Below are 57,671 nucleotides of genomic sequence, written 5' to 3'. Positions count from 1 at the left end.
CCGTGGTGATGGCCACCCAGGCGAACCTGTCCATCCTGGCGGAGGCCGGGCTGCTCAGCGAGGAAGCGGAAACCTCCAGCCCAGATGACCTGCTGATCGCAGTCAAGTGTGAGAGTGATGCGCTGGCTATCGCCGCCCTCGCCAAAGCCGAAGCATTGTTGAAGAAAAAAACCGGGGGTGGAGAAGGTAGCGAATACACTCCGAAGACCATGCGGAGCGCCCTGGCTGCAAACCCGGGCGTGAACCTGGCAGTCATCTCGGTGGCGGGACGGTTTGCCGCGGATGAAGCCTGGGAAGCTTTACACCACGGCTTGCATGTGCTGCTATTCAGCGATAATGTTTCGTTGGAAGATGAGATCGCCCTCAAGACCTATGCGCGCCAGCACGGCCTGCTCTTGATGGGGCCAGGGGCCGGGACGGCCATCCTGAACCACGTGGCGCTGGGATTCGCCAACGTGCTGCCGGAAGGGCCGGTGGGAATCATCTCGGCCGCGGGGACTGGCTTGCAGGAAGTGAGCTGCCTGCTAGCCCGGCAGGGTGTGGGCATCACCCAGGGTATCGGGACGGGCGGGCGTGACCTGCGCAAAGAAGTGGGGGGGATCATGATGCTGGAAAGCGTGAAAGCGCTCCAACAGGACCCTGCCACCCGGGTGCTTGTGCTGGTCAGCAAGCCGCCTGACCCGGCGGTGGCAAATTCGATCCTGAGCCAGGTGGTTCAGAGCAAAAAACCCAGCATGATCTGTTTCCTGGGAGGCGATGATGCGGATCGGACTAAAATCCCACACATAACCTATGCACACACCCTGCAGGAATGTGCGCTATACGCAGCACGGGCAGTGAAGCCTGAGCTTGGGGAAGTGAAAGAATACCTGGCTAAAGATGCCACCCAACTGGCACACCAGGCAGGCGAGCTCAGGAAGCAGCTAAGCCCCAAGCAGCGTTACCTGCGGGGGCTATTCTCGGGAGGCACCCTGTGCTACGAGGCGCAGGTGATCTGGAAGGATATGCGCATCAATCCGGTGTACTCGAATGCCCCGCTACCGGGCGGGTTAACGCTGGCAGATTCCACTCGCAGCCAGGGGCATACGGCAATCGACCTGGGCGAGGAGGAATTCACCGTCGGGAGGCCGCACCCGATGATCGATAACGACCTGCGCATCCGTCGCCTGCTGCAGGAAGCGAGCGACCCACAGACCGCACTGATCCTACTCGATGTAGTCCTGGGCTATGGGGCACATCCTGACCCTGCCGGTGAGCTATCCAGGGCGGTTAGCGCGGCGCGGGAATTGGCACATAAGGAAGGTCGCGAGCTCGCGGTAGCGGCCTCGGTGACTGGCACGGAGGCTGACCCACAATGCCTGAGCCGATCCACATCTGTGCTAACCCAGGCGGGGGTGATGGTGTGCGAGAGCAACGCGCAGGCAGCCAGGCTGGCGGGTATGATCATCGCAGATCGAGGATAACAACGGAATGACAGGCATCAAGGACCTATTTGGAAAAGAATTAACCGTACTCAACCTGGGGCTGGAAAGCATGGCCCAGTCGGTCAAGGACCAGGGAGTAAAGGTCATCAACGTCGACTGGCAGCCGCCCAGGGCAGGCATCCCGCACCTGCAGCATACGCAAGGCGGGATCGACATTGACGAAGCCAACCAGGAAGCAGTTGAGCGTATTCGCCGGGGCCAACCCGTGCTGGTGGGGATGGGGATCGCTCGGGAGGTCATCCCTGGGATGCACGAGCGCATGATCCTGCATGCCGGTCCACCCATTGCATGGGAGCGCATGTGTGGGCCGACGCGTGGGGCTGTGATGGGGGCATTAATTTACGAGGAGATCTGCCCGGATGAACAGGCCGCTCAAAAGCTGGCAGCCTCGGGTGCCATCGAATTTTCACCCTGCCACCATCACCACGCCGTAGGCCCCATGGCAGGGGTCGTCTCGCCCAGCATGCCGGTGTTCATCCTGGAGAACAAGACATTCGGCAACCGGACTTTCTGCACACTGAACGAAGGGTTGGGGAAAGTGCTGCGCTACGGCGGGATGGGCCAGGAGGTGTATGCCCGCCTTAAATGGATGGCAAGCGACCTGTATCCAGCCCTGGACCGCGCCCTAGGATCGCTGCCTGATGGAATAAACATCAAGAGCTTGATCGCCCAGGCCCTGCACATGGGTGATGAATGCCACAACCGCAACCGGGCAGCCACCTCATTGTTCTTGCGGGCGATCGGACCGGCACTGGCGCGCACCAACCGGGATAACGAAGTACTGGCCAGGGTGATCGAGTTCATCGACCGCAATGACCACTTTTTCCTGAACCTGAGCATGCCCGCCGCTAAGGCCATGCTTGAGCCAGCCGAAGGTGTGGCGGGCAGCTCAATCGTGACGGTGATGGCGCGCAACGGCACCGACTTCGGTATCCGCCTGGCGAGCATGCCCGATCGCTGGTTCACCGCACCAGCTGGCAAGGTGCAGGGATTATATTTCCCACAATACACAGAAAAGGATGCGAACCCTGACATCGGTGACAGCACGATCACCGAAACGGCGGGTTACGGTGGGATGGCGATGGCAGCTGCTCCAGCCATCACCCAGTTCGTGGGCGGCACACCCCAGTTGGCAACCCGCACGACCCTTGAAATGTACGAGATCACCTTCGGTGAGCATGAGAATCTGACCATCCCAACGCTCAACTTCCGCGGTACACCGCTGGGGATCGATGTACGCAAGGTGATGGAGACCGGCATCCTGCCGCAGATCAATACCGGCATCGCCCACAAAGACCCCGGGGTAGGCATGGTGGGGGCAGGAATTCTCAGAGCACCGGAAGCATGTTTTCGAGAGGCGTGGAAAGCACTAAGTGAGATATAAAGATATCAAGCCTTGGGTATCTACGTGTTGAATTTATGATGCATAAAAGGAGAGAAAAATGAAATTTATCGACCTGACTGTCCCTCTGGGGGTTGCCACCCCACCCTGGCCCACGTACGAGCCGCTGCAGATCAAGTATTTCAAACGCCTGGCGCCGAATGGAGCTAACGGGCAGCTGCTGACCCATTCCAACCACCTGGGCACCCACCTGGATGGCGAAATCCACTTCCATACCCCCGGCAAAGACATCGCTTCATTGGATCTGGATTTCCTCGTCCATGAAGCGGCGGTGGTTGACCTGAGCGATGCTTGCGGGGATTACGACGTCTACACCAGCCAAATGGTGGAGGAGCGCGTCGAGGTGCGGGAGGGAGATATCCTCATCATCCACACCGGCTACCATCACTTCGGATGGGATTCGCCCAATGCCGACGAAATTCGCTACATGGTCAAACACCCCGGCCCCGACCGGGAATTTGCGGTGTGGGCTAAGCAGAAGAAACTGCGCTGGATCGGTGTAGACTGCGGCAGTGCCGACCACCCGATGAACACCATCATCCGCGACTGGATGCCCCGGCAGGCCCGCCAGGCCGATAAAGTGTTCCGGAAGAAGTATGGCATGCCGCTGGCTGACTTCTTTGACGACACTAAATACCAGCTTATGCACCTGGAGATGTTCCCATACGGCATCATCCATGCCGAGTGCCTGGGGGGTGAGATAGACCTGCTAATCAACGGTCGGGTGACCATCGGGATGTTCCCATGGCGCTTCGTGGATGGCGAGTCGTGTATCTCGCGCTGCGTGGCGATGGTGGATGATGCCGAATATGAGAAACTCATGACCAAGAAAGCCGGTATGCAGAAAACGAAGTTTGGGGATGCCTATGACCCGGCTCACCTCGAGCGCATCAACAAGCTGAGCAGCAAAAATATGGAATAAGGAACCCAGGGGAGGCGATCAGCCTGCCCGTGAGTTTCAATATTGGATGTAAATTAGGAGGCCCCGTATGCCAATTGATATGGAACTTGAAGCGGTTCTACGCCCCGAACAGATCCCCATGCCGCCTTATCCACCCAAAGTGATCATCCTAGCCAATGGCAAGAAGATGGTGGTGCGCCAGGCAAGGCGCGAGGATGTGCCGGTGATCCTGAAATCGGTTCACCCGTGTATGTTCATTGAGCGAGACTATTACGATATCGTCAGTGCCAGGCTGTACGGCGAGCTGCTGGCATGGTACCGCTACCGGGTGAAGAGCGAGTACTGCCTGATGGGCCAGGTGGATGGTTACCTGGTGGGTGTGGTCAATGGGCGGCTGGAGAACCCAAAAGTGGGTATGAGCTACCATACCCTGGCGATTGACCGAGGCCTGCGCATCGGCTCGCACCTGTTTGCTGCCAAGATGGAATATCACATGGACTTCATCGGGCAGGAGGAAGTGCTGATCGTGGCCGAGAGCCCGATCGGCTTCAGGCGCTGGATGATCGAGTATCCTCTGGAGCCGACCAAGATCCCGCATGAGATGGGCGGTGGCGATTCTTATCGGCTGACGCGCGAAATCTACAATGCTGCCAAATCACGCCTGGTAGTGGGCGATCGGCCGGTACCCCAGGACCTGCTCGAAGAAGCCATGGCTGATATCAAGTTCGCAGATGATGATACGATCCGCGAACGTATCGCCGGTCTGAAAGGAAGGTGAGGAGATGAGAGACGTAGCGATCGTTGGCGTCGGCATGATTCCCTTTGGCCGGCGTGACGAAGACACCCTGATGGATATGCTGGCATACGCGGCGTTAAAAGCGCTGGACGATGCCGGACTGGGAGATAAATCGGTCGATGCTGTGTATGTGGCGAACATGGGTGGGGGCATTTTACAGCATCAAACCTCCATCGCCAGCTCGCTGGTGGACCGGCTCAGCTTGCTGCCCGCCGCGGCTGAGACCATTGAGAATGGACCCGCCTCAGGAGCCTCGGCGATTAAAAACGGCCTGCTGGCGGTTGCATCAGGCTACTACGACACCGTGCTGGTGGTGGGTGGCGAGAAGATGCGCGAGGTGACCGGCTGGCGCGCCACCGATTTTGTGGCCACCATGACCCACCCGCAGGCGGAATACCCTTACGGCATCACCCTGCCTGGCATGGCGGGCATGTTTACCCGCTTATACATGAGAAAGTATGGAGTAACCCGTGAGGACCTGCTGGCGGTCTCCTTGAAGAACCAGGAGATGGGCACGCTCAATCCTTATGCACATGTCGAGATGGCGCTTGACCGGGCCGGGATTTTCGATAGCCCGCACGCCGTGGTCAATAACCCCACTTCAGCCGACCCGCTGCACCTGTATGACCTGTGCCCCGTCAGTGATGGGGCCGCCGCAGTAGTACTGTGCCCGCTGGAGATGGCTAAAAAATTCACCAAGACGCCGGTGGTCATTGCCGGCTTCGGCCAGGCCACCGACACGCACACACTGGCGGAACGCGACGATCCAACGGATTTGAAAGCGGTCAGCCTGGCAGCCCAGCAGGCATTCGCCATGGCAAAGATCAAGCCAGCGGATGTGCACGTGGCTGAGCTGCATGATGCCTTCACCATCCTGGAGATCGCCGAGAGTGAGCACATTGGCTTCTTCAAGAAGGGCGAAGGCGGTAAAGCTGCCCAGACGGGGAAAACACGCCTGGGTGGGCAAATACCGATCAACCTATCAGGCGGGCTGAAAGCGCGTGGTCACCCGGTGGGCGCCACCGGTGTAGCCCAGGTGGTGGATATCGTCTGGCAGCTGCGGCATGAGCTACCCCAGAACCGGCAAGTGCAAGGCGCAGAGATCGGGCTGACGGTTAATTTTGGGGGTTTCGGCAACAACGTATTATGCTTTATCCTCAGGAGGGTGCAGCCATGAAGGAAATCGCCATCACGGCCTATAAATGCAAGAAATGCGGAAAGCTACACTACCCCTACCACGACCGCTGCCTGGAATGTAAAAACCGGGATTTCGAGGTGGTAAAACCGAAAGGCAATGCCACCTTGCTGACCTATACGGCCATCTTCAACCTGCCCTGGGGTTTCGACGAACGCTACCTGGTGATTGGAGTGGCCGAATTTGAGAACAAGGTCAAGGCCATGGGCCAGATCAAGACCGATTCAGTCGACAAGCTGAAGGTGGGCATGAAGGTAAAGCCCAGCTGGGAGCCGATCAAGGAGCAATACGGAGAAGATGTATACGGCTTAAAATTCGAGCCGATCAAGTAAGGTTAGTGGCACTTGGCCAGCTCACGCAATGCCATTCGAACGATGAACGATACGTGATTCAGCTAAAAGCAATCACCTTGGGATACGCTGTGCCACGCAAAGATTTCGATGCGACTGTGCACAGCGTATTCCATGAGGCGGTAAATCTACGGCCGATAACATCAAACCGGCTGCTGACTTTGGTGACTGCCGGGTGTGCGGATTTACCCCAGGGGGTGCGCATGGCGACACCAGAGGGTTTCTCCTTTGAGTTGTATTTCAAGGCCGGTGACTGGCTTACCTGCCGGGGCGCGGTTTTAGCCGATGACCAGGAGCAAATTGAGATCGACTTGGCTCCGGCGAAGCGCTGGAAGTGCAGCCTGCCGAGCCTGGCGGCGGATGACATCACCCCGCAGGTCGTTGCAGCCTGGACCTTGGTATGGCAGGCACTCAATGAACGGCAGAGGTCGTACAACGCAGAGATCCAGGCAGCTGAGCTGTGGCATGCGGGCGATTCAGCCCAATCGACTATACGCAATAGAGTGGGGGAATTGATCCGTGAGCTCATTGAAGCTGTGCGGAACCTCGATGCGTCTGTTGGGAAAATCGTCGCCAGATTGATCGGCCTCGGATCTGGGCTGACCCCCAGCGGCGATGACTTCCTGGTGGGATTCCTGACAGGCTTACAATGTGTGGCAGGTAGCAATGCAATGCGTTTGATTTACCTCAGGGAATTGTGGAAGCTCGTCATTCGCCTTTCACACCAGACGAACGACATCAGCCGTACATACCTTTATCACGCGGCGCACGGCCAAGTCTCAAGCCGGTTGGCAGGCCTGGCGACGGCAATCACAAAATGTGCAGGGAGAGAGCAGTTGGTAATTACAACTGAAGAAGCACTACATGAGGGGCATACCTCGGGCATGGATACCGTGACCGGCTTGCTGGTGGGATTAGCGACCTGGGGGAATGGAAGCTTTCCAGTTTGACGTCGCGATCGGCCATTTCTAATTACCGGCACCAGAAGTGATGGTAGTCGTCCGCCTCAGCTTCTTCGAGGATGGAAAAGTTGGCTGCAGATAGCCACTGGCGTACCAGCTCCATAGAAGGGTAGAAATGGTAACCCCCCTGTTCATCTCCAGGGCCTGTCGGTCCAATCGATTCGCCAGGCAGCACGGGCAGCCCTCTCGCCAGGGCGGAGTGATAATCGGCCTCGAGGCTGGCGGGGTCGGCGATCTCCACGGTGAAGTACAGCTGGCCGGCAGGTTTAAGCGCCCGCCGGAAATTTGCCAGCACCTGCGGCCAATCTTCGGGGAAGACGTTCTCCATGGCATCCATGCAGATGATCAGGTCGAAGGCTGATTTAAAGCGCATCTCCTGCAAACCCAGCTTGTGAACGGGCACCTGGGGGAATTTCGTACGGGCACGCTCCAGCATGGCAGCTGACTGGTCAATGCCAACAAACTCGCGCCCACTGGCGGATAGTATCGGCCAGTATTTACCCGTCCCGCAGGCTGCATCCAGGATCAGAGCCTGGGCCGGCAGGCCATTAAGCACGCGGGTGAGCATCTGCTGGTGGAGAGGACCGATGTAGTTGCCCCATTGCTCGTCGTAAATTGGGGCCCACAACCGGTCATAGCGCTCTTCAGAAAGGTGGCGGCGTTGCTTGAGCCATTCGTTACGCTCCATACTGGAATTGTAACGCGAAACCCGGTCTGGGTGCGCCGTAAAGGTAAGCTGGTCAGGACATTCCCAAAACACAGTGGACTGGTGCACAAGCCCGGTGACCACACCGGCGAAAGTGACATTCGGGGGCATTCACTGTACGCCAGCGGTGAAATCCCTCTATAATATCTATTTGCAGGAGGCTGACAAAATGATGACCAACGGGGTGAAAGTCCGCAACTATGACGACAAATGCGACCTGCGCGATATCCTGGACATGCTGATGGTGGGCAGGCGCAACACCAATGACTGGCACTACCCACACATCGGTGAGTTCCTGTGGAACTATTTCATGGTCTTGATCCACCTTGACCCCTGTGAGCACATGCGTGTGTGGCATAACCAGGATGACCGGATGGTGGCGTTTGCCATGCTGGGGGAAGACCCGACATTTGACTGGCACGTGCTGCCTGAATACGAGTGGACAGGCATCGAAGCCGAGGCGCTGGGTTGGGCAGAGGCATGCCTGGCCGAGCTGCGCCAGCGGGATGCACACCGGTGGGGCGGAGACCTGGTAGCTGGCGGACGCCAGGATGACCTGCCACGCCTGGCATTCCTAAAAGAACACGGTTTCACATATCGCGGCCAATTTGCCGAGGTGAATATGCTGCTCTCGCTAGAGGATCCGATCCCAAACCTGCCCATCCCGGCTGGTTACCAGGTGCGAGAGCTTAAAAAAGAAGAACTCCCAGACCGAGCAGCAGTGGAGCGCGAGGTCTGGCAACCCTGGACGGTGGGCAATGTGAGCGATGACGATTATCTACGCCTGACCCGCCTGCCGGGCTATATCGGCGACCTGGATGTGGTCAGCCTGACCTCGGAGGGGGTGATCGCCTCGCAAGTGAATAACTGGATCGATCCGCTCAACCACATTGGAGACCAGGGACCGGTGGGAGCACGCGAGCAATACCGCCGCCAGGGTCTCACCCGCCTTGCTTTGCTGGAGAGCCTGCGCCGCATGAAGTCCTATGGGATGGAGCGGGTGTGCATCTCCACTGGGATCAGCAACACGCCTGCCCGGAACCTGTACGAATCGATCGGTTTCAGGGTGGTGAACCAGTACCTGGATTTCACGAAGCCAGCGTAAGGGAATCTCACACTGACATTTCCTGTCGTTGCGAGAACAGCGGTCTTTGCTGGTCGAAGCAATCTTCACATAACCATTCTGTGCTAAGAGCTGACGGAATGTGTAATGATTAATTTAATCCCCTGAGGATTGCTTCGGTCGCTATGCTCCTTCGCAATGACAAAAAAACCTGCATGTCATTGTGGGATCCATGGTTTTACATGGAAGGCGGTCCCTTCCGATGCACCCGCCCGTTGGGCTATGCCGGGATCTTCATTCAACCATCGTGATCGACAGACATTCAAGGATATACAGGCACTGGGTGGTGAGGGGAAGATTGCTTCGTCGTTTAGCTAGATAAACCCTGGCCTCACTCCTCGCAATGACAAAACCTTCAGTACTTCCCCGAAAACCAGCGGGGATTCTCCCCCGCAGAGCGAGGGGATAGCTACAACGACAATACTCTGGTGCCCGTAATGGAAAAAAATCAAGAATCGTGCTTGACAGGGAAGGTAAACGGCATATAGTAATATTGGTCTCCATCCCAATGATAAAGTCAGCAGGAGGGGCAACATGGCGGAACGAGTCCTGGTGCTCGGGGCAGGCGTGAACGGCTCAGCCATCGCCGCAGAGTTATACCGCGGCGGGGTGGATGTGAGGCTATTGGCGAGGGGCAAACGCTATGAAGAGCTGTGCAATGCAGGGGTGGTGATCGAGAATCCCTTCAACCACAAACGCAAGATCACCCGAGTGCCGGTGATTGACCAGCTCTCTCCCCAGGATAAATACGGGTATGTTCTGGTGGTCGTCCGTAAGCACCAGGAATTGGACTTATTACCCCTCCTGGCGCAGAACGCCTCACCGAATATCGTCTTTATGGGCAACAACCTGCTGGGCCCGGAAGAGTTCGTGAAGGCACTGGGTAAAGGGCGGGCGATGATGGGTGGGGTCTATGCAGCCGGCAAGCGGGAAGGCGGCCTGATCAAGGCCATGCTGTTCAAATCGGCTGCGTCACCCATGGGGGAGATCGACGGGACGATCAGCAGCCGATTAAAACGCCTGAAGGAGATCCTTGCCCAGGGAGGATTTAGAGCCAGGCTCACCGATAACATCGTGGATTACCAGCTGAACCACGGGGTGGGGGTTGCCATCATTGCCAGCCTGGTGTTGAAACACGGGGGTAAGGTCCGTGAGCTGGGCAGGGCCACGGATGACCTGAAGCTATACGTGGCTGCCCGGCGGGAGGGACTTAGGCTCGTGCGGGCGTTGGGCCACGAAGTGGTACCCAGGATGGAAGCCACCCTGGTCAACCTGCCGGACTTCATCGGTGTGCTATCCACCCGGCTGCTGCTAAACTCCAGATTCGGGGAGGTGGGGTTGGAATATCACATTTCACAAGCACCAGACGAAGTACAACGGATGATCGAAGAGCTATGGATATTGGTGGACAGGGCAAACATCCCGGTTCCGGCAATCCGCAAAGCACTTGGAGAAAGGCAGGCGGGCAGTGAAACTGACCTCTGAAGCAAAATACCAGCTGTTACTGGATATCTCCCACCAGGTGCGCGATACCTTAGACCTGGACGATATCATGCAGCACCTGTTGGATGTGGTACGAAGCGTACTGGAATACGACGCTGCCGGTATCTTCGTGCTCAATCAAGACCTGGTGCGAGGCCGGCACGAAACTTCGCTGGGAATGATCGCAGGAATCGCCCGCCGCGGTTTTGACCCAAACCCGCCAGAAAATGACGACATGCTGATGCGCGGCCAGGGGATCACCGGTTATGTGATCCAACACTGCACGAGCGTGGTCGTTCAGGATGTACGGCAGGAGCCGCGCTACGTGGAAGGACGCCGCACGACTCGTTCAGAAATCGCCGTGCCGATCATTCGTAATGAACGAGCAATTGGTGCTCTGAACTTAGAGAGCGACCGGGTATCGGTTTATCATGCGGAGGATGTTGAGGTGCTGCAGCTTATCGCAGATGCTGCGTCGATCTCGATCGAGAAAGCCATGCTGCACAAACAGCTGATGGAGCAGATGTTGATCAACAGGCAGCTGGAGACTGCCCGGGAAGTGCAATCAAGGCTGCTACCCAACGAAGCACCAGAGCTGGAGGGTTACGATATCGCGGGAATATGTATCCCTACCGATGATATCGGCGGAGATTACTTTGATTACATCTCTTTTTCCCCCGGCTGCCTTGGTCTGGCCATTGCAGACGTCTCCGGGCATGGCATCTCATCCGCCCTGGTCATGACGGCTTTCCGGGCTTTACTGCGCACCCAGGCGCGTGGGCGATCTACCCCTGCGGGGATAGCCAGTGTGATAAACCAGATTTTACCTGAGTTCACAGGTGACCACCACTTTGTAACCGCCCTATACGCGGTCCTGGATGCAGCTTCTGGAAAATTGACTTATGTGAGCTGCGGTCACCCGGCACCCTTCAAGCTACGAGCCAATGGTGAGGTTGAGAAGCTGGATAACCATAACCCTGCCTTGGGAATATTCCAGGACTTGAATTACACTGATGGGTTAAGCACCATGGATGAAGGGGATATCCTGGGCATGTATACCGATGGCGTGATCGAGCTCATGGACCGGGCTGGACAGACCTTCGGATTGCAACGCCTGACGGACGTGATACGAGAAAACGAGCACGAATCAGCCGCAGAGATCATCTATAAGATTATCCAGGCAACAGAGAGCCATTCTGACCATTATGGATATTTAGATGATTTTACGCTGGTGATTGTTCACAGGAAGAGATCCGATTGATACGATAAATCAGGCGGGAGCAGATAGGGCCTGGATGATCTTCGCACAGCCTCCCCCCTGTATATAGGCAGCATGGTCGGCAGCACTCTCAAACTGCCTGCTGATGACCCTGGCGCATTCGAACTCATTATCGGAAGCAGCAAGATATCTCTCAACCGCAGCCAGGGCGAGTGGGTCAGCAAAGCCTGGATTGCTACCGCTCACTTTGGCATGATCCATGCTGATGATCCAGATAGCCGCGCCTAAAGCTCCGCATGCGCCTCCACTCAACCCAATGCCACCGGCAAAACCAGCCGCCAGCACAGCATGCATGTCTGAAGCACCCATGCGACTGGCGAGTAGCGATGCGCAACTCACCGGAGTGGATGGAGCTATGGCAGAGCTGGCTGTAGAAGAGCGATCAATCTCACGAAAGGCAGCTTCGGCGAAATTCGCCGACATGTTGAAGCAGAGCAATGGTCCACCTCTCAGGAAGAATTTCAGGACCTGGGCTGCCAGGCTGCGCGGCGAGCTTACCTTCCAGCGCATGCCAATGATGTCGGAACAATTTATCTCTTTATTACGCAGGCGGAAAGCCTCAACAAGTTTTTGGGTAACGAGGATTGCCTGGGTTTCTGCATATGCGCCGGGTCCCAGCAGCTGATATGCCCGCGCACCGGCTGCCAACGCAGCGCCCCACAAAATACCGCACTGATAGCCGTTTTGCAATAGCCCACCAGCCAGGGGCGCGACGGCACTTTCCTCCAGGACCATGGGATTGTGGTATGAGCAGTCGACGACGCTCATCACCGCCTCAGATCAGGTGCCTACCTTGAGAAATCTGCGAATTGTTCCAAAATACGTTATCGGTTGCTCGTTATTGGCTGTCATCAGACGTGACTGTCGATTGAAAGTGATTTTATCAGCGCATGTTAGCCAAGAATGGAAATGACAACATTCCCCTTTTTGTGGCCCATTTCGACATAATGATGGGCTTCCACAATCTGTTCGATCGGGTAAACCCGGTCGATGACCGGCGTGATCTTACCCGCTTCAACCATCTCTTTGAGGGTGGCAAGATCATCATTTTTCAAGCGTATCGAGCCAGTTACAGAAAAGTACTTCCCACCTTCCTTCAAGGCAGGCTTGTATTTTGATGGGTTCAACTTGCCGACCGCATCGAAGATCATGTCATAGGCCGCCACACCTAACGAAAAATCAGCGCGGGTGTAATCGAATACATGAATGGCACCTAACGACCTCACTAGCTCGATATTGGAGGCGCTACAAACACCGGTAACCTCCCCGCCGAATTCACTGGCAAGCTGGAGGGCATAGGTGCCCACGCTGCCAGATGCGCCATAAACCAGCACCTTTTGGCCAGGCTGGATATGGGCCTTGGTAAGAAATCCGAGGGCAGTCATCGCCCCGCACGGCAAGGCAGCAGCCTGTAAAAATGTCAGGTTGGCTGGTTTCAACTCGATCAAGCCAACTTTTTCAGGAGCACCTCCTTCGGGTAGGCATTTATACTCTGCGTAAGCACCAAAACCAAAACCGGTAAATGCAAATACCTGGTCACCAGGCTTGAATCGTTTTACCTCGCGACCGATCGCCTCGATTTCACCAGCCAGTTCGAATCCGAGAATCTTGATTTTACGAGGTTTAAAAAGGCCATTAAATAGCCTGGCAGCCATTGGATCAGGTTTACGCATGCGCCAATCACCCGCAGTCACGCTGGTGGCATGGATCTTCACCAGCACTTCGTTTGCCTTGGGAACAGGCTTGTCAAGCTGGGTGAGCTTTAGGACCTCGGGTGGACCGTATTTTTCGTAAATGACAGCTTTCATGGATATCTTATGAGTTTACCATCTGCTTCCTTATCCAGTATAGGGTACTTTGATTTTTCCTACAGGCAGCATATCCTGGTATGTGCTTGACGCTCCACAGGATTCGAGTATAGTATCAAAACAGAGCAGACTAACATCATCCCAGTGGAGGCTGACCGATGGATGCTTATGCAACGACCTATGAAGTGCGCTGGACCGATATTGACGCCAACCGCCATGTACGTTACTCGGCTTACATCGATGCAGCGGCTGAGCAACGCTACCGCTTTTTCTCTGAACACGACCTGCCCCCTGAGGCATTCGACAACCTGAACGTAGGTCCGGTATATACCACACTGACAGCCACCTTCTACCGGGAAGCTCGCCTGGGTGAAACCCTCACCATCAAGTACCTGCTCTCCGGGCTTTCCCCGTCGGGGATGCGCTGGAAAGTGAGACATGAATTCCTCAAAGCCAACGGCAAGAAAGCCGTCACGGTCTCATTGGAGGGTACCATCCTCAACCTGACCACCCGGCAACCCAGCGTGCCCACCCCCGAGATCATGGCGGTCTTCGAGCTGGTGCCGCGCAGCGCTGATTTCGAGGTGCTTTACGATAGCCGCTGGTTTAAACCCGGCAGCTGATCACCTGCAGGTAAATTGCATCCCTGATCCCATGGGAAATTACCCGTGCGAGGCAGGAACCTCTATTCCCTGATGAGCTTCCCATACCCAGCATTGTTTACAGAGAAGTAATCCATGGCATCCATCCAAAGCAGAATCCTCACCTTCTGGTTCAGGCAGAACAAATACCTGGCCAATAAAAAGTACACCCCGCCGCAGATGCGAGAGCGTATGGAGCAGTCACAGCGCTTCTTTAAGCTGCATAAGGATGTGCAGAATGAAGCGGTGCAAGCCGGTAGCGTGCCTGCTGAGTGGTCAATCCCAAACGGTGCCCCGGGTGATGCCGCCATCTTATACATCCACGGGGGTGCATGGTATATGGGCTCACCGCGCACGCACCGCGGGATGGTCTCGCACCTGTGCTATGCCAGCGGGGTTAATGCCTTATCTATTGATTACCGCCTGGCGCCTGAAAACCCTTTCCCGGCCGGGTTGGAGGACTGCCTGACCGCCTTCGAATGGCTACAAGCCCAAGGAATACCGGCCAGGCGAATAGTACTGGCAGGCGACTCGGCGGGTGGCAACCTGAGCCTGGCGCTGCTGGTGGAGCTTAAGGCGGCTGGTAAACCGTTACCCGCTGGAGCAGTGGCGCTATCTCCAGCGACTGACCTGGCTTCCCAGAGAGAATCGTACACTACGCGCCACAAGGTTGACCCGGTGCTGGCTAACCTCGGCTCCACCTCGATCGTCAGCGATTACATTCGCGATCATGACCCGCATGAGCCTACGATTTCACCGATCTATGCTGACCTGCAAGGTTTGCCGCCGATCCTGATCCACGTCGGAGAGAATGAAGTACTGCTGGACGATGCAGTTGGATTCGTTGCGCGGGCAAGGGCAGCTGGGGTTGAGGCTCAGGTGAAGGTATGGCCGGAGATGTTCCATGTTTTCCAGATATTCGTGCCATGGCTGCCCGAGGCACGCCAGGCGATCAGCGAGATTGGTGAATTTATCCGAGCCCGAATAAGGACAGGGTAATTTGGCTGACACCGAATTGCTTTCCTGGAGGGAATTACGGCGATGGGTGGCCATCCCATGAAAATACGCAAGATTATGCCTTGGATCGTCGCAACTGGAATAATCGTGCTTGTGGCAGGTTGCTATTTAATTAACCAATTCAGCCATGAGGATATATATAAAGTACTCATCAATACTGACAAATTGACCTACCGGGCAGGAGAGACGATCCACGTCCGCATAGAGAACTTCGATGAGCGCACGATTGATATCTACTGCCCGATGAACTGCGCCTTAGGAAATTTTCCCACCACGGTCGAAAAGTATGCAGATGGTGAGTGGGAATATTTCGCAGGTTTCTGCCCCAGTATTGAACCGTTATTCGGCAACTACCCGCAGGAAGGTGACTATATCATCCACTCACTGGCTCCCGGAGAGGCTTTCGACCTGGAGCTCACTAACCTGGAAGGCCTGGGCTTGCTTGGTGAAGAGCGCTTGAAGATCATGTATTACCTGAATGGCGGTCGGACGACGATCAGTTCACCTGAGTTCATCGTAAGGCCGTGATGTATGCCGGAAGAGAGCTTCCAATGAGCAGTGTCCCAGCCTCATCGGATACAATTTACTTTCTGAGCTCCTGAGCTGTTTCCAGTTATTGTTCATTATGACCGGAGAAGAGAATGCCTATCACTTTTAATCCCGCTATCAAGCTCATCCTGGACGACCTGTTGCTCACCCACCCGCTGGTCCATGCGGGCAAGATGTTCGGCTACCCGGCATATTACGTGGGAAAGAAGCTCTGTATGTGTGTCTTCGAGCAGGGCGTGGGTCTCAAAGTGCCGGTGGAAACAGCCGCGCAGCTGTTGGAACGTGACCCAAACGTGATCCCCTTCATGCCGCTGGGCCGGCCGAAGATGCGCGAATGGATCCAGATCAACCTGAGCAATGCGGAAGATTACAAGCAATACATGCCGTTATTTGAAGAATCGATAAATTACGTCCACAAGCAAGCGGAGAAAACCGCCAAGAAAACGGCGCAGAACATTGGCTAAAGCGGAGGCAGGAACATGACCGATCGTGACAATCTACCCGAGGCAGAAGGCGGGTATCTGCCGGTGAATGGCATGGACATGTACTTTGAAGAAACCGGGGAAGGCACACCGCTCATCCTACTGCACGGTGGTACGAGCAGCTGCAAGACCTGGCAGCCATTCCTGCCCATCTTCAGCTCGCATTTCAGGGTGATCACCCCCGACAGCCGGGCACATGGACGGACGAATAATCCCTCCGGGATACTCAGCTACCGCCAGATGGCGGAGGATACGGCAGGCTTGATCCAGGCGTTAAACCTTGATCAACCCATCGTGTGCGGGTATAGTGATGGGGGCCAGGTGGTGTTGGAGCTGGGGATGCGCTATCCTGGCTTGTGCAGGGCACTGGTGGTGGGGGCGGCGTGGTATAAGTTCTCGGATGTGTACCTCGACACGATGAAGATGGCCGGATTCGATGCCCCAGGGCAGGTGGATTTCTCGCGCATCAGGCAAAACTCTCCCGATTGGGTCGAAGAAATGCAGCTTGAGCACGTCTCCAGCCCTGACTCGGAGTATTGGAAAGTACTGCTCAGGCAAATCTCAGAGCTGTGGTGGACCCCCCTCGACTACACGGAAGTGGATTTCCAGAAGATCAGCGAACCGACCCTGGTCATGCTCGGTGACCGGGATGGGATCATCGAGCTACAGCAGGCGGTGGAGGAGTATGAGCGGATCCCAAATGCTGAGCTGTTCATAATCCCGAATGCCGATCATTTTACGGCGGAGAATGAGATATCCATGCGGGTGGTACTCGATTTCGCGATGAGGCAGAGCCGTTTTGGTTAAGTAATAGTAGTAGGTTGGGTTGAGGTCACCTGCATGAACTTTATGCGGGAAAATGCTCTCTTTTTCGAAACCTAACAATCCATTAAAAGCTATTATTCGGTTCGACCCCCGAGTTCAACTGCAAGGACGTCGTAATACGTGCCAGCCCCGTATCCATCAAAAAGGATATGATCACCGGGTTTCAAGCTGGACAGCTTGCGCAAGAAAGCAATCATGTTGGAGGCAGCGCTCACATTGCCGAATTCATTCAGCAGCCAGGGCATGTCAAAATGGATGCCATCTCTATTCAAGGTCTTCTCCAGCAGCTGGTTAATCTTGAAATTGGCGTGGTGGACAATGGCAACCGCAATCTCTTTCCCGGGCATGCCCAGCTCAGCCATCTTTTGCTTGTAGGATTGATAGACATCCTCCACCACCTGTGCGCCATTACGCACAAATAGCTTCACCATCCCCACCATCCCGGCCATCTCCACCGAGTTCCCCCTCGTTGGCTCGTGCATCAGCCCTGCAACCCTGATGAAGTTCTGCTTGGGTTGGGTCACCTCAATCATCGATTCGCCTTCCACATATGCCTTGGAATGCGGGTAAAACATGTGAAAAGCCAACAGCCCAGCTTCATCGTAGACTTCGTGCGCCTTGCCAACCAGGAATTTCATCGACTTTCCCGGTACCAGGCCAATGATGCCCGCACCGTTGCCGAAGATTTGCACCGCATTTTTATCATGCGCGGTCCGCAACAACCGGCTTAACCCTTCGATCCCGCCTACCAATACTTTTTTCCCATTCAATACCTTGGCCAGATTTTGCCCAATCTGCTGTTGCACCCGCAATGTGGGGTTGAGTGCCAGGTTCAGGCTTGCCACAGAGCCATCACAGGCCTTGTGCACGCTCACCTTGATAGCACTGTCTGGGATGCCAGCTTCCTGGCAGATGCGCTCGACGTAATCATCGCTCACCGGCCCGCTGATCCCCACCAACACCGCATCCACCTCAGCAGGCTTCCAACCACAAGCATCAGCGGCTTCCACCAGGAAACGCTTGCCCACCTGTACTTCCAGCTCGATATTTTCTGCCTCAGACATAACCGGGGTGAATTGCCGGTGCTGAAAACCCAATTCGGTCAGGTTCAGCTGCTCACCATCCTCCAGCTTTTCGCCAAGTACCGATTCAAGCATGCTGGGTAAACCTGCATTATCGATGTGCTCACCCCATGTCCCATACGCACCGCCAATGCCCACCAGTGGATTGGTGACGCGCTGGATGCCAATCTTAACGCCATCCGTTACCGGGATTCGCTCAACCTGCACCAGGGGCTGTTCATAAAAAGATTCACCTGCATTATTGACCGGAGTATTTTCCGATGTTTTATCTGTATTATCCATCTCAATCAAACCTTTTATTATAAATAGGATTATTTAATCGCTTATTCTAACACCACAAACTGGGATTGGATGCATCATTGACTGTCAAAATATATCAATTTATACCGAAATTGCCGAGAAAATAATGACCTATTGCGGGGATGCCAGAAAATAATTGAATTGTTGGTCTCGGGTGAAAATCCCCCACCCTCAACCGGTAAAGTGCATACCAGGTCACCCCAGCCAAGATACTGCATAACTCGTTTGAAATTAGATTAGAATATCCGTCATTAGTCCGACATCCTGCTTGAAGGGATCGCAATATGGGTTCGAGAAGAAAACCACCCATCGCCCAGCATGCCTATAACCAGATCGCGGAGGAATTTGCCCGCATCATCGACATCAAACCCCACAATGCCTATTATGAGCACCCAGCGACGCTATCTCTGCTGGGCGAGGTGACCGGGAAACGCGTGCTGGACGCCGGTTGCGGTCCTGGCGTTTACGCCGAATGGCTGGTCGAGCAAGGCGCCCGGGTGGTGGCTGTGGATGCCAACCTCAAGATGATCAGGCTTGCCCGGCAGCGACTGGCTGGCAAAGCCACTGTGCGACAGGCTAACCTGGAATACCCGCTGGACTTCCTGGATGACGGTTCCTTCGATATCGTATTGAGCGCACTGGCAATGGACTATGTGCTGGATTGGGCCACGGCATTCAGAGAATTTCACCGCTTGCTGCGTACGGGCGGCAAGCTAATATTTTCCATCGGTCATCCGCACCAGGAATTCGACGCTCACCGCCAGACGAGCAATTACTTCCACACCGAGCGTGTGGAGTACAACTCCACGGGATTTGGCAAACAGGTGGTTATGCCATCCTATCGGCGGCCGCTGAGCGAAGTGCTCAACCTGCTCATCAAAGCAGGTTTCACCCTGGACAGGCTGCTTGAGCCACTGCCGACGGAGAAGTTCAGGCAGGCTGATCCTGAAGACTATGAAGAATTAATGCACAGGCCTGGTTTCATGTGCCTGCGTGCGCTTAAGAGGTGAATATGACAAACTCGTTTGATTACGCTCCTCAAATCCCGGGGCTAAAATTTCGAACTTTTAATGGCGAAGCAGACTATCCCCAGATCGCCCGCGTGCTGACCGCCAGTGGAATGGCCGACAAGGTGGAGCGCCAGGTGAGCGCAAAAGACATCGCCAAGGCTTTCCAGCACCTGAGCAACTGCAACCCCCAGCGCGACCTGCTCATCGGAGAAGTGGACGGCGCCATGGTGGGATACACACGTGGCTGGTGGGAGGAAGGCGAAAACGGTGTGCGCGTGTATGCCCAGAATGGTTTCCTGGTGCCTGAGTGGCGCCGTAAGGGCATCGGCACCGCTTTGCTCAGGGAGATGGAAAACCGCCTGAGGAAGGTTGCCAGCGCCCACCCGGCTGAGCTGGAGAAGGTATTCCAGGTGAACGTTAGCCAGCACCAGACAGGCACGAAGGTTATGCTGGAGCACGCTGGTTACGAACCGGTGCGCCATTTTTACAGCATGGTGCGACCCTCCTTGGAAAATATCATTGAATACCCGCTGCCTGAAGGATTGGAAGTGCGCATGGCAGAACCTGACCACTACCGGGCCATTTGGAAGGCAATTGCAGAGACAAGCCGCGATGAATGGGGTCACCACGAGCTGACAGAGCAGGACTATCAGGATTGGTTGCTCGGTGAGCTGTTTCAACCGGAGCTATGGCAGGTGGCGTGGGACGTAGTCACTGGGGAAGTAGCAGGTACCGTGTTAACCTATATCCACCACCAGGAGAACCAGCAATTCAAGCGGCTGCGGGGCTACACGGAAGGTATTGGGGTAATTCGCCCGTGGCGCAGGCGTGGCCTGGCGCGGGCATTGATCAGCCTGAGCCTGAAAGCCCAAAGAGAGGCTGGGATGACCGAATCAGCACTGGTGGCTGACACTGATAGTACCAGTAATGTGGTCACGTTATATGAGAGTTGCGGTTTCCAGGTGGCTAAAAAAGATACGCTGTTCCGCAAAAAGCTCTAGAACATGATTGTTGGGTTTCGCAGCCACGAACAGGCTGCGCTACCCAACCCACAATACTCGAGATTCTAAAGCAGACTTTCAGGAGGGAATAATGATACCAAAAGCTGCCTTCGGACGCACTGGTCACATAAGCTCACGGGTCATATTCGGCTCATGGGCCTTATCTACAGCTTCCCAGAAGGAAGCTGACCAGGTAGTAGAGCTCCTAATGGAATATGGCATCAACCACATTGACACAGCACCCATGTATGGGAATGCTGAGAAGTTGATTGGAACCTGGATGAAGAAACACAGGCAGGCTTTCTTTCTGGCCACGAAAACTCGCAAACGAACCCATCATGGAGCGTTGGCTGACCTGAACAATTCACTGCAAACATTGGGGGTGGATTCGATTGACCTTTTGCAGCTGCATGGACTCACTAATATGAAGGGTTGGGAAGACACAATGGGGACAGAGGGAGCCCTGGAGGTCTTGATTTCAGCACGCGAGCAAGGTAAGGTGCGACACCTGGGTGTGACTGGTCACAGCAACCAGACACCAGCCATGCACAAGCGCAGCCTCGAGCGCTACGACTTTGATTCAGTCATGCTACCCTATAGCTATCGGCAAATGAAGATACCTGCGTATGCTGCTGATTTTGCCGATCTGATTACTACATGCAGGAAGCGGAAGGTTGCTGTTCAGACCATAAAATCGATTGCGCGCGGACCATGGAATGATCAACTGAAAACATTCAACACCTACTTTTATGAGCCACTGGTCACCGAAGATGCGATCCAAAAATCGGTGCACTGGGTGCTTGGTCTGACCGATTGCTTTCTAATCACCGCGGGGGATATACAGCTCCTACCCAAAATTCTTCGAGCAGCCAGCATCTTTGAGCAACGGCCTTCCGATGCCGAGATGGAGTCACTCGTGGCAGAGTATGACATCCAACCAATTTTCAAAGGATAAACACCTAAAGAAGAACCGATGGAGATATAACAGCAAGCTCACTGCCCTTTGTGATCTTTAGCATAATTAGGCTCGTCCTCGTATTCGCAACCACGGGTTGAGTTAAGCAAATGACCTTCTCTTACAAGATCCAACTCTCCCTGCGCACGAAAACCTCGCGCATAGGTCATGCAGGCAGTGTGCCGCATAGAGTGGATACCGCACAAAGATCGTGCCGCACAACGATCGTGCAGGTGACCAGGTGGCTAGATGAACCCAATCTCCCCCATATATCGAAGAGCGAAACATGGGGGAGATGTAAGACGGGGTAACATTACGATAGTTGGTGCTTGACTCTGCGGAAATAAATCTGTATAGTAAAAGTTGGCTGACCTAGCAGCAGAGGAGAGTGCTATGTGCTATTCAGCAGAAGCCAGCTTCATCGCCAGCGGGGTACTGATCGCCACCAGCGTAGCGATTGCACGGACGCCAAAGGAACACGGCAGCCTGCCATTGGCGGCCATCCCAGCCATATTTGCCACACACCAATTTATTGAGGGTTGCATCTGGTTGTCGCAGGATGAACCAGGATTGGGGTCACTCGAAACGGCTGCAATCACCCTGTATGTGCTGATTGCCTATGTACTCTGGCCGATCTATATCCCCTTTGCTGCCTACCGAATGGAAACTTGCCCAAAGCGGCGCATTGCCATCCTGCTCTGCCAGGCAGTCGGCCTGGCAGTGGGGGTGAATTACCTGGTGGGCATGATCCAGACCCCTGTAGCGGTGTCGGTTTACACCTGCAACCTGTCTTACCAGGTGGCTTCGATTTGGAACCTTGGGCCGGCTTATCTCATCGCAGTGACGGTTCCTTTACTCATATCGAGCCGTAAAGGACTGGTGCTGTTCGGGGTCGGCGTGGTAGCCAGCTGTGCAGCCGGGTTGTACCTGGAGCAGATGCCAAGTTTTCCTTCAGTCTGGTGCTTCTTCGCGGCGGTGCTGAGCATCAGCCTGTTGGCGTATTTTAAAGCAGCACAGAGGCAGGTCGTTTCCCAGAGGCAAGTAAGTGCCAGCATTTAGGAAAGCGGTTTGAAGACGATCTGCGAATGGACACACAATACTATTTTTTTACCACAGATGCACACAGATAAACACGGATATCTAAATAAAACTGCAGTAAAACATAAAAGTCATAGGCTGAGACCGTGGGGTTTGTTTTACTGACAAATCGTGCAAGGTAATTGGTGTTGCGAAACCAGACACCCCCGCCTGCCATCCCCATATTCAATGAACGAAAATTGGGGAGGAGATTTAATACCGAAATTGGATTTCGGGCGAACTAATGCCCACAATACAGATTACACGAATTCCAGATCGACCCAACCGCAAGACTTTCCCACAAATCACCATCCAATTGGATGGTATATGGATGTTTTTTCCCTTGACAAAAGGATAAATATCGTCTACAATCCATATACCATCCGAATAACATCCACATGGATGGCAAGGAGAAGCCATGCAGACAACCTATTCAATCCAATTATTTGACATCAAAGGAGCTACCCAGGAAGAATATGCAGCCTTGAACAGGCATATAAACCTGATGCGCCGTGAGCGCCTGCCCGATGACCCCCCTATCGCCCTGGATGAGACCATGAACGAATTACACAACCTGCCCTCCTATGTGGAAGTCAAGATCTGGACAACGAAGCAGAAGGGAAGCGACGAAATAATTGCTATGGGGATGGTACAGATGCTGAATATGGAAGAAAACAGGCACCTGGCGCAGTTTGACATCAGCGTTTGTCCAGACTTCCGGCGCCAGGGCTTGGGGCGGCATATCCTGGAGCTAATCACCCATGCGGCCCAGTCTGAAAAGCGACGGTTGCTGCTTTCGGAGAGTTATGATCGCATCCCTGCTGGAGAAGCATTTATGACACGCCTGGGAGCTCAAAAAGGCCTGGTAGGGCACATAAATCAGCTAAAGATCGCCGAGCTCGACCAGGATCTGCTTGCAAAATGGCTCGCACGAGGGAATATGCTGCTTTCGGAATTCATGTTGGGGTTGTGGGAAGGTCCTTATCCAGAAGATCAGTTGGTAGCCATTTCCCAGCTGGTTGAGCTTACCAACCAACAGCCCTTCGGCGACCTTGAAATTGAAGAATTCCACCTGACCCCTGAACAGCTGCGCCAACAGGAGCAGATGATCTTTGCACGCGGTAACCAGCGCTGGACGTTTTACATCCTGGAGAAATCCACTGGAAAATTCGCTGGCTACACCGAAACCAGGTGGCACCCCAACCGCCCGGAGATCCTGTACCAGGACATGACCGGTGTTTTTCCAGAGTACCGGAATAGAGGCCTGGGGCGCTGGCTGAAAGCTGCCATGCTTAACAAGGTGCTGATAGATCGACCACAGGTGAAGTATATTCGTACGGGCAATGCAGATAGCAATGCCGCCATGCTGAAAATTAACAATGAGCTGGGATTCAAGCCATATATGGCCAACGCACTCTGGCAGGTGGAGCTCGATCATGTGCTTGCCTATCTTGAGCAGCACAAATAAGGAGAAGTGCAATGCCTGACACAGAAAAAATTACCATTAATATGGCGGCGGTTGACCTGGGTAAGATCGACCTGCTGGTGCAGGAAGGCTTGTACTCAAACCGCACCGATTTCATCCGCACCGCCATCCGAGGCCAGCTTGAGAAACACAGCCTGGAGATCCAGCAATCGGTCACCCGGCATTCATATGTCGTGGGGGTCCTCTCCTACAATCGAGCTGACCTTGAGCGCTTCAAGCAGAAGAACGAACGCTTGAAGATCGCTGTCGTAGGCCTGCTTCACTTCCAGGGTGATATCACCCCAGAACTGGCAGCCGAAGTGGTGGAAAACATCCAGGTGCGCGGCGTCTTCCTGGCGAGCGATGTAGTCAAAGCAGCCATCGAAGGAAGGATGGAGTAGCGCTCGGAAGCAAACGCGAGTCACTACCATAAGTTGATTTTTGGCACAGATGAGTACTGAACGTAATAATCAAACCGCAGATGCATGCAGATCAATGCAGATATTTATAGAGGCACTGCTGACGTATGGAGAAATTGCAGGTTAGGCCAGTGTGGTTTATGGTATTGCCGAATTGCATCGTGCTTCTCAATATCAAGCTCAATGCCGACTCCACACATAATACATTTATGAAACCCTATCTCCCCCCTTTTACAAAAAAAATGGGGGAGTTGTCAACTCCTTATTGAGGTTGAACCAAAAAGATTGACCCGTCTCCCAGTCTGCATCAATAAATATGCCTTTTATGATAAAATATGTCTCTAAATAGGGTGGAAATCTTTCGAGATTTTATCGCTGACCATAGGCGTCGCCACCGTATTGAGTAATACAGCATAAATAGGATCACCAAGCCTATCTTTTTGATGTTAGTTCTGAGGGGAGAAAAAGGAGGCTGGGAGAATAATAGTAAGCTACCCATAGGTATGCCATATTCTTTATACTTTATGGGTATGGGGGTCTGGTCAAGAAGGAAAAAAAGCTGTAGGGGCGGACGGCGTCCACCCACCAAGCAAAATGGCTTGATACCAAATAAGGAGCATGAATGTCAACTATCAATATCAATGGTACAACCCTGTACTTTGAAGAAATAGGCGAAGGTCCTTCTATACTATTTATTCACGGCATGGCAGGTTATGCGGATGTATGGAATGACCAAATGCAGCAGCTTAGCAGTGCATTTCGCTGTGTGGCATACGATCGACGGGGACATACACGCAGCGCGAAGACAAATGGCATCCCCGAGTCGGTCGAGCTGCACGCGGACGATGCAGCCGAATTGATTAAGCAGCTGCATCTTGATCCGGTGATCCTCGTCGGATCGAGCGGAGGAGCGCGCATCGCGATCGATGTGCTTCGCCGCTACCCCAAGCTAGTTCGTGGTGCAGCTTTATCCGAACCACCAGTGTTTGCATTATCACCATCCTTAATGGCTGATTTTATGTCACAGGTTAAACCAGCAGTTGAAAAGGCATTAGCAAGTGACCAGCCACAGACTGCGGTAGACGCTTTTTTCAACATCATCGATCCGGATTTTTGGGGGCGTGCTTCTGATGACCGTAAACGAATTTATCGCGCAAACCTGACGGCAATGCTGGCCGACTTGCAGCAACCGCTGTACCAGCTCACCACCGCAGACCTAGGGAAAATTAATCGTCCTTGCCTGGTGATGTATGGATCTAACAGCACCGCGTGGTTCACAGAAATTGCAAAAATCGTGGCTGATTCAATTCGTGATTGCCGCCTTGTCGAAATCACCGGCGCAGGACATGCGACCTATGCGGCACGCCCTGTTGAATTCGCGGCTGCAGTGCGCAATTTTTCTATGTCGCTGCCAATCGACAATTAACGTACAATCCTGCATCGTTCCACGCGCACAGCGGGTGATGGTTTTAGCTAAGCAGTTGTGAAGCAGAAGGAAAATCAAGCCTGATTGAGACACAGTAAATATTAACAGCCACCAGAGGGCGTAGATTATAATTCGGCAAGATGAAAATGAACCCTGCCTGTATACCGGGTTGCGATAATGTTAGCGATTAATACCCATCAAGGTCAATTTCCGGTTAATTTGTCGGTAACTGACTGGTGGTTATCGTGCAGATGATGTGAGGTTATAATGTCACCCTACCTGCTTGCCCTATTATCTGCGCTATCATTTGCCCTTGGCTCAGTCCTTCAACAAAAAGGCACCCTACAGACCAAAGCCGTAGAAGGTGATCCCCGTTTTCTGGGAGAGATCCTGCACAAACCGATATGGTTGGCAGGTGGCATGCTTCAGGTGATGGGGTGGATTCTGCAAGCAGCCGCACTGGTGGATGGCAGCCTGGTAATCGTCCAAAGCCTGTGCGCTCTCAGCCTGGTGTTCGCTCTTCCCTTGGGTGCGCGCCTGACAGATCAGAGGGTCGGACGCCGCTCAATCATCGGTGCGTTAGCTACATTGCTCGGGATCATTGTCTTCCTGGGCATCGGTCAGCCACAAGGCGGCATCGATCAACCAGATGCTTCAGCGTGGCTGGTTTCCGGTTTATCTATCGCAGTCATCATCATTCTGTTGGCTAGCCAAGCCCGCAAGCGACGCGGTACCATGTCTGCAGCCTTATTTGCAACCGCAGCAGGATTATGCTACGCCTTCCAGGCTGCGGTGACCAAGGTGTTCGTCAATCAGCTTGGAAACGGAGTAGCCTACCTGCTGACCAGCTGGACAACGTATGGGTTGATCATCTCGGCTTTGGTGGGGTTTGCAATGCAACAATCGGGTCTAAAAGCCGGATACCTGGCCCCAGCCATGGCTGCCAGCAACGCCACCACGCTTATTGCTAGCACTCTGCTGGGGGCGACCGTTTTCGGGGAGACTGTATCGAACGGGCAAGGGCTCTTGCTACCAGCGGTCATTGGATTAGGGATGGCTGTCGCCGGCGTGGTAGTGCTGGCATTTCCGGAACGTGACGCTCCCTTACCAGCTGGAGGCCAAGCCGGCGGATAGCTGAATATCACAATCAACAGTATCTCGGGCACTTACCGGCTCAACAAAAATCGAACAGTGAGCAGCTACTTGCTACTCAGGCTTGATAGCCAATGCGGAAGGGGTCATACTACTCGACATGGAATTCACAGGAAAACTCAAAGGAAAGGTAGCCGTGGTCGCCGGGGCGACACGGGGAGCCGGTCGGGGAATCGCCTGCATGCTGGGCGAAGCTGGTGCTACGGTTTACTGTACTGGCCGGTCAATCAGAAATCAGCCATCCGACAAAAACCGTACGGAAACCATCGAAGAGACTTCGGAGATGGTAACAGGGAGAGGTGGCGTGGGAATATCCGTGCGGGTTGACCATTCTGACCCCGAACAGGTCAAACGGCTGTTTGAGCAAGTGAGGCAGGAACAAAGCGGCCGGTTGGATGTGCTGGTCAATGACCTGACGGGTGATGCCAACCTGGAATTTAAACCCTTCCTGGAGCACTCACTCGAGAAGGGCCTCAAGCTGCTGGAGAATGGGTCGCTATCCCATATCATCACCAGTTATTATGGCATCCCGCTGATGGTCGAACATGGAGGTGGGTTGGTAGTCGAAGTGACGGATGGCACCGGTAACGAGATACGCGAATTTAACTTTTATTATGACCTGGAAAAGGCCACCAACATCCGCTTGGCACAATCGTTGGCGAAGCAACTACACCAACACAAGATCGCAGTTATCGCCCTGACGCCAGGTTTCCTGCGCTCGGAAGAGATGCTGGATCACTTCGGAGTTACAGAAGCGAACTGGAAGGAAGCTGTCCAACATGATCGGTTCTTCGCTTATTCGGAGACCCCGTTCTACATCGGCAAGGCTGTGGTTGCCCTGGCATGCGACAAAAAGGTGATGCAAAAGAGTGGCCAGGCATTGATCTCGGGGAAGCTGGCGCGGGAGTACGGCTTTACTGATAATGATGGCACCCAGCCGGTGTGGACTTATTGAGGAAAAAATCCAAGGGTCATTGCGGAATCCATGGTGATTTTCCATGGAAAGCGGGTTTTGCCGAAGCACCTGCCCGGTGGGCTTTGCCGGGATCTTCAATTTACAGGCAAGCTCAAGCTGCATGTAGGGTCGAGTTGCGCAAAAGTGTTTGGGGAAGATTGCTTCTGGTTTGGAAGAGCACCAAACCATTCGCAATGACAGTCCAGTGTCATGGCGAGGCAATTTTTGCCGAAGCCCCCGCCCGGTGGGCTATGCCGGGATCTTCAATAAAATAGTTGTTCAACCTACATTTACGAATGTATGAACACAGAGTGGTTATAGAAAGATTGCTTCGTCGCCTAGATCGCTCCTCGCAATGACAGTAGAATGTCTTGGCGAGAGTATATGACTCGACAAAATACATTACTTCCAGTATAGCAATATAATACACGAGTAGGTATCCGAAATTTCGTTAGACGTATGAACTGAAATGACCTTGAAACGCACTTTACTCCTTGCGCTCGAAATCCTGCTGCTGGCGGTGTGCGGTTACAGTACTGTGCGCGGGTTGTTCCCCCTGCCCGTCGTACCCCTGTTCCTGGTGGGCTGGGGTTCCTTGCGCCTGCGCCATCTGAAGTGGCGGGATGTGGGCTTGCGGCGTCCCAGCAATTGGGGCATTACGATCGGGCTGGCAGTGCTGATCGGCGTGAGTTACCAACTCCTGGACATCCTTATCATCGGCCCTTTGCTCGAGCGCCTGACGGGGCAATCCATCGACCTGTCTCAATTCAGCTTTGTGCAAGGCAGCCTGCCAGCACTGATCTTATTGCTGGCGCTCACCTGGACGGAAGCGGCTTTCATCGAGGAAATGTTCTTCAGGGGATACTTCTTGAACCGGCTGACCGACTTGTTCGGCACGAAACGGACCGGAATTGTGGCTGCCTTACTCGTCAGCTCGCTGGCTTTCGGGGCAGCACACATCTACCAGGGTGTCACCGGGGTCGCCGATACCTTCCTGGCAGGGCTGCTGCTCGGGGTGCTGTATCTGCTATCCGGCGAAAATCTATGGCTACCCATCCTCACCCATGGCATCGTTGATACGGTCGGATTCCTGCTGTTCTACTTGGGGATGTTTACGATAAAATGAGAAGTATGGTCTTTTCAGGAATGAATGCGTGTATCGTGGAAAGTAGATAAACATTCACATGTGGATTATGAGATAATCCATACACCCAGCCATTAATTCCATCGGATTGAGGAATATCATGCGTAGCGAACAAGAAATGCTTGACCTGATCATTACCACTGCCCGCAATGATGAACGTGTGCGGGCAGTGATTATGAACGGCTCACGCGTCAACCCCAACGCCCCCAAGGACTTTTTCCAGGACTATGACGTTATTTACGTGGTGACCGAGAAAGATAGCTTCCTGGCCAACCCCGGCTGGATCAAGATGTTCGGTGAGCTGATGGTCTTGCAACTGCCGGATGAAATGTCAGACCCGCCCCCTGACCCAAAGGACAAGGATTCATACTGCTATCTGATGCAGTTCATGGATGGGAACCGCATCGACTTGAGCCTGCTGCCGGTGGGCAAGCTTGACAAACTGGAAGAAGATAGCCTGACTTTAACCTTGCTGGACAAAGACGGCCTCCTGCCGATATACCCCCCGCCCAGCGATTCGGGTTACATACCCAGGCCACCGACTGCCAAACAGTATTTCGACTGCACCAATGAGTTCTGGTGGGTGAACCCTTACGTGGCCAAGGGGTTGTGGCGGTGGGAAATCGTGTACGCCAAACACATTCTGGACCTGTATATGCGCGAGCAGCTAATAAAGATGCTGTACTGGTATGTGGGCATGCAGACCGGAAACAAGGTGTTCCCCGGCAAGATGGGCAAGTACCTCGAGAAGTACCTTGAACCTGAGCTGTGGCAGCTGCTGCTGCAAACCTATTCAGATGGCGATTATGGTCATACCTGGGATGCGCTGCTCGCCATGGGGGAGCTGTTCCGGCGGATTGCCATTCCGCTGGCAGAGCACTTCGGCCTCACCTACCCATTTGGCGATGATGAGCGGGTGAGTGCCCACCTGCTGCATGTGCGTAGCCTTCCCCGCAATGCCAGGGAAATGTATTAGAACCATCCAGACCACTTATAGTATAGGGCGAAGACCAATTCTCTCTCCTTGTGAGCGTAGGCGATGAGGTGAAAGGATGCAGTCTGTTCAATGGTTCGATGAGCGCGCAATTAAGGTCCCGTTTGAGTGCTGCTATTGCAACACTGCGATTGGCGATGGAAAATACAGGGTAAAAAAGGTGGTCCGCAAGGATCGGCTCACACAGAAGTATGTATTGGAATTTCCAATCTGTGGAGATTGTAAACGAAGGTATCGCAATAAAACGATCCTCAACTATTTATTGGGCATTCTCGTTTTCTCAATTCTTATTTTTGGTATCGCGTGGTTCTCGGTCGAGATCAATGTAGCGTGGTTAACGATCGTCTTTTTGATCATCCTGGAACGCGGCTTCCAGTTCGTGTTCGGTAAATTTGTGCTCGAACCGCTACGCCCGGCGATCCTTAATTCGGATGGAAAACTAACCTTCCATAACAAAGAGTACGAGCGAAGGTTCGAGGCATTGAATTCATTGTCAAATGCCCCACAGGAAGATGAGCTTGATTGACAATCACCATAACGAAAATTCGTTGGATTTATGGTGCTGATCATCACAATTAAGATGTCATTGCCATCATGAGAATTTTTACGATTTCTTCTGATAACCAGACGATTAGGTATTCAGGGGGCACAGGCCGATAATGCATCCACCTGAGATACGGTGGTACCTGCCAGCAGCTTCTGATCGGGGTCGACCTGCAGCTCGGTTACTGTGAACGGTACGCTGTATGTGACCTGCTCCTGACCTTCGTCCAGCGGAATTACCTCTTGTTGGGAAGTGCCATCCGCTGCCGCTAACTTGATCTCCAGCGGCACGCTGAATACCTGCCCGCCACCTGCCTGGCAGACCTGCACAGCCACTCCCTCGGGAAGGGTGGCCCAGCTGACATGCAAATCAGGGTTACCCGAACCATAAACCCACTCCTGGAAGAAAGTAGACAAATCCAACCCACTGACCTCCTCTGCCAGCTCTTGTACTTCGACCGTGGATGCATTTCCATCTGCAAAACGCTTGTAGTACTCGCGTAAGAAGGTGGTGAAGGCCGGCTCGCCCATTTGCTGGCTGAGCATGTAATAGACCCAGGCACCCTTGTCATAGGTGTTCGGCCCATACATCGTGGAAGGCAAAGGCTGGTTGAGTGGCTGGTTTAGATTAGCTGCATTGGTAACCAGGACGTTTTCCAGATCAGCCATCAGCGCCTGTAAGCCAACGTAACCCTGGTGATCCAACCAGCGCACCATCAAATAGGTCGCCATGCCTTCCTTGAGCCACACTTCGTTCCAATTGGCCAAGCTGACTGAATCGCCAAACCAGTGGTGGGCCAGCTCGTGGGCCAGCACTCCCACGGCTGATTCACTTAGCATATAGCCGCGATCGACCATTACGATGGTCTGGGTCTCCTCAGCGAATTGTGCCACGTCATCACTGGTGCGAATGATGATGAAACCGAACTCGCTAAAGGGATACGGGCCAATCAGGTCAGAGTAATACTCAAGTATATCCCGGGTATCATTTAACTTGTCGGAGTAATTAAAATCTCCTTCAAGCACATAATGGCGAATCTTCACCTCCCCGACTGCTGGCTTGTCCAGGCGCTCATACTTGCCCACCACCACAGTCGCCAGGTAGGTTACCATGGGATCTTTTGCCAACCAGTTGAACACCTGGCGGTCATCTTTGCTGGTGGTCTGCAGCAAGGTGCCATTGGCGACCGCGGTAAAGCCCTTCGGCACCGTCAGGCTGAAACGGTATTCGGCCTTATCCAGGGGGTGATCGTTGCAGGGGAACCAGGCATGTGCCCCATCAGGCTCCCCAAAGGCATAGGTGAGGTTGTTTCCTTCAATCACGTGGAAGCCCAGGCCGCCGAGGTTGATGAATTGCGAATCCTGCGGGATAGCTGGTCCGTGGTAGGCCACCCGGGTGACCAGTTGCTCACCTTTTGAAAGGGCTTTCGGCAAATCGATATACAGCTTTCCAGCATCCCGGAAAAAAGGCACATATTGGTTGCCTGCCTGCACGCTATCCACCTGGTAACCGGTAAAATCCAGGCTGAACCGCCCCAGATCGTCGAGGGTGACAACCGAGGACACGGTCACAGTCGCGGTGATGGCGTCGATCGAACCTGAAAATTGGATATCCAGGTCATATTGCAGTACGTCGTAGCCGGTATTGCCTATGCTGGGGATATAGGCGTCACCGATCGAATCACCGCCGGCCAGGCCATGCGATGGCTGTGAGCTCATGGTGCTATAAGGTTGCTCAGGAATTGGTGTAGAGGTGATGGCGGGCGTTGCTTGATTGCGAGCCACCGAGCTGCACCCGGTGAGAAGCACCCAGACGAAAATGATCGCGGCTGGCAACAATTTTCTGTCCATATATCATCCTTGAGGGTTGTAATGATCAGATTAACGGATTCAGCTGAAAGAATATTGGTTTACAAAAATTACGCTTTCAGGAGCATTCAGGTTCACGTAAACTATACCCGCTGACGGGGAGATGTCAAGCAAGTTGGATGGAAGTCTGAGTAGTAGAATTCCACATTGGGCGCAAGCCTTACACCCTTTTCACAACGCAAACCAGGGGGCAGAGGTGATGAGTGACTGAGTGTGCGAGAGGGTTTTCGAGTAGGGGCGGGTCTTCGACGGGTCGTCGAATATCGAAGGTGCCATTGTGCCTTTATTGCAAACACCTCGAATAAAAATAGGTGACCCGCCCCTACACGTGGAGAGACAGGAGGCTTGTGCTTTTTCACGAGGACATACTAGAGGCTGATATATTGGGCGTAGGAGAGAGGTTTCTGTTGGAGGTTGGAAGGATTCCTCTCCTACGCCCCTACAAAATGTTGGTGCGGCGGATGGAATCTGTCATTCAGGCTCATGAGGCTGCAAAATTATGAGGTGACGGCTTTGAAAAGCTCTTTAGCAGATTTAGCAATGACAGGGCGATCAGAATATGAATAGATATTGGCGATCTCAATCAGCTCAGCCTGCCTGGCAGGCAGGTAGTGAGCGGCCTTTGCCAGGCCATGCAAGGCGTGGCCAGCCTGCTTGCCGTCCCACAGGGTCAGTCCTTCGAGCAGGTAAGGGTAAACGCACTCAGAAGCATGGGCACCGGTAGCAGCGTAGTTCCCAAGCGCATCCACGGCGTGGTCGCGGACGATGACGCTCTGGTCTTCGCGCAGCATACGAACCAGGATGGGCATTAAGGCGCTCAGCATGGCAGGGACAAGCCCAGCAATGAGGGCAATGGCGTGTGTGGCTTCCCATCGCACGCGCGTGTTCGGGTGAAGCAGCAAGACCGATAGGGCAGCCGCGTACGGGACGACCAACGCGGGATCGGTCTCTGCAACCTTGGTTATAACTTCAGCACAATCGCCCAGCAGGGCTGGGTCATCTTCAGCCAGGCCGAGGTTAATCTCTTTCAATAAGATGGGGTCCTCCAGGCAAAGGCCGACAACCCGCAGGTTGGAGGCTTCGCTGCGGTCGCCCACCTGGGATGACAGCTGGGACAAAAGTGACATGCCTAGGACTCTCCGACCGTCCGTTGCTGCCATAGCTGCACGGTCAGCTGGATGTGGCCGACGTGGGTGGCAGCATGTTCCAGGGCATGCAACAGGGCCCATGATACCGACACCTGATCACCATGGCGAGGGTGCAATCGCTGGGCTTGTAAGTCATCCAGGCTCAATCTTTCGAAAGCGGTATTGAGGTAGATTTCGGTTTGATTCAAGCGATCCACCAGCTGCTTACGAGCCAGCCCGGCTGCCTTGAACTCATCATCGCGGTTGCGATTGGAAGGCTCCCCCATGATCACATCGCCGATTAAAAATCGTTCTGCACCAGTCAGGTGCATAATGATGACGGCGATAGAGTTCATCTCACTGCCAGGCTTCCAATCCAGGGCCAGGTCGGGAAGCACCTCCAGGTCGCGCAGCACCTCGCTGTGCAGCTCATGAAAACGATCTGAAAGGGCGGTAAAGAAAGGTATCATTTTTCCTCCACTGAGATAACTGTGATTTCACGTTCATTCTTGGTGATATAGCGTTGAGTATGGTTAATCATTTTTTCTCCCCTGGGCAAACCCGGCAACCATAACAGGACGATTCTTGTCCGATTTCATATTATACCATCCGGATAACAAAAGGCCTGCCAGGTGTTATTCACCTGCCAGGCCGGGTAGATTACCGAATGGACAGCTAATCCTCTTCCACCACGGAGGCAATGGCTGCGTCAATCTCCTGAATGATGTCAAGGGTGGGGTTTTGCATGGCATGGAACACCACCAACTCATTTATTTTCTGGCTGGCAGCCTTGCGTTCATCACGTAAAAACACCAGACCCAACAGATCACATGCGCTGAGCAGGCTGAGAAAGGCGATCTCTCTAGGGTGGGCTTCTTCCTGAGCCAGGACGATGCCACGCAGCAGCTTGATGACCGAGTACTTGGTGGTGGCTTTGACTTCCGGGTGAAAATGGGAAGGAACGACCCATCCCAGGCGGTCATCTTCCTGGGTGAGAATTTCCTTCTGGACCAGGCTGGCAGTAATTTGCTTTTGCAATTTCTCAGGCTTGGGGTTCAAGCTGGTGATCCAGTAGCCAAATTTCCGGTCCTTCTCAGATTCCTTCAGCTTCTCGATCATGCTATCCAATAGCGGATCGGTGGTTGGTGAGCTATCCGCAAGCTTTAAGCGGTGGTTGCTGGTGATGGTGATCTTATTCGCAAAGGCCAGTTCAGCCAGCAGGGCCCCTATCAGGCCGGGTTTAAGCGGTTCGACGGCGTCGCGGATGAAAATGCCTTTATCTTCATGGATAGTAATCAGCAGAAGTTCTTCGTATAGCGTTAGCATGGAGTATCCCTCCCTCCGAACATGCACGATTTCAAGAAAAATATTATACCCTTATATGCAAAAAACCTGTGTAAGATCGGTGAGTAAGCCTCTTATCATGCAGCCAGGCTGAATGTTTACGACTGGGAGTCGATTTTGGGGACGCTGAGATATGCAGGGTTTACGCAATGATAATATAGAGACATTGCAACGCGGTTTTCGCCGAAGCACCTGCCCGGTGGGCTATGCCAGGATCTTCAAGTGACGATCGTGAGTAACATATATTCATGTATCTTCCAGCACAGAATGGCAAGAGGAAGATTGCTTCATCAGTCGGTCAAAAAAATGACCTCCTTCCTATCCCGATAACCAGCGGGGTTGGCCGCGATGACAAAAAAAGGGCACGATCACGCCTGTCGAAGCAGGTGATCGTGCCCAATTAAAAGGGAAACAGGCTATATATACAAATCCCGGCGGTTGTAGACCAGGTAGGCAGCCACCAGGCACACCACGATGATGCCGGCTGAAATCGCCAGGTAGGTACCATCCAGCGTATGGCTGTTCAAGAATACTGCTGGATCGAAATACTTGAACGGGGTTAGATATTTGAGAAAATCCAGTTTCTCTTGCATTACGGTAATAATCGAGAAGAAATAGGTCACCAGGATAAGCGCCACCGCGATCGTCCCCGAGAGACGGTACTGCTTCATCACGGCCCCCAGCATGATACCGATCGCCAGGAAGATCAGCTCAATCAGGAACATTGCCATCATCTCGAGACGTAAGAAGCTATAGAAGCTCATGTCGGGAGCGTAGCTACGGGCGGCCAGGATTGAGATCGCCCAGGTGACCAGCACAAGCACGATGCAGTTGATCAAAGCCGCCATCGCCTTGGCGGTGATCACGCGGCTGCGCGAGACCGGTAGCACCAGTGAAAACTCAACCGTCTTATCGCGCTCCTCCTTGGAGATCATATCGGTACCCCACAGGCCGGCAGCCATCGCACCCATCAATCCGAAATAGACAAACATAATCCCGTAAAACCCGGTCACGGTAGTCAGGTTGAAAGCCTGCAGACTCATGGCATCGATTATCGCCTTTGGCATCGCATCCAACACTTTCAGCATTTCGGGGTTGTTGGCATAGGCTGAGAACTTGGCCGAGCCTACGATGGTGAACATGCCAATGACTATCGACCAGATGATCAACGACTTAACATTCGCTTTGAGCTCACGAAAAAAGATGTTCATACATAAACTCCTTCAGGCAATCGCTCAAGACACTGCGTGGATATCCCGGCGAAGGTACAGCCAGTAACTAATCGCCAGGGCAATCAGGCTGACCGCCAGGTTGAGCAATACCAGGGGGGTATTGAAGGCCCCGTTCTGGACGATATAAGACGGATCCAGGTGTTTGAAAGGCGTAATGTACTCGAGCTTAACATCGCCAAAAATCCCACTGAAACCATTGATGATATAGGCAGCGAAAGCCAGCCCAAGCCCGTAAGGCGTTACACTGCGTACACGCCTGACCAGCAGTGAGATCACCAGCCCTACGCTCAAGAAAAATAGCTGCAAGATTAGCAGGCTGACCAGGATCAGCACCAACCTGCCTGCATCGAAGCTGTTGCCAACATTAAATGCATAAATGCTGATAAAGGTACTCGCCCAGACGATCACGTCGGTGAAGAGCAGGCTGGAGAGGGCGGCCAACAGCTTGCTGTTCATCACCTGCAACCGGCTGACGGGTTTCGTCATCAGGAAGTCGGCAGTCAATTCTGTCTCTTCCACCGAGACCAGGCCAACCCCATAATTGGCTGCCTGGATAGCCAGACAGAGCTGGACGAAAGTGAACAGGAAAGCGAAATAGCCCAGGATACTAGCCAGATCGATGTGGGTCATCCCGAACGCTTCCAGCAGCTGGGGTGGGAACTTGGCTAGCATTTCATTCAACAAAGCCGCCTGGCTGGAAAAAGACGGGAAGATCGAGAAAAATACGAGCAGGAGCAGCACCATCGCTACCGACCAGATAAGCACCGATTTCAGCCGGGCGAGAAACTCATGTTTGTAGATCGTTGCGCTCATGATCACCACCTATTCATAGTAGTGCATGAAGATCTCTTCCAGGGTCGGTTCCTCGATGATCACATCGCTGACCTGGATCGAACTGACCTTCTGCATCACGAGGTTGATATCGCCCTTGAAGAAGAAATACACCGCACTATCTTCAGTCTGCAGGTTGGTCACGCCGGGGAGATCAAAAGCGGCAGCGTCCAGACCAGCCGCTTCCACGCGCACCTTCTTGTAGTTGTTCTGCTGCAAGGTACGGATATCGGAGATTTCGGCGATCTTGCCTTCGCGGATGATGCCCACCCGGTTGCACAGGCGCTGCACTTCGCCCAGGATGTGCGAGGAGAAGAACACCGTCACCCCACGCTTGTTTTCCTCGCGGATCAGATCGAAGAACTTGCGCTGCATGAGTGGGTCGAGGCCGGCGGTGGGCTCGTCCAGGAAGAGCAGTTTAGGGCTGTGCAGCAAACCCTGCACAATCCCAACTTTCTTCTTATTGCCGTAGGAAAGATCGTTGATGCGGCGATTCATCTCGAGCTCCATCAAGTCAGCCAGCTCATTCATGCGTTGGGTGCAGTCACAGGCATAAAAACTGGCTGAGTATTTCAACAGGTCTTTGACCTTCATCCCCTCATAATAATAGACCTCGGAAGGCAGGTAGCCGATATCGCGGCGAATCTCAGGGCCATGGGTAGTAACATCCAGACCGAACACCTTGCCACTGCCACTGGTGGGATGGATCAGTGAAAGCAGCAGGCGAATGGTAGTGGACTTCCCGGCCCCATTGGGCCCAATGAAGCCGAAGATCTCTCCCTGGTCCACGTTGAAGGATACATCCACAATCCCGCGGGATTTTCCGTAGTACTTGGTCAGCTTGTTTACTTCGATGACGCTCATAGTGCAGCTCCTTTAGTGATTTATGTTATCTGAAGAAAGGGGAAACCACTCTCTCAATATCGACGTATCAAACAGGGGTAACGAACCCGGCCTGGCACCAAGGATGCTTTCCACAGCATCTTGATGGGAGGCAGACAGGGCTTCCAGGCGAGGCAAGCTCTCGGGTGCAGGCTCCGGCTGTACGAGCATCTTGACGAGGCTATCACCAAAGCTCTGCAGCAATGCAAAAAGGATGGTACTGGCCTGGTCGGGGAAAGCTGTGTGGAATTGACCTTCACCAACCCCCTGGCGAATAATGCTTGTTATGATGTCTGCAATCGGGGGCAGCAAAGCTGCCTGGGCTTTGTGACGCAGGATGGCGTTCTCGTCAGCATACCAGACGCTGATCATGGATAACAGCACCTCCTTGCGGTCGGTCTTCCAACGCGAGGCGGCATCAAACACACAACGCAGCTTTTCTGGAGCTGAAAGGTGCTCGTCCTGGAGGATGGGTTGCAGCAGCTGGAGCACCTGGCTGGCCATGCGTTCGATAATGGCTTCAAGCAAGGCCTGCTTGGAATCGAAATAATGATAAAAAGCCCCCTTGGAGATCTTCAGCTCTCGCAGGATATCCTGGATAGACACCTGCTCATAGCCTCTGGTATAGATCAAACGCTCGGCCGCACCAAGGATCTCGGCACGGCGCATTTCATGTTCTTCGGGATTGACAATACGGGCCATTCACGCTCTTTAATAAACCGACGGTCGGTTTATTATTGGAAATTATATGCTGGAAGATAAGGGTTGTCAAGTTAAAAAAAACCTCACAGGCCAGGAGGCCTGTGAGGTTTTTAATGCCATTTGCCTAATGGACTGTTTCAGAATGTTGTTCCATCGGCTGTAGCTCCGACACCTGGGCGGGTATGGTGAAATAGTAATATCCATACACCAGCGTAAGAACAAGGTAGGCTATCACCGCGATCCAGCCCAGTGCGTTGAAGGTGCGATTGACCTGAGCGATAACTGCCAGGACGAAACTGATCAGGTTGGCGATGGTGAAAGCTGCAGTGATTCCCCGCTGATATTTGGCTTCCATGATGTTACGGGCAAACCAACAGACCAGGCCCATCAGTATCAGCTCAGATCCGTAGAACTGGTTGTCGATATCCATGCCGGTTTCGGCGGGCAGGCCGAACCAACGAACGACCGTCCGTGGAATGAGGACCAGAATGATACCAACAATCACTGCTACGACAGCATTGATTATCAAAAAGGTCCTGAGCTTCATATGAGAATCTCCTTTCGTGGGGCCATCCTCATAGGGAACACCCCCATGCAAGGATGCTTTGCCCCTATAGAAAGGAATTATATCATCATTCCGGATAATAATTATCCGATTTAGTGCGCATCGTGGGTAAAGGCGAAGCAGGGGCGGGTCTTCGACGGGTGATCTGATATCCAGAAAGCCATTGAGTCATTCTTATCACTGCCTGAATTTACCACTGGCGACCCACTCCAACAAAAGGATGCGCTGGTGGAAGGGGTAAAATTGCGATATGAGATACGATCAACGTTTCCATCTGCGGCGGTCGATCCGGCTAAAGGGATACGATTATTCATCGCCAGGGGCTTATTTTGTTACGTTAGTGACGATGGACCGATTGAATCTGTTCGGGGAAGTCGTGGGTGATATGATGAAGCTCAGCTTGTGCGGGGAAATCGCTCAGAAAGTTTGGGGGCAGCTGCCACATCGATTTCTGAATATCACTTTGGACTTTTCAGTAATCATGCCAAACCATTTTCACGGAATAATTGTTATCAACGAAGCAATCGGTAGGGGCGGGTCATCGGCTAGTCATCAAGCAGCTGATAAGTTTGATCTGGTGGATCAATCGGTAACAGATAACCTGTTGAAGACCCGCCCCTACAACGGGCAGGTTTCCCGCCCCTACAAAGGGAAACGCTATGCCTTATCGGAATTAATCCGCTCGTTAAAATCAGATTCTGCACGCAGGATCAACAATATCCGGGGAACCACAGGCTGTGCAGTGTGGCAAAGGAATTATTACGAGCGGATTGTTCGAAACCAGCGCGAATTGGATGCTTTACGTGCGTATATTATCGACAATCCCCGGCACTGGATGGAGGACAAGGAATATAAGGTATGAGGGCAATCTAGGGGCAGGTCTTCGACGGGAAATCCAATCCCGCCAGAGACAGAGGCTCTCTATGGTCACACCTCAGTACGCACTAACGACCTGCCCCTACGATGGATTGCATAAAAAACGTGCAGGTGACCAGGTTACTATCCTCGCAATTATGCCCCAACCATACCTCGTTATGGCGAGGGTGACTTTTTTCGGTTCGCCAGCACCAGCAAGACCAAACCTGCCAGGGCGGCAATCCCTCCATACAGGGCCCATTGACTCTGCCCGGTCATGATGCTGCCAGGCAGGATATTGACTCCCTGCAAGATCCACACACCACCCACGAGGATGAGAACAGCAGCAATGATGTTCAGAATGATACCCATATTATTTTCCTCCCTTGAACAAAAAACCCTCCCGCTACATCAGCGGTGCCAATAATCATAAGAATATCTCCTATGATTGTAACACCATTTTCCGACTATTATTATCTTATTTCACAGGCGTAGTTATGCATGAAATGTTCGTGGTATCCACACTGGCAGGCAATGCAGCTTCAAGAAACCTATGCTCGGAAATATGGTAACTTATAAGCGAATTAGATAAATTCGGGTGTTTTTTCTGCAAATCCAGGCAAGATGAGAAATCTTAAAAGATCCATAACCCTCTTGTAGAATAGAACATATGTGCTATAATGTCCACAGAACCCCTGGCACGGGCAATGCGGAGTAAGACCTCCGCTCACCCGTGCCAATTCTTTTAACGCCAAAGGGCAGCCCCGCATGCTGCCTGGTCCGATCCGGCGCCTCCCCTGCCAGGGAACCAAGGCACTGTAACATCCTCGACCTCCCGTGCCAGGGGTTCATCCGACGGGCGTAATCGTAGGGGTGGGTCGCCAGCGTGCGATCGAATCGTTGATAAGTACAACTCCATGGCATTAACCCCCTCGGAATCCTCGTCGAAGACCCACCCCTACATGGAGAAATATTCGATTACCCGAGACCGACCTTCCCCTACAAAAGGATATTAAGGATAGAAGGATATGACCAACCCCCGCGGTGCCCCGAAAGGTAACCTGAACGCACTAAAAAACGGCTTTTATTCACGCCTGTTCCACAACGCAGAGACTTCAGACCTGGCGAGTGATACCCCAGCCAACCTGGAACCCGAGATCACCTTGCTAAGGGTGATGATACGCCGCACGATGGAGCTATCCGATGGCATAGACGACCTGCGGGAGGCCACGCGGGTGTTGGATGCCCTGGGAGCGGCTGCCGGCAGATTGGCAAGCCTGCTGCGGACTCAGAAAAACCTGACTGAACAGAATGGTGGACTGGCAGATGAGATCTCGCTTGCCATCCAACAAGTGAACGCTGAACTAAGGAGTAAACGATGAAAAACAATCAACCCAAGCCACTCCAGGTGGGATCCCGACCTATCACCCCCGGCCTGCCCAACCCAACCTGCCCGATCCTGAGCGAAGCCCGAAGCGTGCTGGACAAAGCTCACGACCTGCACCGGGCGGTCAGGCGCTTACGCCGGTCCACCCAGCGCTGCCTCACCTGCCGTGAGCGGCGCAACTGCCCTACGCAAAATTACTTTGCCCAGGCGGTGGACACGGCCATCCGCGAGCTGCGTCGCGAATGGGGATTGGATCGGGATTAATACAGCTATCAGTGATCAGGTTTCAGCTGTCAGCAAACAACCGGATCTGTTAATCGATCAACCTTAGCCAGGCAACTCAGGCAATATAACAATCAATTCATTTCTTCCTTGTTAGTTTAAAGCAGCCCAATTGAAATGACAAACGAATTGAATGATGCAAACTCCCGACTTATCTCTGAACAGCTGGGGCACACCCTGGATTTGATCAAGGCAGACCTAGCCGCGACACGCGCCGAGCAGGAGCACATCGCACAGGTCTACCTGTTGCGCTTACAAAGCCTAGAAACCCAGGCTGCCGACTACGAGAAACGCCTGCGTGAGCTGACTGAGAGCGCCACCCAATTTAAGCTGCTGGTGAGCCTGGCCGCTGGCGGCGGGTTGCTCTCGCTGATCGAGCTGGTGCGTATCCTGCTGGTGCCATGAACCCCGATGGCGAAGGCCTGGTTGAAACATGCAAGGAAATCTTGCGCGACGTGAACCGCTTTTGCATTGAAGCCGGAGGCCTCAGGCTGCGCAGCTACCAACAACAGGTAGCCAGGACAATCACTGAATCGGCCATCCAGGGCAAGGGGCTTACGTTCGTGGTCATGTTCCCACGCCAATCGGGCAAGAACGAGCTGCAAGCCCACATCGAAGCCTACCTGTTAAGCCTGTGCAGCGTGGAACAGGCTGAAATCGTGAAGGTATCTCCCACCTGGAAACCCCAATCATTAAACGCCATGCGCCGCCTGGAACGGGTCATCAAGCGTAACCTGATCTGCCGCGACCGCTGGAAAAAGCGATCCGGTTATATCTACCAGGTGGGCACAGCTATGATCCATTTTCTCAGCGGATCTCCCACCAGCTCGATCGTGGGCGCCACCGCCAGCCTACTACTGGAATGTGACGAAGCCCAGGACGTAGAGATCAGCAAGTGGGATAAGGAGATCGCACCCATGGCAGCCTCCACCAATGCCACCCGTGTGTTTTGGGGCACAGCCTGGACCTCCCGCACCTTGCTCGCCCGTGAGCTCAGGGCAGCTCGCCTGCTGGAGCAGGCGGACGGCATACGCCGTACATGGGTGCTCACCGCCGATGATGTGGGCGCCGAGGTACCGGCTTATAAAAAGTTTGTCGATGACCAGGTGATCAAGCTGGGTAGAAATAACCCGTTGGTGAGGACCCAATACTTTTCCGAGGAGATTGACAGTGAAGGCGGTATGTTTCCCCTGGCCCGCCGTGCCCTCATGGTTGGATCGCACAGCAGACAAAACGCTCCCATACCTGGACACATCTATGCTTTTACCATTGACGTGGCAGGACAGGATGAAACCGTGGTTGACGATAGCACACAGCTTAGCAACCCAAGACGAGATAGCACGGTCCTGACCATCTTCGAGCTGGAGCTGCCCAAAGATAGTGACCTGGCCAGCAAGCCGATCTACAAGGCGGTCAACCGCTTAACCTGGATCGGCGTCAAGCATAGCATGTTGTATTCAACGATCGTAGGTCTCAATACGTTGTGGTCACCGGTCAAGGTGATCATTGACGCCACCGGTGTAGGAGCAGGCCTGGCCGGCTTCCTGGCTGACAAGATTGGCACAAAAGTGCTACCCTTCGAGTTCAGCCAGACCAGCAAATCCGATCTAGGTTGGACCTTCCTGGCCACCGTAGAGACCGGCCGGTATAAAGAATATTATCCATTCGACAGTGCCATGAATAAGCAGCTGGAGTATTGTCAGTATCAGATCAAGGATGGACCTGGCAAGCTCATGAAGTGGGGTGTACCCGATGGCACCCGTGATGTGAGTGATGGGGAGCTCATGCACGATGACCTGGTAATCTCAGCTGCGTTGATCAGCCTGCTGGATGATGAAACCTGGGGCACGGGGGATAGCCAGGTGATCCAGGTGCGTGACATCTTGGAGGAGCTGAAATTCACATGAACCAATACACTTTTGGCGTTGACGTATCCCATTGGGAAGGCATGATCGATTGGTCCATAGCCTCCCAATACATCCCCTTCGCATATTACAAGTGCACCGAAGGGTTGAATTTTGTCGATGACCTATTCAAGTCCAACAAGCAGGGCTGCCAGGAAGCAGGCATCCCACACAGTTGTTATCACTATTACAAGCCCTCCGCCGATCCAGAAGAGCAAGCCGAAGTTTTCTACCAGGCCAGTGGAGGTGACTATCCTGTGCTGATCCTCGATCTGGAGGAAGCCCCCAAGAAATCCAAGAGCGAGTACATGAAAGATATTCGAGCGTTTATTCTCTATCTTCATGCCAGGCTGCATGGACCCAACGTAGCCATCTACACCAGTGCCGGCTTTTGGAATGAACATGTTACCAGCCCAGCTCCCGATTGGGCCTTCACTACAGACTTGATCGTAGCCCATTACACCACGGCCCGCTCTCCATCCATCCCGATCGGATTTAACAACTTCAAGATCTGGCAGTTTACCGATCGGTTCTGGTTCCCAGGCTGCAGTGAGACTGCCGATGGTAACTGGTTCAATGGCAACCTGAAAGCTATGCGTCAGTGGTTTGGAAATTACCGCCCGCTCGATCCACCCCAGCCCAGGCTGCGCCTGCGCTCCCAGTTCAACGCCCTGCATATTCGAGCTCGACCCGATATGAAGGCAGCTGAGATCGGTCACTTGAACCGCGGTGAGATCGTGGAGTGCGTTGAGCTGGGTGGACCGGATTGCTGGGTGAAGCACCGCCGGGGTTGGACCGCCATCGAGCGGAATGGATACCGATATATGGAGGTGCTCAATGAACGTTAGAGATATCTTTACCAGGTTGTTTACAGCTGAAAGCTTTGATGGCCCAGGTTACACCACGAGTGTATCACTCAGCCCGAACCTGGCCAGCGATGATCACTGGCAGACCATCAGTGGGCGTAAACATGATCGTACCTGGACCGAGATCCAGGAGCTTTACACTGACAGCCTGACTGCCTGGCGCAAGAACCCCATGGCCTGGCGCATCATCAACACCACGGTCAACTTCGTGGTGGGCACCGGCATCGAGCTCAGCTCCGAGGATGCTGCCCTGGATCAGTTCATCAAGGAGTTTTGGAACCATCGTAAGAATAGGATGGCCCTACGCCTGGTGCCCATGATGGAGGAGCTCAGCCGGTCCGGTGATCTATTTGTGCTGTTGTTTAGAAACAGCATAGACGGCATGAGTTATATTCGCTTCGTCACCAAAGACCAGATCCAGAAGATTGAGACCGCTCAGAATGATTGGGAAACTGAGTTGGTCTATTGGGAAACCCCGCCGGCCGGTGAGTATGATCCCAGGAAATGGCTCTCCCCCGATCATCCCGATGCACCCATGGCTGACGCCATCATGCTGCATTATGCCGTCAACCGGCCGATCGGGGCCTTGATGGGTGAGAGTGATCTGACCACGATCATCCCCTGGTTGTTACGTTATTCGAGGATGCTCGAAGATCGGGTCAGATTGCATTGGGCAGCCCGAGCATTTTTGTATCTTGTCACGGTCCCGAGTAATAAAGTGGAAAGTAAAAGCACACAGTACGGATCCCCACCCGAGAGCGGATCGATCGTGGTAAAGGATGAAAGTGAAACATGGGAAACCATCACCCCCAGCCTGCGTGGTGCTGACGCCGGCCATGACATGAAGGCCGTGCGCACCATGATCGATGCCGGCGCAGGCCTGCCACCCCACTGGCGCGGTGAAGGCGGAGATGTGAACCTGGCCACTGCCGAAGCCATGCAAGGCCCTCCAGAACGCTTCCTGCAGAAAAGACAACAATATTTTGTCTGGATGTTGGAGGATATTTTGTACCAGGCTTACCTGCGGGCGGTAGAGATTGCAGCTCAGCCGGCCCTGGTCCAGACCGATTATGAGCAGCTGTTCAAGCCAGATCTTCCCGATGTGAGTTTACGGGATAACAGTTTGCTGGCTGATGCAGCCAGTGCCCTCTCGATGGGCTTCGCCACCTTGCAGAATACCCTGCTGGGTAAGTCGCCTACACTTCACAAGATCGCCATGGACCTGATGCTCAAGTTTGCTGGCGAGCCCCAGGAAGATGATGTGCTGGACAAGATCATCTCCGAAGCCAAGAGTGATCCTATCGAACCCATGTTTATGCCTGGTAATCAGCCAGGAGGACCCAATGTGTGATCTTGTACAAGAATTGCCCGATCTTGCTGCAGCGGTTTTTTATGTGTGTGCCGGCCTGGCGTTGTTGATCTTCGCCTTGACCATATTTTATCAAGTCAGAAAAGACCAATGAAGGAGAGTGCGTATGGATATAGGTAATTTTATTGTCAATCCGGTGACCCTGGCGTTGATCGTGTTGGGTGTCGTGGAGTTCATCAAGAAATTTGGGATCTCCGGAAATAAGCTCATGCTTATTGCCATGTTGGTAGGTATTGCTTTCGGCCTGATTTACAAAGCCCGGGAGCTTTACGTGCCGGCGCAGCCGTACATCGATGTAGCCTTTTTTGGAATTGCAGTCGGTTTAGGTGCCAGCGGTATTTACTCATTCGTTACTGACCGTTTCCCACCTACCACCAAGGCGACCATCAAGTACACCAAGATCACTCGGCAGGTGCCAGAAGAAAAGGAGGTAGAGTAAATGCCAGAAAGGCTACGTATTCAACCCATCCCGTTCAGTGGGGCCATTGGCGACGATGCCATCCTCGGCGTAAGCGTAGCCACCACCGGAGAAGCACTCGGCCATCGGCTCTTGTTCGATGATCACAGCCTGTTCCAGCTGCAGCAGATCGCCGAGGGCAAGGCCAATGGCATCAAGTCCAGGTTCACCCATCCCGATCCATTCAATGACGGATTGGGTAAGTACCTCGGTCGTTTCCGCAACTTTAGAGTGGATAACCACAAATTAGTAGCGGACCTGTTTATCAGCAGAGCAGCTCACAAGTCACCCGCAGGTGATCTTGGTCAGTATGTGCTGGAGCTGGCCAGGGAAGATCCTGGTGCTTTCGGTGTCAGCGTGGTCGTTGACCTGGAGCGGGTATGGCCCACAGCAGATGGGAATGAGGTGCCGGCTACCGGCGGGAGACCCGCCAGTGCCACCGACAAATATCCCGTGGCACGTATCACTTCGTTATACGCAGCCGACATCGTTGACGAGCCCGCTCTCAATCCAGATGGATTATTTCAGATCACCGATGAAGATATAAAGGCCTTATTCACCGATGAAGAATTTACCAGATTAATGAAAGAAGGAGATGACAAAGATATGGAAGATAACTTATTATTCAAGATTTCCGAGCTGGAGAGCCAGGTTGCCACGCTTACCCGTAAGCTGGAAGATGGTGTGATCCAGATCGGAGCCAACCCACCGCGGGGGCAGCAGCTCAGTGTTGGCCCCACGGGGTTGGAGCAGTTCCAGGGTTATTTCGATTGGTTGTTTGGCGCCCAAGGCGCCAAGCTGCCCCCGCCCGAGCTGCGCAGATCGGATGCACTTTACCGTGCAGTGACCGGTGACGTTGAGATGCGAGGTGCTTTCGATCCCTCGCATGTTGCCTTCGCCAATGCCAACACCACCACGTTGGCAGACCTGGCCGTCAACGCCATGAACAAGGTCGTGCTGGAGCTCTACACCAACCTGACCGCCTATCGTTGGTATGAGCCCATCGTGGCCGTGCAGGCCACGGATGGATCCCTGCAGGATATGCAGTGGCTGCAGTTCGGTGGTGTGACCAACCTGCCGGTTGTCGCCGAAGGAGCTGCCTACACTGAGCTCAGCGTGATCGACACGAAAGAGACCTCCGCCTTCACCAAGTACGGAGGGTATGTTGGCATCACGGATAAGATGCTGCGTAACTCAGAAATTGACCGGTTGCAGGCCATTCCGAAAGCATTGACGATCAGCGCCATCCGCACTCGCTCAGCTGCAATTGCCAGCATCTTTACCACCGCCTCTGGTCAAGGTCCAACCCTGGCCCAGGACAGCAAGGAGTTATTCAAGAGTGATAATTCCCATGGTAACTATGCCACCACGGCCCTGGCTATTTCGGCCTGGGCAGCTGCACGGATCGAATGTGCCAAACAGGCCGAACTCGGCTCCGCCAAGCGCCAGGTCCTGTGGCCCAAGTTCCTGCTCGTACCCGTGGACCTGTATGACAGTGCCTTGATCATGTTCGGCATGGGTGCCGGCCCTGGCGGATACCCCGCCACACCCAACAATGATGTGAACCCGTATGCCCAGGATCGCCCTGGTGATCCACGGCCCGTGGTGGTCGCCGTGCCCGATTGGACCGATACCACCAATTGGGGCTACATCGTTGACCCACGCATCTTCCCCGTGATCTGCATGGCCTACGGTGACAACCCTGGTGGCAATAGCCACCCGGCTCCCCAGCTGTATTCGGTGACCGATCCATCCAGTGGATTGCTGTTCACCAATGACACCCTGCCCATCAAGATCCGTGATCGTTGGGCCTACGGTGTTGCAACTTACAGGGGCATTGGTAACCGTGTTGTTGCCGGTGCTTAAGCTTACCTAATCGGCCTAATCAGCGATTAGGACCATTTCACACTTCCTCCAGGGTGTCCTCCCCACTCTGGAGGAAGGAAAAGGAGAATACTATGTTAGGTGATTTCTTTACGCTTACCCACCACACCCCAGGCACCCTGGCTGCCAATCAGGCCATCAAATTCAGCTTGCCTTTCGATTGCAGCCTGGTGTTTGTCAGTGCCGTGGCTTCCAATGCCAGTAATGGCATCCTCGATGTTGGTAGCTCCAGCTCAGCCGAAGCTTATGTCAAGGACCTGGATGTCGGTGACAGTGGTACACCCGCCCTGGTCGATGCCGATACCGAGTTTGAGGGGGATGTGTTTCCCCACATCGCAGCTGGCACCATCATCGCCGTTGCCCTGGATTACGATGGTGCCGGTGGCACAGCAGCCCAGGACTTTACCCTGGTGCTCGGTTTCATGAAAGGATAGAGATGACCAAGACAGCCATGGTTGCCCCAAAGTCAGTTGTGCCATCACCAGGCTCAGCTGAAAAATTAGCGCTGATCCTGGCTGAGCTAGGCGTTAATCGACCTTACTTCGTTATCAGCTCGCAGGCCTTTTCCTGGCATGTTCACTTCGAAGGTGACCGGAAGGGCAGTGTAGTCAAGCGAGTGAACGGAAAATTTACGATCATCCCTGACCGATAAGGAGGTGATCCCATTTCTCTCGATGTGGGGAGGGGTCCTAACCCTCCCCACAGAAGGAAGGTGTTATGAACCAAATTTCGCAAGAGACAGTCACCATTACCACCACCGGCGGAGATGGCGCAGCCACCGGCAGTGGTACCACCATTCCGATCAATGGCTTGTTGCTGGATGTGTTTCTCAATTATCATGCCAGTGCGCCAGCCACCACCGATGTGACCATCAGTGATAGTGTGTTTGGTAATCTTTTGGTCAAGTCCAACAATGCAACGGATATTTGGCTGGCGCCCCGCAAGCAGACCTGTGATGGAGCTGCCGTGGATACTGGCCTGTATGACCTGATCCCCGTGCATGGGCAGCTCACCATAGCCGTGGCCGGCGCCAATGCGCTCACTGGTTGCCTGGTGGCAACCATCCGCTGGCTCGAACAATGACGATGAGCATGCGTTCCAGGGGCATACCTTACACAGAGAAGATCGTGGGTATGTTCCGCTCGAATATCGTTGGCTATTGGCCCTTGCATGAGACCGCCGGCGCCACGGCCTATGATCATGGACCGAATGGCTTTAATGGAACGTATGGAAATGTATCCCTGGCCAATCTCGCCGACCATCACGGCGACCTGGCCCCGCTCTTCAATGGCAATAACTCAGAAGTATCTCTGCCCGATATCTCCAGTAAGTTCAGTGGAGATGAAGGTACGCTGTCTTTGTGGGTACGCTTCGCTGCCGGGTTCTTTGCCGATGCTAACAATCATGCCCAGTTCTACCTGTCAGTGGATGCCAATAACAAGATCACCATGAACGTCAACTCCGCCGATCATACCCTGCGCATGCTCAACATCAATGGGGGCACCTGGGATGGTGGTGGGTTGGTCTATGACAGTGAAGAAGTCTGGACCAACTTCGTGCACACCTGGTCCAAGGCCGGTGGTTCCTGTAAGTTGTATTTGAATGGCAGCCTGCAGTATACCGATGCTACTTTTCTTGGTGCCTTTGCAGGTGTGCCTGCCGTCAGGTCGATCGGATCGTATGGTGCCTATTGGGCCCATAGTGGGCACATCTGTGATGTGTTGCTCTTGAATAAGGTAGCCACCGCAGGTGATGTCCAGAATATATCGCATGCAGGTAATTTCGGCGTGATCGGCGACAGCATCTCAGCGCCATATTCCGTGCCCTATTGGGCACAGATCGTGTCCTGTGAAGCAGCTGAGCCCTACCTGCTGATCAATCATTCCGTGGGCGGTAATTCGATCATGGCCAGTTTGGAGAGCCAGGTTTCTTCGACCGTGGCTGACTACGCCAAGCTGATGGTGGTCGCCTTGGGTGCCAATGATGATGACGAAGGTGATATGGATGTGCTTAAGCAGGAAGTAATTGATCAACTTTACAGGTTGAGATTACTCAACACCAATGCCAGGATCTATTATCTGAACGTGCTGCCCTGCTGGGATGATGCAGTGGCAGGACCGGAGAAGCCCAAAGACAACATCCGAGCTGCCATCGCAGATGCCTGCGCTGAAAGTGACAATGTGATCTGCTGGGATACACATACCGACCCATGGATCTTGCAGAGTGATACCAGTGATGGTGTGCATCCCACCGCAGCCGGCCTGCGCAAGATCGCTGATCGTGTCCTGGCGCTGATCTAGGAGGTGCTATGTCTATTTCATTCCAACAATTACTCACCGATTGCCTGGTGGCCTTGGGTGACACCAATGCTGAAACCTGGTCACGCACTACCATCATGCTCCCCTGGTGCAAGGAAGCTATCCGCACCTTCCCGATCTTGCGACCGATGAAGGATGATCATACCAATGGCGGAAGTATAGTGTATAGCTATGCGCTTCCCGATGACTTTAGGGAAGTGATCAGCGTAGAGTACCCCATCAGCCAGCAGCCACCAGAATACCTGGTGCGCAAGAACAGGCTGGATCCTGATTTCTATGACGCAGCAGGTTTCTATGACATTGATCATGACTATGCCACTGGTAAAGGATGGTTAATGTATATCTCAGGTAGTGTGGCTGCCTCAGCTCACATCTATACCCAATACCTGGCCAACCACGATACCAACATGACAGATAGTGCTGAGTGTTTCATCACGGTACCCGATGAATATGAAGCCATCCTGATCACCAATGTCATGTGCCGGGCCTATCGTGAACGCCTGGGTTACATCATGCGGGATCCCACCGCCCATACCAACCTGGTGTATCAGCTCACCGAGATGGTGCGCAGGATCGAAGATCAGTACCAGAAGATGGTGGCAGACGCCCACCATCAGCTGACCAACTCCATCGTCTCAGCGCACAAGACCGTGGATAAGTATGACAGGGTGTACTGATGGCAGATCTATTAGATATCTATACCCCCGATCAAGATTTGCAGGTGTATGCCGGTAAGGGTCATGTGGCTGGAGTGATGGTCAGCTCCACCAGTACCACCTCTGGTGCCTGCACGTTATATGACTATGCCGGCGTTGGTCCACCCGATGGGCCCAAGGTCTTTGAAGTGATGGTGTGTGCCAATGCTCCAGTGATCGTGCTCTTCAATGATCGCTACTCTCCCAGGTTCCATAATGGATTGTGGCTGATATCGAGCGCTGATGTTTACGTATCCATTTGGCATCATCACCCCACGGCTTAGATCGGCCGGCATCCCCGCCGGCAGCGTAGATCGCTGCCGGCTTTTTCTTAAAAGCAGGACTTTAATGAGACCGTTGGGAACAATCGGCCGATTACGGGGTGGCAGACGCGGTGGGAAGCACTACACTACTCGGGGTTACACTTCCGGCAGGCGGAGCGACTGGCCCTCCGCTGGCATCCTGCTTCAGCTCTTCCAGGTTGGCAGGCAACCGGGCGGCTACGATATCGGCCAGGTCATAGATCAGCGTGGGAGCGATCTGGTCGGGGAAGCCAAACATGGAGAGACGTACGTAAGCATGCCCCTGGTAGAACTCAAGCCACCAAACCGGGGTAAGCAGGTCACCCAGGGTGGTCTTCCAGACGGCTGATTTATCACCCACCTGGTGGAGCTGGGTGGCAGGCTTCCACTCCACACCCTGGATGCTGCCTAACGATACAGGTGGAGCGGGCAAATCCTCCCGGCTCATATCCACCTCGTAGAGGATCACATCGTTATTGATGGCATATACCGAATCAAGCTGGTTTTCAACCTCGGCAGGTTGGATGGCCTGATAGGCCTGATATGTCCATTTATAGCCTTTATCGCTGGAGGTCTGGCTATATGACTGTTGCCAGGGCACGCCCACATCCGGCAGGTCAGTCATAGTCAGGGCGTACCGCGCCGGGCTGGGCAGCTGGCTGGTGGGAACTTGCTCGGCACCTGAGCCGGAACAGGCAGCCAGCAGGATGGGCAACAGGAACAGCAAGATACGGGGTCTCACTCAAATTTCCCCGGAAAACCGCGCACATTGGCAGCCAATACCTGAACACCGTGCTGGTTGGTGCAGGTGCAGTGCAGCAGCACCGCCCCTGATTCGGCATCGACTTCTGCCACCTCCGCCTGGGCAGTGATACTGTCACCGACGTACACCGGAGCCAGGAATTTAAAGTCCATCGAAGTGGCCAGGAAAGCCCACAACCCACCCATGTGGGTGAGCAAGGCAGCGGTGAGCAACCCCGGCACGATGCGGTGCTTGAACGGTGTGGCACTGCAATACACTTCATCGGTGTGCAAGGGGTTCACATCCCAGGTGGTACCGATGAAAAGGGCCACATCCGCTTCGGTAAGCGTGCGGGTGAAGGCAGTCTTATCGCCCACCTGCGGGGCGCTAATAACACGTTTGGGAAGCGTAGGTCGGTTCATGGGTAGGTTAGTCTATCAAAAAGCAAAGTTTGAAGGTATCACTCCGTCATAATAATGAAAATAATATCGGATCTTGCCTGTTAACGAAATCATATACCATGAGAAGATTATCCGCAAGTATGCTGACTGATGAATAACTTGGGGTAGACCGAGACGTCCTTCGACATTCGATCACCAAAGGTGCAAACGAATACTCAGACTCAACGATCTGTTACGTTTTACGATCCTGGAGAATTTGTTATCTACAAGCCAGCGCCAGGGTTAATCCACGGTGCCAAAAAGGTGTTCTGCCAGCTCATCCAATGAATGGTTGCTGGTCTGACCAGCATAAACCCAGGCAGGCATAGGGAACTGGTGCAGCAGGAGCATGCTCAACGCTTTGCGGGGAAACTCGTGCTGGTAAAAACCTGGCAGACCATATGCTTCGAGGCAGATTTTCAACAAGCGGGTATTCCCACGAAACATATCCACTTGCAGGGCCACCAGCTCGTAGAGGATATTGCCGAAGCGCACGTCCCCCCAATCGATCACCGCCAGGTTTTCCCAATCGCCGCCAGCAGGGTCGGTGGCTGAACCAGAGCGCTCAATGACCCTCCCCAACAGGTGGTCAGCGGTCAGGTCAGCATGAATCAGGTGCGGAGGAGAGGCAAGCTCGACCAGCTGATCGACAGGCAAGAGGTAATCACCCACCTGCTCCAGCAGGTGACTGGGAAGATCATTCCATTTTCTATGATTCGCAAGGCAACGCTCTTTTTGAGTGCGTAAAAATGCCGCAAAATTACCCCTATCGTCACTGTCTCGCAGAGTGGATAAGGCGCCTGGGCAGTCAGCCGTGAGATCATGCAAGGCCCGCATGAACACTCCCAACAAGCTTGCCACATTGACCCAGGCATGTTCGGCCAACCTCCCCCGCGCTTGCCCGATGCTGGTGCCAGGGATGCCTTCGAAGACCAGGTAGCTCCATTGGGTATCCAGCTGCCCAGCTGCCAGGATGAGGGGCGATCGAACCGGCAGGGTATGTCCTGCCAGGAAGTTCCCCATGCTGTGCTCAAGCTGGCAAGCCTGATAACCATCATAAAGCGGTCCGAAGAACTTGATCACCACGGATTGGTTAAGAGCAGTCCTGACGATGAAGGTGGGGTAAGTGCCTGGTAGGCCAGCTTCAATGAGCTGGCAATCAAGCCCATGCTGGTTGCATACCCAGCGTACGGGTAACTCCCACACTACCCGGTCCATGAAGTGTGCAGAGTAGTAGGCCAGGCTAGAAGACAGTTCCGCGGGGATAGCCGGTGACATGTAGCACCCAGACGGGTGATATTACTTTTTCAGGTGGCCTGTCACCAAGCTAAGGAAGGTATCTTGTTCTTGAGGAGAAGTAAACACCTTGCGAGGCAAGAAGCGGAAGGTGCGTTGATTCCCTTTGATCAGCAGAAGGTAATATTCCTTGGTGGTGACCATGCGGGAAAAATCTTCCCAATTCAGGTGAGTGGAGCCGAAGCTGGTCGAGATATCGACTCCCTGCTCACCCAGCTCCCAGGTAGTCTCCGCTGCCAGCTGTTCGTTAGCCATGGCTTTATCTGCTATACCCCTGGGTTGGACGAACAAGATGTAGGCAACAAAGACGGGTGGGAACAGCAACAAGATGATCTCAAAAATGGAGACAGTTACCGCCGAGGTGGCAACATTGTAAAGCATGTACACAAATATGATCACCAGGAAACCCAGGCTGATGCGTGAGCCCGTCTGGTGCAGGAAGAAAATACGCAACACCTGGATATAATCGTTCTTTTCGGGAGTATAGTGAAGGGTAAGGGTTTGGGTTTGGTCCATGTTCTCTCTCCGTAGCAGGTCAATCCATTATAAACGACATATGGAGAGATAAATATGCGAATGCATGCTTTATCTCCTGGTGTGAGCGACTAACTTGTGCTTCGGTTATAATTAAACTAACGCAAGGAGCACAGAATGGCTGAACTCTTACTACAAGCCATGGAAGCCAGGCAAAGAGGGGATATCACCCAAACCAAGCAACTGCTGGCACAGGCACTTGTCCAGAATCCTCATAATGAAGGGGCTTGGATGATGATGTCTGAGGTGGTGGACGACGTCAAGCTCAAGCGCACGTGTTTGCAAAGGGTATTGTTAATCAACCCCAAGAACGAAGCAGCCAGCATCGCCCTGATGAGGCTCGATACTTCACCTCTCGGGTCGGTTGTGAAGGGCGAACGTTACAAGCCGGTGGTCCCACCTGGAACCGCTAAGGCACCTCCTTACACCCCTCCCTTCACCTGGACTGAAGAGGATGTAGAATTCCAGGCATTTGAGAACATGACCTACGTGAACCAGACGGCGGACAAAGCCAGTCGGGTGTCTAAATTACCAGCTACGTTTGATTGGGCGGTCGACTCGGAAGAGCCAGACAAGACGATCGAGAGGATTTTCGAGACGGTCAGCAACCCAGAGAAGGCTGCCTTGCCGCTACCGGATACAGATCTGAGCTGGCTGGAGGAGCATCCAGCCGGTGAGGCAGGGCCAGGTTTGTCCGATGAAGAAAAGGAAGCCAGGCTACTCGATGAGCTCGTGGGAATAAGCAAGAAACCTTCCGATCAGGCAACGGAGGCTGTTTCCGATGATTTCAAGGTCAGCTCCGAACCCCAGCTGGGTATGGGAGCCTTTGCCGCCGGTGAAGACGCTGAAACTGATCTGTTCGAACCCGAACCCCTGCTGTGGGACAACCCGAAGCTGAGAACCGACCGTCTGGTGATCCTGGGCAGCAAGTCAATCATCGTGGCCAGCCCGGCAGCCAGCGATATCCCCCTTATCTTCGGAATGTTCGATCAGCAGAAGATGTCTCGCGAGCTGCTGGGCGAGAATGCCGCACCGATCAAGCTGGAAAACATCATCCGGTTGAGCACCAATCCTGAGCGGAGCATGCTGGAGATTGCCTATCGGCAAGATGAGAGAATCGCTACGCACCAAATCTCGTTCGCCTCACCCGAGGTGCGCGATGAGGCCCTTTCAGCCCTGGAGTTACGCATGGGGGCGGGTTTCGCGCGGCGGGAGCAAAGCTTCCCGCTCAACGACAAAATCCTCCCGCCTTTGCTATCACTGTTGGTGATCGCGCTGATCGGCTGGGTTATCATTGGCGGTTTCCCCTTGCTGAGCCGGTTGCAAATTTTCCAATCTGGAGTGTTGCAGCTCATCCTGACAAATTTACAGAATTTTGTGAATGCCTTCGGGGCGTTCAACCTGCTGTTGATCGATGTCATCCTGATCCTGCTGTGCCTGTTGTGGTTGGTGGTCAACCTGTCCAAGCCTACACGATTATTGATCATCGAGAAGTTATAGCATTTTTCGAGCAACATTCAGTGAGCGATAGCTAGCAGCTGAAAATAAGAGAAAAATTCTCCAAATTTTGCCATTGCGAGGCGGGTTTAGCCGTAGCAATCTTCCTTTTTCAAGGATAATTATCCAGGCACTTGTAGGTTAATCGGATAGCTCTCCTCATTGAAGATTGCTTCGGTCACAAATAACGCTCCCCCGCAATGACAGTCTGCTATAGTCTTACATCAACATCGTATATATTATATATTTCACAATTTATGGATGACTTGTTCATTCCAAATCTCATGGCATGCAAACCGACACTTCAGCGATTATCGCGATCCAGGCGCTCAATGGCGTTCTGGATCAGCTTAAGGCGGGTGGCATTCGGATCTACGTAACGCTCGTATTCGATCAGGCGGTCAGCTGTACCCCCATTGAAGCGTACTTTTCGCAGCAATTCTTGGTAGAGCAGGTCTTCCATGCCGTGCACGCGCCATCTTTCTTTCCAGTCACTCCCCGGAGCGAAAGTTTCGCTTATCCAACCTCCAACCACGCCTGCCAGGATGGTGACGAAACCGACCAGGATCGCAAGCGGGCTGAAGAGCACAGCCGGAGTGACCTCGACCCAATAGGTGGCGAACAGCACCAATGCCGGCAGGGCCAGGGTGCCTACCAGCCCTCCAATCAAGCGGTAGCGTTGCTTGAACAGGCTGGTAGCCACGTAAGCACCCACCAGCGCCCCAAATGGGCCGGCTAAAAGCAGGATTGCCTTGCCCAGGGCGCTGATGAATTTGGGGCTAACGAATGCAGCCACAACAAAGTTGGTTAGCATGGCAATCCCAGCCGCGATCATCCAACCGATAGCCAGGGCACCGGTCAAAGCCAGCCAGGTTGGGGCGGGCTTTTCAACCTGCGCTTTTTCATCTTCCAGAGGATACATATTGTGCCCGCAAGCTGGGCAGCGGGTCACCTCGGGGTAAATAGCAGCGCCACAATTAGGGCATTCGAAGGTATTGTCATCCATGTGCTAATCATAGCCTGAATAGTTCAGACGGGGAAGGGAACACGATAAGGTGATCACTTCCCTTTTTTGATAACCAGCCTGTTTATCTCGGCAGTCATCTCCTCCTGGAGCTGTTCCGGATTGCGGAATAAGCCCAGCGCCTGGCTGATATTTTCGTCCACGGGTGGATCAGGGATGTGAAGGTTTTCAACCAAGCGGATACGCTCCTGGGGAGCGGGGTGAGAATCATATTTGGAGGTCATGCGGGTCATGGCTTCTTCATATTTGAGGTCGAGGGCTTCCTCCAGGTCTGCCCGCATGGGCAGGTCATACAGGTTGGCAATTAAACGGTTAGCTTCGAAGGCAGCTTTAAGCTCAGAATCGGCCAGCAACGGGAAGGCAATGCTCTGGCGAATATAGGTTTTCAGTCCCTCGATAAAATTTGCACTCCCATAGGCAGCTGCCGCATAGCGATCTGCCAATACCTCCTGGAGGCGTGAGGCACCCAGGGTGACGCGCAGGAAGATACGCTGGTAGCCGAGGATGAATAACCACACCGGGTTATAAAATTTCGCCGAACCACTGCGGATAAGCTGGTAAGCCATGCTATTCAGCGATGCATAAACCTGGTGCGCCAGGTCACCGCCGGCCGTATCGCGGTTGGAAAAATGCCCGTATTCATGAGCCAGGATAGCAGCGAACTGCCCCTGGGTCAGGCCGGATAGACCGCCCATACCCAATAAGAGCCTGCGCTGGCTTTGATCTGAACCCTAAAAAATAG

General features: G+C 53.6%; 62 protein-coding genes and 1 pseudogene (1 of these 63 running past the window's edge). 43 read left to right on the top strand and 20 right to left on the bottom strand.

All coding sequences use genetic code 11. The features are described from left to right. The 7 genes from C3F13_18315 to C3F13_18285 all read left to right on the top strand — a co-directional run. A protein-coding gene (locus tag C3F13_18315; protein PWB49793.1) for an FdrA family protein crosses the window boundary here: on the top strand, positions 1-1,463 show its 3' portion. The gene continues 109 nt to the left of window position 1, outside the view; the window shows 1,463 of its 1,572 coding nt (coding positions 110-1,572); its start codon lies beyond the left edge, outside the window; the stop codon is at positions 1,461-1,463. 7 nt (positions 1,464-1,470) lie between these two features. Beyond that, complete coding sequence (locus tag C3F13_18310; GenBank protein PWB49792.1) at positions 1,471-2,868, top strand: hypothetical protein; 1,398 nt, start codon at positions 1,471-1,473, stop codon at positions 2,866-2,868. 58 nt (positions 2,869-2,926) lie between these two features. After that, positions 2,927-3,808: a cyclase gene (locus tag C3F13_18305; GenBank protein ID PWB49791.1), complete on the top strand. Its 882-nt coding sequence runs from the start codon at positions 2,927-2,929 to the stop codon at positions 3,806-3,808. A 73-nt stretch (positions 3,809-3,881) separates the two neighbouring features. Further along, positions 3,882-4,565, top strand: a complete 684-nt coding sequence (locus C3F13_18300) for a hypothetical protein (GenBank protein PWB49850.1) — start codon at positions 3,882-3,884, stop codon at positions 4,563-4,565. Between the two features lie 4 nt (positions 4,566-4,569). Further along, positions 4,570-5,760 carry an acetyl-CoA acetyltransferase gene (locus tag C3F13_18295; GenBank protein ID PWB49790.1) on the top strand — a complete coding sequence of 397 codons (1,191 nt, stop codon included), beginning with the start codon at positions 4,570-4,572 and terminating at the stop codon, positions 5,758-5,760. Beyond that, a complete protein-coding gene (locus tag C3F13_18290; GenBank protein ID PWB49789.1) occupies positions 5,757-6,110 on the top strand; it encodes a hypothetical protein in 354 nt (117 codons plus the stop codon). Before C3F13_18295 ends, C3F13_18290 begins: the two co-directional genes overlap by 4 nt. Positions 6,111-6,163: 53 nt before the next feature. Next, complete coding sequence (locus tag C3F13_18285) at positions 6,164-7,078, top strand: hypothetical protein (GenBank protein PWB49788.1); 915 nt, start codon at positions 6,164-6,166, stop codon at positions 7,076-7,078. A 22-nt stretch (positions 7,079-7,100) separates the two neighbouring features. Here the strand turns inward: C3F13_18285 and C3F13_18280 are convergent, their stop codons facing one another. Next, positions 7,101-7,907: a hypothetical protein gene (locus C3F13_18280; protein ID PWB49787.1), complete on the bottom strand. Its 807-nt coding sequence runs from the start codon at positions 7,905-7,907 to the stop codon at positions 7,101-7,103. A 58-nt stretch (positions 7,908-7,965) separates the two neighbouring features. Between C3F13_18280 and C3F13_18275 the strand changes: the two genes are divergently transcribed. From C3F13_18275 to C3F13_18265, 3 genes are all read left to right on the top strand, one after another. Then, positions 7,966-8,901, top strand: a complete 936-nt coding sequence (locus C3F13_18275; GenBank protein ID PWB49786.1) for a hypothetical protein — start codon at positions 7,966-7,968, stop codon at positions 8,899-8,901. 552 nt (positions 8,902-9,453) lie between these two features. Continuing rightward, entirely contained in the window at positions 9,454-10,404 is a 951-nt protein-coding gene (locus C3F13_18270) for a hypothetical protein (GenBank protein PWB49785.1), read from the top strand. After that, positions 10,388-11,662, top strand: coding sequence for a hypothetical protein (locus tag C3F13_18265; protein PWB49784.1), 1,275 nt, complete (start codon positions 10,388-10,390; stop codon positions 11,660-11,662). The genes C3F13_18270 and C3F13_18265 overlap by 17 nt, the downstream gene beginning before the upstream one ends. Before the next feature lie 9 nt (positions 11,663-11,671). Here C3F13_18265 and C3F13_18260 read toward each other — a convergent pair whose 3' ends face one another. Continuing rightward, complete coding sequence (locus C3F13_18260; protein PWB49783.1) at positions 11,672-12,448, bottom strand: hypothetical protein; 777 nt, start codon at positions 12,446-12,448, stop codon at positions 11,672-11,674. A 125-nt stretch (positions 12,449-12,573) separates the two neighbouring features. Beyond that, positions 12,574-13,488, bottom strand: coding sequence for an NAD(P)-dependent alcohol dehydrogenase (locus tag C3F13_18255; GenBank protein PWB49782.1), 915 nt, complete (start codon positions 13,486-13,488; stop codon positions 12,574-12,576). Between the two features lie 158 nt (positions 13,489-13,646). Here C3F13_18255 and C3F13_18250 point away from each other — a divergent pair, with 158 nt between their 5' ends. The 5 genes from C3F13_18250 (at position 13,647) to C3F13_18230 (ending at position 16,984) form a co-directional block, all read left to right on the top strand. Next, positions 13,647-14,111: a hypothetical protein gene (locus tag C3F13_18250; protein PWB49781.1), complete on the top strand. Its 465-nt coding sequence runs from the start codon at positions 13,647-13,649 to the stop codon at positions 14,109-14,111. Positions 14,112-14,225: 114 nt separating this feature from the next. Beyond that, positions 14,226-15,128, top strand: a complete 903-nt coding sequence (locus C3F13_18245) for an alpha/beta hydrolase (protein ID PWB49780.1) — start codon at positions 14,226-14,228, stop codon at positions 15,126-15,128. Positions 15,129-15,170: 42 nt separating this feature from the next. Next, positions 15,171-15,674 (top strand): hypothetical protein, encoded by a 504-nt coding sequence (locus tag C3F13_18240; protein ID PWB49779.1) that lies wholly within the window; start codon positions 15,171-15,173, stop codon positions 15,672-15,674. A gap of 113 nt (positions 15,675-15,787) precedes the next feature. Further along, the gene (locus C3F13_18235; GenBank protein PWB49778.1) at positions 15,788-16,159 is read left to right on the top strand and encodes a hypothetical protein; all 372 of its coding nucleotides are present in this window, start codon (positions 15,788-15,790) and stop codon (positions 16,157-16,159) included. A 15-nt stretch (positions 16,160-16,174) separates the two neighbouring features. After that, positions 16,175-16,984, top strand: coding sequence for an alpha/beta hydrolase (locus C3F13_18230; protein PWB49777.1), 810 nt, complete (start codon positions 16,175-16,177; stop codon positions 16,982-16,984). 92 nt (positions 16,985-17,076) lie between these two features. On the opposite strand, the gene C3F13_18225 is transcribed toward C3F13_18230, so the two are convergent. Next, positions 17,077-18,366: a hypothetical protein gene (locus C3F13_18225; protein ID PWB49776.1), complete on the bottom strand. Its 1,290-nt coding sequence runs from the start codon at positions 18,364-18,366 to the stop codon at positions 17,077-17,079. 302 nt (positions 18,367-18,668) lie between these two features. On the opposite strand from C3F13_18225, the gene C3F13_18220 reads away from it, so the two are divergent. The 12 genes from C3F13_18220 to C3F13_18165 all read left to right on the top strand — a co-directional run bounded on the left by C3F13_18220 (position 18,669) and on the right by C3F13_18165 (position 30,508). Further along, positions 18,669-19,394 (top strand): class I SAM-dependent methyltransferase, encoded by a 726-nt coding sequence (locus tag C3F13_18220; GenBank protein ID PWB49775.1) that lies wholly within the window; start codon positions 18,669-18,671, stop codon positions 19,392-19,394. Positions 19,395-19,396: 2 nt separating this feature from the next. Then, positions 19,397-20,395 carry an N-acetyltransferase gene (locus C3F13_18215; protein PWB49774.1) on the top strand — a complete coding sequence of 333 codons (999 nt, stop codon included), beginning with the start codon at positions 19,397-19,399 and terminating at the stop codon, positions 20,393-20,395. A 91-nt stretch (positions 20,396-20,486) separates the two neighbouring features. Then, positions 20,487-21,350 carry an aldo/keto reductase gene (locus C3F13_18210; protein PWB49773.1) on the top strand — a complete coding sequence of 288 codons (864 nt, stop codon included), beginning with the start codon at positions 20,487-20,489 and terminating at the stop codon, positions 21,348-21,350. A 393-nt stretch (positions 21,351-21,743) separates the two neighbouring features. Next, positions 21,744-22,409 (top strand): hypothetical protein, encoded by a 666-nt coding sequence (locus tag C3F13_18205; protein ID PWB49772.1) that lies wholly within the window; start codon positions 21,744-21,746, stop codon positions 22,407-22,409. Between the two features lie 436 nt (positions 22,410-22,845). Then, complete coding sequence (locus tag C3F13_18200) at positions 22,846-23,895, top strand: hypothetical protein (GenBank protein PWB49771.1); 1,050 nt, start codon at positions 22,846-22,848, stop codon at positions 23,893-23,895. 11 nt (positions 23,896-23,906) lie between these two features. After that, the gene (locus tag C3F13_18195) at positions 23,907-24,293 is read left to right on the top strand and encodes a CopG family transcriptional regulator (protein PWB49770.1); all 387 of its coding nucleotides are present in this window, start codon (positions 23,907-23,909) and stop codon (positions 24,291-24,293) included. Between the two features lie 640 nt (positions 24,294-24,933). Then, complete coding sequence (locus C3F13_18190; GenBank protein ID PWB49769.1) at positions 24,934-25,737, top strand: hypothetical protein; 804 nt, start codon at positions 24,934-24,936, stop codon at positions 25,735-25,737. A 267-nt stretch (positions 25,738-26,004) separates the two neighbouring features. Further along, on the top strand, positions 26,005-26,871 hold the full coding sequence (locus tag C3F13_18185) for a hypothetical protein (GenBank protein ID PWB49768.1): 867 nt from the start codon (positions 26,005-26,007) through the stop codon (positions 26,869-26,871). 118 nt (positions 26,872-26,989) lie between these two features. Beyond that, positions 26,990-27,844 (top strand): short-chain dehydrogenase, encoded by an 855-nt coding sequence (locus C3F13_18180; GenBank protein ID PWB49767.1) that lies wholly within the window; start codon positions 26,990-26,992, stop codon positions 27,842-27,844. Between the two features lie 469 nt (positions 27,845-28,313). Continuing rightward, positions 28,314-28,970 (top strand): hypothetical protein, encoded by a 657-nt coding sequence (locus tag C3F13_18175; protein PWB49766.1) that lies wholly within the window; start codon positions 28,314-28,316, stop codon positions 28,968-28,970. Positions 28,971-29,088: 118 nt separating this feature from the next. Continuing rightward, entirely contained in the window at positions 29,089-29,964 is an 876-nt protein-coding gene (locus C3F13_18170) for an aminoglycoside adenylyltransferase (protein ID PWB49765.1), read from the top strand. Between the two features lie 76 nt (positions 29,965-30,040). Beyond that, a complete protein-coding gene (locus C3F13_18165; GenBank protein ID PWB49764.1) occupies positions 30,041-30,508 on the top strand; it encodes a hypothetical protein in 468 nt (155 codons plus the stop codon). Positions 30,509-30,621: 113 nt separating this feature from the next. On the opposite strand, the gene C3F13_18160 is transcribed toward C3F13_18165, so the two are convergent. From C3F13_18160 to C3F13_18120, 9 genes are all read right to left on the bottom strand, one after another. Further along, on the bottom strand, positions 30,622-32,376 hold the full coding sequence (locus tag C3F13_18160) for a hypothetical protein (protein PWB49763.1): 1,755 nt from the start codon (positions 32,374-32,376) through the stop codon (positions 30,622-30,624). Between the two features lie 515 nt (positions 32,377-32,891). Next, complete coding sequence (locus C3F13_18155; GenBank protein PWB49762.1) at positions 32,892-33,521, bottom strand: hypothetical protein; 630 nt, start codon at positions 33,519-33,521, stop codon at positions 32,892-32,894. A gap of 2 nt (positions 33,522-33,523) precedes the next feature. After that, positions 33,524-33,991 (bottom strand): hypothetical protein, encoded by a 468-nt coding sequence (locus tag C3F13_18150; GenBank protein PWB49761.1) that lies wholly within the window; start codon positions 33,989-33,991, stop codon positions 33,524-33,526. 205 nt (positions 33,992-34,196) lie between these two features. Further along, positions 34,197-34,847, bottom strand: a complete 651-nt coding sequence (locus C3F13_18145) for a hypothetical protein (protein PWB49760.1) — start codon at positions 34,845-34,847, stop codon at positions 34,197-34,199. A 434-nt stretch (positions 34,848-35,281) separates the two neighbouring features. Continuing rightward, positions 35,282-36,076, bottom strand: a complete 795-nt coding sequence (locus tag C3F13_18140) for an ABC transporter (protein ID PWB49759.1) — start codon at positions 36,074-36,076, stop codon at positions 35,282-35,284. Positions 36,077-36,100: 24 nt separating this feature from the next. Beyond that, on the bottom strand, positions 36,101-36,910 hold the full coding sequence (locus tag C3F13_18135; protein ID PWB49758.1) for an ABC transporter permease: 810 nt from the start codon (positions 36,908-36,910) through the stop codon (positions 36,101-36,103). Positions 36,911-36,919: 9 nt separating this feature from the next. Beyond that, positions 36,920-37,792, bottom strand: coding sequence for an ABC transporter (locus C3F13_18130; protein ID PWB49757.1), 873 nt, complete (start codon positions 37,790-37,792; stop codon positions 36,920-36,922). 12 nt (positions 37,793-37,804) lie between these two features. Beyond that, positions 37,805-38,512 carry a TetR/AcrR family transcriptional regulator gene (locus C3F13_18125; GenBank protein ID PWB49756.1) on the bottom strand — a complete coding sequence of 236 codons (708 nt, stop codon included), beginning with the start codon at positions 38,510-38,512 and terminating at the stop codon, positions 37,805-37,807. 124 nt (positions 38,513-38,636) lie between these two features. Further along, positions 38,637-39,059: a hypothetical protein gene (locus C3F13_18120; protein PWB49755.1), complete on the bottom strand. Its 423-nt coding sequence runs from the start codon at positions 39,057-39,059 to the stop codon at positions 38,637-38,639. A gap of 268 nt (positions 39,060-39,327) precedes the next feature. On the opposite strand from C3F13_18120, the gene C3F13_18115 reads away from it, so the two are divergent. Beyond that, positions 39,328-39,939 (top strand): transposase, encoded by a 612-nt coding sequence (locus C3F13_18115; GenBank protein PWB49754.1) that lies wholly within the window; start codon positions 39,328-39,330, stop codon positions 39,937-39,939. Between the two features lie 170 nt (positions 39,940-40,109). On the opposite strand, the gene C3F13_18110 is transcribed toward C3F13_18115, so the two are convergent. Beyond that, positions 40,110-40,304 carry a hypothetical protein gene (locus C3F13_18110; protein PWB49753.1) on the bottom strand — a complete coding sequence of 65 codons (195 nt, stop codon included), beginning with the start codon at positions 40,302-40,304 and terminating at the stop codon, positions 40,110-40,112. Positions 40,305-40,960: 656 nt separating this feature from the next. On the opposite strand from C3F13_18110, the gene C3F13_18105 reads away from it, so the two are divergent. The 14 genes from C3F13_18105 to C3F13_18040 all read left to right on the top strand — a co-directional run bounded on the left by C3F13_18105 (position 40,961) and on the right by C3F13_18040 (position 51,378). Further along, positions 40,961-41,314, top strand: a complete 354-nt coding sequence (locus C3F13_18105) for a hypothetical protein (GenBank protein PWB49752.1) — start codon at positions 40,961-40,963, stop codon at positions 41,312-41,314. After that, complete coding sequence (locus tag C3F13_18100) at positions 41,311-41,583, top strand: hypothetical protein (GenBank protein PWB49751.1); 273 nt, start codon at positions 41,311-41,313, stop codon at positions 41,581-41,583. The genes C3F13_18105 and C3F13_18100 overlap by 4 nt, the downstream gene beginning before the upstream one ends. Before the next feature lie 135 nt (positions 41,584-41,718). Further along, complete coding sequence (locus C3F13_18095; protein PWB49750.1) at positions 41,719-42,006, top strand: hypothetical protein; 288 nt, start codon at positions 41,719-41,721, stop codon at positions 42,004-42,006. Next, positions 42,003-43,508 carry a hypothetical protein gene (locus C3F13_18090; GenBank protein ID PWB49749.1) on the top strand — a complete coding sequence of 502 codons (1,506 nt, stop codon included), beginning with the start codon at positions 42,003-42,005 and terminating at the stop codon, positions 43,506-43,508. Before C3F13_18095 ends, C3F13_18090 begins: the two co-directional genes overlap by 4 nt. Next, complete coding sequence (locus tag C3F13_18085) at positions 43,505-44,353, top strand: hypothetical protein (GenBank protein PWB49748.1); 849 nt, start codon at positions 43,505-43,507, stop codon at positions 44,351-44,353. The genes C3F13_18090 and C3F13_18085 overlap by 4 nt, the downstream gene beginning before the upstream one ends. Next, positions 44,343-45,722 (top strand): hypothetical protein, encoded by a 1,380-nt coding sequence (locus C3F13_18080; protein ID PWB49747.1) that lies wholly within the window; start codon positions 44,343-44,345, stop codon positions 45,720-45,722. Before C3F13_18085 ends, C3F13_18080 begins: the two co-directional genes overlap by 11 nt. Positions 45,723-45,846: 124 nt before the next feature. Next, positions 45,847-46,179 (top strand): hypothetical protein, encoded by a 333-nt coding sequence (locus C3F13_18075; protein PWB49746.1) that lies wholly within the window; start codon positions 45,847-45,849, stop codon positions 46,177-46,179. Then, on the top strand, positions 46,180-48,063 hold the full coding sequence (locus C3F13_18070) for a hypothetical protein (GenBank protein ID PWB49745.1): 1,884 nt from the start codon (positions 46,180-46,182) through the stop codon (positions 48,061-48,063). 92 nt (positions 48,064-48,155) lie between these two features. Next, positions 48,156-48,515: a hypothetical protein gene (locus tag C3F13_18065; protein ID PWB49744.1), complete on the top strand. Its 360-nt coding sequence runs from the start codon at positions 48,156-48,158 to the stop codon at positions 48,513-48,515. Positions 48,516-48,517: 2 nt separating this feature from the next. Continuing rightward, on the top strand, positions 48,518-48,733 hold the full coding sequence (locus tag C3F13_18060) for a hypothetical protein (protein PWB49743.1): 216 nt from the start codon (positions 48,518-48,520) through the stop codon (positions 48,731-48,733). A 65-nt stretch (positions 48,734-48,798) separates the two neighbouring features. Continuing rightward, positions 48,799-49,164, top strand: coding sequence for a hypothetical protein (locus C3F13_18055; GenBank protein PWB49742.1), 366 nt, complete (start codon positions 48,799-48,801; stop codon positions 49,162-49,164). Beyond that, a complete protein-coding gene (locus C3F13_18050) occupies positions 49,161-50,381 on the top strand; it encodes a hypothetical protein (GenBank protein PWB49741.1) in 1,221 nt (406 codons plus the stop codon). Before C3F13_18055 ends, C3F13_18050 begins: the two co-directional genes overlap by 4 nt. A gap of 8 nt (positions 50,382-50,389) precedes the next feature. Further along, positions 50,390-51,076, top strand: a complete 687-nt coding sequence (locus C3F13_18045) for a hypothetical protein (GenBank protein PWB49740.1) — start codon at positions 50,390-50,392, stop codon at positions 51,074-51,076. Then, positions 51,076-51,378 (top strand): hypothetical protein, encoded by a 303-nt coding sequence (locus C3F13_18040; GenBank protein ID PWB49739.1) that lies wholly within the window; start codon positions 51,076-51,078, stop codon positions 51,376-51,378. Before C3F13_18045 ends, C3F13_18040 begins: the two co-directional genes overlap by 1 nt. 91 nt (positions 51,379-51,469) lie before the next feature. Here the strand turns inward: C3F13_18040 and C3F13_18035 are convergent, their stop codons facing one another. The 4 genes from C3F13_18035 to C3F13_18020 form a co-directional block, all read right to left on the bottom strand. Continuing rightward, a complete protein-coding gene (locus tag C3F13_18035) occupies positions 51,470-52,138 on the bottom strand; it encodes a hypothetical protein (protein ID PWB49738.1) in 669 nt (222 codons plus the stop codon). After that, complete coding sequence (locus C3F13_18030) at positions 52,135-52,560, bottom strand: enoyl-CoA hydratase (protein PWB49737.1); 426 nt, start codon at positions 52,558-52,560, stop codon at positions 52,135-52,137. The genes C3F13_18035 and C3F13_18030 overlap by 4 nt, the downstream gene beginning before the upstream one ends. Positions 52,561-52,821: 261 nt before the next feature. Continuing rightward, entirely contained in the window at positions 52,822-53,856 is a 1,035-nt protein-coding gene (locus C3F13_18025) for a hypothetical protein (GenBank protein ID PWB49736.1), read from the bottom strand. 21 nt (positions 53,857-53,877) lie between these two features. Continuing rightward, the gene (locus C3F13_18020) at positions 53,878-54,390 is read right to left on the bottom strand and encodes a hypothetical protein (protein PWB49735.1); all 513 of its coding nucleotides are present in this window, start codon (positions 54,388-54,390) and stop codon (positions 53,878-53,880) included. A 135-nt stretch (positions 54,391-54,525) separates the two neighbouring features. On the opposite strand from C3F13_18020, the gene C3F13_18015 reads away from it, so the two are divergent. Beyond that, positions 54,526-55,908, top strand: coding sequence for a hypothetical protein (locus C3F13_18015; protein PWB49734.1), 1,383 nt, complete (start codon positions 54,526-54,528; stop codon positions 55,906-55,908). A 301-nt stretch (positions 55,909-56,209) separates the two neighbouring features. Here C3F13_18015 and C3F13_18010 read toward each other — a convergent pair whose 3' ends face one another. Together C3F13_18010 and C3F13_18005 are read right to left on the bottom strand one after the other, a co-directional pair. Continuing rightward, complete coding sequence (locus tag C3F13_18010) at positions 56,210-56,827, bottom strand: hypothetical protein (GenBank protein PWB49733.1); 618 nt, start codon at positions 56,825-56,827, stop codon at positions 56,210-56,212. Between the two features lie 137 nt (positions 56,828-56,964). Further along, a pseudogene (locus tag C3F13_18005) lies at positions 56,965-57,642 on the bottom strand (hypothetical protein). Between the last annotated feature and the right edge of the window lie 29 nt (positions 57,643-57,671).

It is taken from the genome of Anaerolineales bacterium, from assembly GCA_003105035.1.
Lineage (GTDB): Bacteria > Chloroflexota > Anaerolineae > Anaerolineales > UBA4823 > FEB-25.
This window is presented reverse-complemented; position numbering and strand designations above follow the sequence as displayed.

Coding starts and splice junctions, on each gene's coding strand:
- C3F13_18310 (PWB49792.1), top strand. CDS start 1,471: ATGACAGGCATCAAGGACCTATTTGGAAAAGAATTAACCGTACTCAAC.
- C3F13_18305 (PWB49791.1), top strand. CDS start 2,927: ATGAAATTTATCGACCTGACTGTCCCTCTGGGGGTTGCCACCCCACCC.
- C3F13_18295 (PWB49790.1), top strand. CDS start 4,570: ATGAGAGACGTAGCGATCGTTGGCGTCGGCATGATTCCCTTTGGCCGG.
- C3F13_18290 (PWB49789.1), top strand. CDS start 5,757: ATGAAGGAAATCGCCATCACGGCCTATAAATGCAAGAAATGCGGAAAG.
- C3F13_18280 (PWB49787.1), bottom strand. CDS start 7,907: ATGCCCCCGAATGTCACTTTCGCCGGTGTGGTCACCGGGCTTGTGCAC.
- C3F13_18275 (PWB49786.1), top strand. CDS start 7,966: ATGATGACCAACGGGGTGAAAGTCCGCAACTATGACGACAAATGCGAC.
- C3F13_18270 (PWB49785.1), top strand. CDS start 9,454: ATGGCGGAACGAGTCCTGGTGCTCGGGGCAGGCGTGAACGGCTCAGCC.
- C3F13_18260 (PWB49783.1), bottom strand. CDS start 12,448: ATGAGCGTCGTCGACTGCTCATACCACAATCCCATGGTCCTGGAGGAA.
- C3F13_18255 (PWB49782.1), bottom strand. CDS start 13,488: ATGAAAGCTGTCATTTACGAAAAATACGGTCCACCCGAGGTCCTAAAG.
- C3F13_18250 (PWB49781.1), top strand. CDS start 13,647: ATGGATGCTTATGCAACGACCTATGAAGTGCGCTGGACCGATATTGAC.
- C3F13_18245 (PWB49780.1), top strand. CDS start 14,226: ATGGCATCCATCCAAAGCAGAATCCTCACCTTCTGGTTCAGGCAGAAC.
- C3F13_18240 (PWB49779.1), top strand. CDS start 15,171: ATGGGTGGCCATCCCATGAAAATACGCAAGATTATGCCTTGGATCGTC.
- C3F13_18235 (PWB49778.1), top strand. CDS start 15,788: ATGCCTATCACTTTTAATCCCGCTATCAAGCTCATCCTGGACGACCTG.
- C3F13_18230 (PWB49777.1), top strand. CDS start 16,175: ATGACCGATCGTGACAATCTACCCGAGGCAGAAGGCGGGTATCTGCCG.
- C3F13_18225 (PWB49776.1), bottom strand. CDS start 18,366: ATGGATAATACAGATAAAACATCGGAAAATACTCCGGTCAATAATGCA.
- C3F13_18220 (PWB49775.1), top strand. CDS start 18,669: ATGGGTTCGAGAAGAAAACCACCCATCGCCCAGCATGCCTATAACCAG.
- C3F13_18215 (PWB49774.1), top strand. CDS start 19,397: ATGACAAACTCGTTTGATTACGCTCCTCAAATCCCGGGGCTAAAATTT.
- C3F13_18210 (PWB49773.1), top strand. CDS start 20,487: ATGATACCAAAAGCTGCCTTCGGACGCACTGGTCACATAAGCTCACGG.
- C3F13_18205 (PWB49772.1), top strand. CDS start 21,744: ATGTGCTATTCAGCAGAAGCCAGCTTCATCGCCAGCGGGGTACTGATC.
- C3F13_18200 (PWB49771.1), top strand. CDS start 22,846: ATGCAGACAACCTATTCAATCCAATTATTTGACATCAAAGGAGCTACC.
- C3F13_18195 (PWB49770.1), top strand. CDS start 23,907: ATGCCTGACACAGAAAAAATTACCATTAATATGGCGGCGGTTGACCTG.
- C3F13_18190 (PWB49769.1), top strand. CDS start 24,934: ATGTCAACTATCAATATCAATGGTACAACCCTGTACTTTGAAGAAATA.
- C3F13_18185 (PWB49768.1), top strand. CDS start 26,005: ATGTCACCCTACCTGCTTGCCCTATTATCTGCGCTATCATTTGCCCTT.
- C3F13_18180 (PWB49767.1), top strand. CDS start 26,990: ATGGAATTCACAGGAAAACTCAAAGGAAAGGTAGCCGTGGTCGCCGGG.
- C3F13_18175 (PWB49766.1), top strand. CDS start 28,314: ATGACCTTGAAACGCACTTTACTCCTTGCGCTCGAAATCCTGCTGCTG.
- C3F13_18170 (PWB49765.1), top strand. CDS start 29,089: ATGCGTAGCGAACAAGAAATGCTTGACCTGATCATTACCACTGCCCGC.
- C3F13_18165 (PWB49764.1), top strand. CDS start 30,041: ATGCAGTCTGTTCAATGGTTCGATGAGCGCGCAATTAAGGTCCCGTTT.
- C3F13_18160 (PWB49763.1), bottom strand. CDS start 32,376: ATGGACAGAAAATTGTTGCCAGCCGCGATCATTTTCGTCTGGGTGCTT.
- C3F13_18155 (PWB49762.1), bottom strand. CDS start 33,521: ATGTCACTTTTGTCCCAGCTGTCATCCCAGGTGGGCGACCGCAGCGAA.
- C3F13_18150 (PWB49761.1), bottom strand. CDS start 33,991: ATGATACCTTTCTTTACCGCCCTTTCAGATCGTTTTCATGAGCTGCAC.
- C3F13_18145 (PWB49760.1), bottom strand. CDS start 34,847: ATGCTAACGCTATACGAAGAACTTCTGCTGATTACTATCCATGAAGAT.
- C3F13_18140 (PWB49759.1), bottom strand. CDS start 36,076: ATGAACATCTTTTTTCGTGAGCTCAAAGCGAATGTTAAGTCGTTGATC.
- C3F13_18135 (PWB49758.1), bottom strand. CDS start 36,910: ATGAGCGCAACGATCTACAAACATGAGTTTCTCGCCCGGCTGAAATCG.
- C3F13_18130 (PWB49757.1), bottom strand. CDS start 37,792: ATGAGCGTCATCGAAGTAAACAAGCTGACCAAGTACTACGGAAAATCC.
- C3F13_18125 (PWB49756.1), bottom strand. CDS start 38,512: ATGGCCCGTATTGTCAATCCCGAAGAACATGAAATGCGCCGTGCCGAG.
- C3F13_18120 (PWB49755.1), bottom strand. CDS start 39,059: ATGAAGCTCAGGACCTTTTTGATAATCAATGCTGTCGTAGCAGTGATT.
- C3F13_18115 (PWB49754.1), top strand. CDS start 39,328: ATGAGATACGATCAACGTTTCCATCTGCGGCGGTCGATCCGGCTAAAG.
- C3F13_18110 (PWB49753.1), bottom strand. CDS start 40,304: ATGGGTATCATTCTGAACATCATTGCTGCTGTTCTCATCCTCGTGGGT.
- C3F13_18105 (PWB49752.1), top strand. CDS start 40,961: ATGACCAACCCCCGCGGTGCCCCGAAAGGTAACCTGAACGCACTAAAA.
- C3F13_18100 (PWB49751.1), top strand. CDS start 41,311: ATGAAAAACAATCAACCCAAGCCACTCCAGGTGGGATCCCGACCTATC.
- C3F13_18095 (PWB49750.1), top strand. CDS start 41,719: ATGACAAACGAATTGAATGATGCAAACTCCCGACTTATCTCTGAACAG.
- C3F13_18090 (PWB49749.1), top strand. CDS start 42,003: ATGAACCCCGATGGCGAAGGCCTGGTTGAAACATGCAAGGAAATCTTG.
- C3F13_18085 (PWB49748.1), top strand. CDS start 43,505: ATGAACCAATACACTTTTGGCGTTGACGTATCCCATTGGGAAGGCATG.
- C3F13_18080 (PWB49747.1), top strand. CDS start 44,343: ATGAACGTTAGAGATATCTTTACCAGGTTGTTTACAGCTGAAAGCTTT.
- C3F13_18075 (PWB49746.1), top strand. CDS start 45,847: ATGGATATAGGTAATTTTATTGTCAATCCGGTGACCCTGGCGTTGATC.
- C3F13_18070 (PWB49745.1), top strand. CDS start 46,180: ATGCCAGAAAGGCTACGTATTCAACCCATCCCGTTCAGTGGGGCCATT.
- C3F13_18065 (PWB49744.1), top strand. CDS start 48,156: ATGTTAGGTGATTTCTTTACGCTTACCCACCACACCCCAGGCACCCTG.
- C3F13_18060 (PWB49743.1), top strand. CDS start 48,518: ATGACCAAGACAGCCATGGTTGCCCCAAAGTCAGTTGTGCCATCACCA.
- C3F13_18055 (PWB49742.1), top strand. CDS start 48,799: ATGAACCAAATTTCGCAAGAGACAGTCACCATTACCACCACCGGCGGA.
- C3F13_18050 (PWB49741.1), top strand. CDS start 49,161: ATGACGATGAGCATGCGTTCCAGGGGCATACCTTACACAGAGAAGATC.
- C3F13_18045 (PWB49740.1), top strand. CDS start 50,390: ATGTCTATTTCATTCCAACAATTACTCACCGATTGCCTGGTGGCCTTG.
- C3F13_18040 (PWB49739.1), top strand. CDS start 51,076: ATGGCAGATCTATTAGATATCTATACCCCCGATCAAGATTTGCAGGTG.
- C3F13_18030 (PWB49737.1), bottom strand. CDS start 52,560: ATGAACCGACCTACGCTTCCCAAACGTGTTATTAGCGCCCCGCAGGTG.
- C3F13_18025 (PWB49736.1), bottom strand. CDS start 53,856: ATGTCACCGGCTATCCCCGCGGAACTGTCTTCTAGCCTGGCCTACTAC.
- C3F13_18020 (PWB49735.1), bottom strand. CDS start 54,390: ATGGACCAAACCCAAACCCTTACCCTTCACTATACTCCCGAAAAGAAC.
- C3F13_18015 (PWB49734.1), top strand. CDS start 54,526: ATGGCTGAACTCTTACTACAAGCCATGGAAGCCAGGCAAAGAGGGGAT.
- C3F13_18010 (PWB49733.1), bottom strand. CDS start 56,827: ATGTATCCTCTGGAAGATGAAAAAGCGCAGGTTGAAAAGCCCGCCCCA.